The 57,671-nt window shown below is 46.7% G+C and carries 46 protein-coding genes, 2 pseudogenes and 1 riboswitch (1 of these 49 running past the window's edge); of the genes and pseudogenes, 42 read left to right on the forward strand and 6 right to left on the reverse strand.

The window, feature by feature from the left end; translation table 11 throughout:
* The first annotated feature begins 213 nt into the window (after positions 1-213).
* From EYB31_RS40480 to EYB31_RS33695, 3 genes and pseudogenes are all read left to right on the forward strand, one after another.
* Complete coding sequence (locus EYB31_RS40480) at positions 214-564, forward strand: hypothetical protein (protein ID WP_165452753.1); 351 nt, start codon at positions 214-216, stop codon at positions 562-564.
* A gap of 221 nt (positions 565-785) precedes the next feature.
* Positions 786-871: riboswitch (cyclic di-GMP riboswitch) on the reverse strand.
* A 75-nt stretch (positions 872-946) separates the two neighbouring features.
* Positions 947-1,117 (forward strand): annotated as a pseudogene (locus tag EYB31_RS33690) (protein translocase subunit SecF); the annotation flags it as partial.
* Positions 1,118-1,763: 646 nt separating this feature from the next.
* Positions 1,764-4,622 (forward strand): hybrid sensor histidine kinase/response regulator, encoded by a 2,859-nt coding sequence (locus EYB31_RS33695; protein ID WP_338120005.1) that lies wholly within the window; start codon positions 1,764-1,766, stop codon positions 4,620-4,622.
* A gap of 594 nt (positions 4,623-5,216) precedes the next feature.
* Here EYB31_RS33695 and EYB31_RS33700 read toward each other — a convergent pair.
* Both EYB31_RS33700 and EYB31_RS33705 read right to left on the reverse strand, forming a co-directional pair.
* Complete coding sequence (locus EYB31_RS33700) at positions 5,217-5,684, reverse strand: type II toxin-antitoxin system VapC family toxin (protein WP_131017983.1); 468 nt, start codon at positions 5,682-5,684, stop codon at positions 5,217-5,219.
* A gap of 14 nt (positions 5,685-5,698) precedes the next feature.
* Positions 5,699-6,001, reverse strand: a complete 303-nt coding sequence (locus EYB31_RS33705; RefSeq protein ID WP_131017984.1) for a hypothetical protein — start codon at positions 5,999-6,001, stop codon at positions 5,699-5,701.
* Between the two features lie 316 nt (positions 6,002-6,317).
* Between EYB31_RS33705 and EYB31_RS33710 the strand changes: the two genes are divergently transcribed.
* The 19 genes and pseudogenes from EYB31_RS33710 (at position 6,318) to EYB31_RS33795 (ending at position 29,457) form a co-directional block, all read left to right on the forward strand.
* Positions 6,318-6,623, forward strand: coding sequence for a hypothetical protein (locus EYB31_RS33710; protein ID WP_131017985.1), 306 nt, complete (start codon positions 6,318-6,320; stop codon positions 6,621-6,623).
* Between the two features lie 239 nt (positions 6,624-6,862).
* The gene (locus EYB31_RS33715; RefSeq protein ID WP_131017986.1) at positions 6,863-7,561 is read left to right on the forward strand and encodes a response regulator transcription factor; all 699 of its coding nucleotides are present in this window, start codon (positions 6,863-6,865) and stop codon (positions 7,559-7,561) included.
* A complete protein-coding gene (locus EYB31_RS33720) occupies positions 7,558-8,991 on the forward strand; it encodes a sensor histidine kinase (RefSeq protein ID WP_338120006.1) in 1,434 nt (477 codons plus the stop codon). The genes EYB31_RS33715 and EYB31_RS33720 overlap by 4 nt, the downstream gene beginning before the upstream one ends.
* A 676-nt stretch (positions 8,992-9,667) precedes the next feature.
* Positions 9,668-10,741, forward strand: coding sequence for a bifunctional 3-deoxy-7-phosphoheptulonate synthase/chorismate mutase (locus EYB31_RS33730; RefSeq protein WP_131017987.1), 1,074 nt, complete (start codon positions 9,668-9,670; stop codon positions 10,739-10,741).
* 410 nt (positions 10,742-11,151) lie between these two features.
* A pseudogene (locus tag EYB31_RS41085) lies at positions 11,152-11,346 on the forward strand (kinase); the annotation flags it as partial.
* Positions 11,347-11,411: 65 nt separating this feature from the next.
* Entirely contained in the window at positions 11,412-13,664 is a 2,253-nt protein-coding gene (locus tag EYB31_RS33735; protein ID WP_131017988.1) for a helix-turn-helix domain-containing protein, read from the forward strand.
* A 242-nt stretch (positions 13,665-13,906) separates the two neighbouring features.
* On the forward strand, positions 13,907-14,767 hold the full coding sequence (locus EYB31_RS33740; RefSeq protein WP_240763145.1) for an ABC transporter permease: 861 nt from the start codon (positions 13,907-13,909) through the stop codon (positions 14,765-14,767).
* A gap of 45 nt (positions 14,768-14,812) precedes the next feature.
* Positions 14,813-15,688: a carbohydrate ABC transporter permease gene (locus tag EYB31_RS33745; RefSeq protein ID WP_131017990.1), complete on the forward strand. Its 876-nt coding sequence runs from the start codon at positions 14,813-14,815 to the stop codon at positions 15,686-15,688.
* 32 nt (positions 15,689-15,720) lie between these two features.
* Positions 15,721-17,331: an extracellular solute-binding protein gene (locus EYB31_RS33750; protein ID WP_131017991.1), complete on the forward strand. Its 1,611-nt coding sequence runs from the start codon at positions 15,721-15,723 to the stop codon at positions 17,329-17,331.
* Between the two features lie 24 nt (positions 17,332-17,355).
* Positions 17,356-18,447 (forward strand): Gfo/Idh/MocA family protein, encoded by a 1,092-nt coding sequence (locus EYB31_RS33755; RefSeq protein WP_131017992.1) that lies wholly within the window; start codon positions 17,356-17,358, stop codon positions 18,445-18,447.
* Between the two features lie 94 nt (positions 18,448-18,541).
* Positions 18,542-19,306: a sugar phosphate isomerase/epimerase family protein gene (locus tag EYB31_RS33760; protein WP_165452754.1), complete on the forward strand. Its 765-nt coding sequence runs from the start codon at positions 18,542-18,544 to the stop codon at positions 19,304-19,306.
* Positions 19,307-19,446: 140 nt separating this feature from the next.
* Positions 19,447-20,466 (forward strand): DUF6807 domain-containing protein, encoded by a 1,020-nt coding sequence (locus EYB31_RS33765; RefSeq protein WP_165452755.1) that lies wholly within the window; start codon positions 19,447-19,449, stop codon positions 20,464-20,466.
* 56 nt (positions 20,467-20,522) lie between these two features.
* Positions 20,523-22,064, forward strand: a complete 1,542-nt coding sequence (locus EYB31_RS33770) for a glycoside hydrolase family protein (protein ID WP_131017995.1) — start codon at positions 20,523-20,525, stop codon at positions 22,062-22,064.
* A 465-nt stretch (positions 22,065-22,529) separates the two neighbouring features.
* Positions 22,530-24,317, forward strand: a complete 1,788-nt coding sequence (locus tag EYB31_RS33775) for a sensor histidine kinase (protein WP_240763146.1) — start codon at positions 22,530-22,532, stop codon at positions 24,315-24,317.
* Positions 24,318-24,359: 42 nt separating this feature from the next.
* A complete protein-coding gene (locus EYB31_RS41340; RefSeq protein ID WP_276322121.1) occupies positions 24,360-24,494 on the forward strand; it encodes a hypothetical protein in 135 nt (44 codons plus the stop codon).
* Positions 24,495-24,506: 12 nt separating this feature from the next.
* Positions 24,507-25,952, forward strand: coding sequence for a response regulator transcription factor (locus EYB31_RS33780; RefSeq protein WP_338120007.1), 1,446 nt, complete (start codon positions 24,507-24,509; stop codon positions 25,950-25,952).
* 86 nt (positions 25,953-26,038) lie between these two features.
* Positions 26,039-26,941, forward strand: coding sequence for an ABC transporter permease (locus EYB31_RS33785; RefSeq protein WP_131017997.1), 903 nt, complete (start codon positions 26,039-26,041; stop codon positions 26,939-26,941).
* A 2-nt stretch (positions 26,942-26,943) separates the two neighbouring features.
* Entirely contained in the window at positions 26,944-27,813 is an 870-nt protein-coding gene (locus EYB31_RS33790) for a carbohydrate ABC transporter permease (protein WP_131017998.1), read from the forward strand.
* 63 nt (positions 27,814-27,876) lie between these two features.
* Positions 27,877-29,457: a type 2 periplasmic-binding domain-containing protein gene (locus EYB31_RS33795; protein WP_131017999.1), complete on the forward strand. Its 1,581-nt coding sequence runs from the start codon at positions 27,877-27,879 to the stop codon at positions 29,455-29,457.
* A 124-nt stretch (positions 29,458-29,581) separates the two neighbouring features.
* Here EYB31_RS33795 and EYB31_RS33800 read toward each other — a convergent pair whose 3' ends face one another.
* From EYB31_RS33800 to EYB31_RS33810, 3 genes are read right to left on the reverse strand one after another with little or no spacing between them, the layout of a single operon-like run.
* The gene (locus tag EYB31_RS33800; RefSeq protein ID WP_131018000.1) at positions 29,582-30,223 is read right to left on the reverse strand and encodes a ThuA domain-containing protein; all 642 of its coding nucleotides are present in this window, start codon (positions 30,221-30,223) and stop codon (positions 29,582-29,584) included.
* 37 nt (positions 30,224-30,260) lie between these two features.
* Positions 30,261-30,992, reverse strand: coding sequence for an SDR family NAD(P)-dependent oxidoreductase (locus EYB31_RS33805; RefSeq protein WP_131018001.1), 732 nt, complete (start codon positions 30,990-30,992; stop codon positions 30,261-30,263).
* 47 nt (positions 30,993-31,039) lie between these two features.
* Positions 31,040-32,023 carry a hypothetical protein gene (locus EYB31_RS33810; RefSeq protein WP_131018002.1) on the reverse strand — a complete coding sequence of 328 codons (984 nt, stop codon included), beginning with the start codon at positions 32,021-32,023 and terminating at the stop codon, positions 31,040-31,042.
* Between the two features lie 143 nt (positions 32,024-32,166).
* Between EYB31_RS33810 and EYB31_RS33815 the strand changes: the two genes are divergently transcribed.
* Positions 32,167-33,033 (forward strand): helix-turn-helix domain-containing protein, encoded by an 867-nt coding sequence (locus tag EYB31_RS33815; RefSeq protein WP_131018003.1) that lies wholly within the window; start codon positions 32,167-32,169, stop codon positions 33,031-33,033.
* Between the two features lie 88 nt (positions 33,034-33,121).
* Positions 33,122-34,111: an L-glyceraldehyde 3-phosphate reductase gene (mgrA, locus tag EYB31_RS33820; RefSeq protein WP_131018004.1), complete on the forward strand. Its 990-nt coding sequence runs from the start codon at positions 33,122-33,124 to the stop codon at positions 34,109-34,111.
* On the opposite strand, the gene EYB31_RS33825 is transcribed toward mgrA, so the two are convergent.
* Entirely contained in the window at positions 34,112-34,948 is an 837-nt protein-coding gene (locus EYB31_RS33825; RefSeq protein ID WP_131018005.1) for an AraC family transcriptional regulator, read from the reverse strand.
* Between the two features lie 157 nt (positions 34,949-35,105).
* Here EYB31_RS33825 and lacZ point away from each other — a divergent pair, with 157 nt between their 5' ends.
* The 18 genes from lacZ to EYB31_RS33915 all read left to right on the forward strand — a co-directional run.
* A complete protein-coding gene (lacZ, locus tag EYB31_RS33830) occupies positions 35,106-38,249 on the forward strand; it encodes a beta-galactosidase, LacZ type (protein WP_131018057.1) in 3,144 nt (1,047 codons plus the stop codon).
* Positions 38,250-38,561: 312 nt separating this feature from the next.
* A complete protein-coding gene (locus EYB31_RS33835; protein WP_240763148.1) occupies positions 38,562-39,479 on the forward strand; it encodes an ABC transporter permease in 918 nt (305 codons plus the stop codon).
* 40 nt (positions 39,480-39,519) lie between these two features.
* Entirely contained in the window at positions 39,520-40,404 is an 885-nt protein-coding gene (locus tag EYB31_RS33840; protein ID WP_131018006.1) for a carbohydrate ABC transporter permease, read from the forward strand.
* A gap of 109 nt (positions 40,405-40,513) precedes the next feature.
* Complete coding sequence (locus tag EYB31_RS33845; RefSeq protein WP_131018007.1) at positions 40,514-42,223, forward strand: type 2 periplasmic-binding domain-containing protein; 1,710 nt, start codon at positions 40,514-40,516, stop codon at positions 42,221-42,223.
* 106 nt (positions 42,224-42,329) lie between these two features.
* On the forward strand, positions 42,330-43,778 hold the full coding sequence (locus EYB31_RS33850; protein WP_165452756.1) for a response regulator transcription factor: 1,449 nt from the start codon (positions 42,330-42,332) through the stop codon (positions 43,776-43,778).
* A gap of 52 nt (positions 43,779-43,830) precedes the next feature.
* Entirely contained in the window at positions 43,831-45,570 is a 1,740-nt protein-coding gene (locus tag EYB31_RS33855; RefSeq protein ID WP_165452757.1) for a sensor histidine kinase, read from the forward strand.
* A 25-nt stretch (positions 45,571-45,595) separates the two neighbouring features.
* Positions 45,596-47,623, forward strand: coding sequence for a hypothetical protein (locus EYB31_RS33860; RefSeq protein WP_131018010.1), 2,028 nt, complete (start codon positions 45,596-45,598; stop codon positions 47,621-47,623).
* Entirely contained in the window at positions 47,604-47,906 is a 303-nt protein-coding gene (locus EYB31_RS33865) for an FAD-dependent oxidoreductase (RefSeq protein ID WP_131018011.1), read from the forward strand. Before EYB31_RS33860 ends, EYB31_RS33865 begins: the two co-directional genes overlap by 20 nt.
* A 141-nt stretch (positions 47,907-48,047) precedes the next feature.
* On the forward strand, positions 48,048-48,791 hold the full coding sequence (locus EYB31_RS33870) for a FadR/GntR family transcriptional regulator (protein ID WP_131018012.1): 744 nt from the start codon (positions 48,048-48,050) through the stop codon (positions 48,789-48,791).
* A 251-nt stretch (positions 48,792-49,042) separates the two neighbouring features.
* Positions 49,043-50,500: a sugar ABC transporter ATP-binding protein gene (locus EYB31_RS33875; protein WP_206105518.1), complete on the forward strand. Its 1,458-nt coding sequence runs from the start codon at positions 49,043-49,045 to the stop codon at positions 50,498-50,500.
* The gene (locus EYB31_RS33880) at positions 50,497-51,492 is read left to right on the forward strand and encodes an ABC transporter permease (protein WP_131018014.1); all 996 of its coding nucleotides are present in this window, start codon (positions 50,497-50,499) and stop codon (positions 51,490-51,492) included. The genes EYB31_RS33875 and EYB31_RS33880 overlap by 4 nt, the downstream gene beginning before the upstream one ends.
* Before the next feature lie 47 nt (positions 51,493-51,539).
* Positions 51,540-52,619, forward strand: coding sequence for a substrate-binding domain-containing protein (locus EYB31_RS33885; protein ID WP_165452758.1), 1,080 nt, complete (start codon positions 51,540-51,542; stop codon positions 52,617-52,619).
* Positions 52,620-52,700: 81 nt separating this feature from the next.
* Positions 52,701-53,102: a VOC family protein gene (locus EYB31_RS33890; protein WP_131018016.1), complete on the forward strand. Its 402-nt coding sequence runs from the start codon at positions 52,701-52,703 to the stop codon at positions 53,100-53,102.
* 19 nt (positions 53,103-53,121) lie between these two features.
* Positions 53,122-54,435: a four-carbon acid sugar kinase family protein gene (locus tag EYB31_RS33895; protein WP_131018017.1), complete on the forward strand. Its 1,314-nt coding sequence runs from the start codon at positions 53,122-53,124 to the stop codon at positions 54,433-54,435.
* The gene (locus EYB31_RS33900) at positions 54,432-55,355 is read left to right on the forward strand and encodes a ketopantoate reductase family protein (RefSeq protein ID WP_131018018.1); all 924 of its coding nucleotides are present in this window, start codon (positions 54,432-54,434) and stop codon (positions 55,353-55,355) included. Before EYB31_RS33895 ends, EYB31_RS33900 begins: the two co-directional genes overlap by 4 nt.
* Positions 55,352-56,137 (forward strand): MBL fold metallo-hydrolase, encoded by a 786-nt coding sequence (locus EYB31_RS33905; RefSeq protein WP_276322122.1) that lies wholly within the window; start codon positions 55,352-55,354, stop codon positions 56,135-56,137. Before EYB31_RS33900 ends, EYB31_RS33905 begins: the two co-directional genes overlap by 4 nt.
* Positions 56,138-56,147: 10 nt before the next feature.
* Entirely contained in the window at positions 56,148-56,981 is an 834-nt protein-coding gene (locus EYB31_RS33910; protein ID WP_131018020.1) for a fumarylacetoacetate hydrolase family protein, read from the forward strand.
* A gap of 88 nt (positions 56,982-57,069) precedes the next feature.
* Positions 57,070-57,671, forward strand: partial view of a Gfo/Idh/MocA family protein gene (locus tag EYB31_RS33915; protein WP_131018021.1) — the 5' portion only. Its footprint extends 436 nt past the window's final position; 602 of the gene's 1,038 nt are visible here — the first part of the coding sequence; it begins with the start codon at positions 57,070-57,072; the stop codon falls past the right edge of the window.

Genomic DNA, 57,671 nt, shown 5'->3' on the forward strand with positions numbered 1-57,671 from the left:
CGCTTCAAGCAGAGCATGCAAGCCTTGCGCTCATGAAAAAATTAACCACATAGCTGTGGTTTTCATTTTGCCCGGGTGGTCAACTTTTTGATTAGCGCAGTGGTCAACTTTTTCATTGACATTCACACGAGTCGGAGCGTCAATACTATTTGGCGCATGATCAGGATGAGGCACTGTATTTCTCCGAGAATTATAAAAAACCAGCATTACGGAATGGAAAAGTTGCAAGTGCGAATTATACAAAAGAACTTGCCGATTCAATACAACAAGCCTATACGGCAGGATATAAGAGCAATAGTAAATTACCAAAGTTTCGCAAGAATGTTATCAACAATGGAGACATTTAATTTAAAGCGTTTTGCGAAATCAACCATTATGTGGAATTCGAGCAGACCCGGGGGAGTCCGTAACCACACCTTAGATCAACACATTCAGGACAAACGAATAAAGGATATCGATTGCCCTCGGATGGTAATCCTGGATTGCGACTGGTGGAATGCCCGTCCGAGCATGCGAAAAAGAAAAAGCACCGCTATGGGTGCTTTTTCTTTTTCTTTAATGTAATCTTTTCAGCGAACGCAGTCTGTTCAGCCTTCGATCAAGAATTTCACTCAATTGTAATAAAATCGGGTCTCGCAAACTTCCGATTTCTTCGTATCGATCAATCATGCACCTTTTGATAGCAGAGATTTCTGCCCTTAGTAGATGTTCACGCAAGGCTTGACTTAACATAAGATCACATTCCTCTCATTGATGTTTTCACATAAATCGACAGAGGTGTTCGTTTCGGTAGCTGGCTGGCATTGTCTTGTTAACTTTAGCCCCTATAGCTTTGCGTCGTCATTTTTCAAAGACTTTGCCTTTTCGACGATTTAAGTGATTACTTTTATTTTAAACCCTTAAGTAATAAAGTTTAATAGGATTAAGATACTATTTTTACAGAAAATTCCGACAAATCCTTGTCGCCGTCTTGGTCTCATCGGTAGAAGGGATTCGCAATTTCTCATTGGCACTGATTTTCGGATTGGTCAGTGGAACGTATTCCTCTATTTTTATCGCAGCACAAATCTGGGTGTCGCTGAAAAAGCGGGAATTTTTGCGAAAGAACGAACTCTAACTAACTTTTCGGTATTCCGCTACTGCCTGTCGGGTTATTTCCCCTGCACGCCTCAACCAAATGTTTGATCAAGAGCTCATGAAGATTGCTTGAAAACAGTCCGTTCATGTCATTGGTGAACCGTAACCTTATTTGTAGATAGTTTTAACGGCTGTTAGCTACGCAGCAAAAAGACGACTCCTGAATTTCGTCAGGAGTCATCTTTTTAATACCACTAAGCATTAGGCATGATTTCAAAGCGAAGCAAAGGGAGTCGAAATAATACCAGTTTTAGCAAGGATAATCAAAGATTATCACCCCTGATGCTGGCCACGGCCCGTACATCTGGTTCGGACGCGGCCGAATATGAAGGAGTAATGTAGACCGTGTGTGGTAGGTAAAGGAATTGTATCAGCTTTGTCGAATATATCCTTACATGATGAACAAATGGAAGATACTAACTGTCACTGCCCTGTTTGTGTTTGTTCTAATAGGCTTGCGCGTTTTTTGGATTATATCATTCGATAATATAGATCAACCACACGCAGTGAATGGGGAGCTTGATTTACGCGAATGGACATGGCCTTCAGGGCACACGATCACACTCGACGGCGAGTGGGAGTTCTACCCGCATGAATGGCTAATAGAGAGCGATACTCATCAAGGGGTGAAACGAGCTCCATTCCCGCTTCATGTTCCCGGAGGCTGGAATGATTACATGCTGCCGGGAGAAAGCACGCCGTACGGTTATGGTTCATATCACTTGCGTATTCTTCTCAATCCGCAAAACGATTCGGTCTTCAGCATTCGAATCCCGAGCGTCAGAAGCTCGTCAGAGTTGTTCGTGAACGGTCGTTTGCTCGCTCAATCGGGACAACCGGCAGCAAATAAGGAAGCTTATATAGCTCGAAACGTCCCTTATACGGGCACCTTCACGCCTGACGGAAGAGGCGTCGTTGAGATCGTAGTACAGGCCGCGAACTACACGGACCCTCGCAGCGGCGGCATTATCCGATCCATGAAGTTCGGATCGTCGGAAGCGATTACCCGTGAGACACAGATATCTCTGACGATGCAGCAAATCGTCGCGGTTGCCTTCCTGATTCATGCGATCTATGGACTCACGTTATTTTTCATGGGATACAAAGACAAGAAATTGCTTTATTTCTCTCTGCTTGTTCTCTGCGGTATTTTCTCCATTCTGGTAGGCAGCGAAGATAAAATATTGCTGTACTGGTTTCCGGTCTCCTTGGAATGGAGTTTAAAAGCGATGTCGTTTTTCGTGATTGTCGGTGCGTTCTCTTTGCTACAATACGTCATGGACCTGTTGCCAGCCTATTGGCGCACGAGAATTTTGCCGATGTTTACGGCGATTTGTGGGGCTGCGCTTATATCCGTGGTGTTTCTTCCGATCAAAGAGCAGCAAAACGTTCATAACGTATTCGTTTTAATTACTGCGCTGCTGGTTCTCCTGGGCGCTGGGTCTTTGTTTCGAACGGCCATCAGGGGAGTTAAGGAGAAGGAGAATGTATTGCTGCTTCTGTCTCTTATTGCGTTCACGAGCAATTTTGTGTGGATGGGTGTATTTATTATAACGGGAATGAAAATCGTCTATTATCCGTTCGACTTGATCGCATCGACAGTCTGTTCCGCCCTCGTCTGGATTAGACGCTATTTTCAAGTTCATTCGGAGACCGCCAAGCTCGCAGCGAAGCTTCAAAATATGGATAAACGGAAAGATGAATTCCTGGCCAATACTTCGCATGAATTGCGCAACCCGCTTAACAGCATTCTTAACATTTCGCAAGCTGTTCTGGAAAGAGAGAATCATGCGCTAAGCGCCAAAAGCGCCAAAGATCTGGAATTGGTGTTATCGGTAGGTCGCCGCATGTCGCTGATGCTGAACGATCTGCTGGATACGGAGAGGTTGAAGGAAAGCAATCCTCGGTTGCAGCTCCGCAATTTTTCCATGTGGACGGTAGTAACCGGCGTTTTAGATATGTTTTATTTGATGACGGAACGAAAACCGGTACGATTAACGAATCAAATCGCTGAGAACTTCCCTTACGTATATGCCGATGAGAACAGAGTCGTGCAAATCGTGTTCAATCTGCTTCACAATGCGGTGAAATATACGAATGAAGGTGAAGTGACCATCCGTGGCTATGTACAGGACGGCAGGGCGCATATTGTGATTTCAGATACGGGCATCGGTATAGACAAAGACATGATGCAGCGGATCTTCGAACCGTACGAGCAGGCACATCACGATCGGGTTATGACGGAAGGGGGGTTCGGGCTTGGGCTCAGCATTAGCAAACAGTTGGTTGAGTTGCATGGCGGGACGTTGAAGGCCCATTCCGTTCCCGGGAAAGGCTCGGAATTCTCGTTCGCTTTACGGCTTGCCGATCCCAGCTCAGCAAGAGAGGAAGCGGAAACCGAAGTTGCGGCATCCATCGTTTATGTCGACTCGTCGTTGGCTGCCGCTTCAACACCACATGACACAGTCGCGGGACAGCCGATGGCGATCGGTGCGGACGGGCCCCGGATATTAGTGGTAGACGACGATCCCGTAAACTTGAAGGCGCTCGAAAATATTCTTTCATTCGATCGATACGACATTACGACCGTTACGAGTGGATCTGAGGCACTGGCCATACTGGATTCACACGAATGGGATTTGCTCATTTCAGATGTCATGATGCCGAATATGTCCGGATATGAATTGTCGCGTACGATACGCCAACGTTTCTCGCTCACGGAACTCCCCATTCTGCTCCTAACGGCAAGGTATCGATCCCAGGACATCGAGACCGGTTTTTTATCAGGAGCCAACGATTACGTGACGAAACCGGTCAACGCATCCGAACTAAGATCGAGAGTGCAAGCGTTAACGGCAGCGAAGGTTTCCGTGAGAGAACGGTTGCGCATGGAAGCGGCTTGGCTGCAGGCACAAATTCAACCGCATTTCTTATTTAATACCTTGAATGCGGTGGCGGCTTTAAGCGAAATCGATCACGAACGGATGCGTAACCTGCTCGAAACGTTCGGGAATTTTTTGCGGGATAAATTTAAGTTTAAAGGAATGGATGAACATGCCCCAATCGAAGATGAGCTGAGCATTGTTCGCTCCTACTTGCTTATCGAACAGGAACGATTTGGAGACAGGTTGCGCGTGACCTGGGAGATCGACGAATGCAAGCAGCTCATGCTTCCTTCGCTCACGATCCAGCCCTTGGTTGAAAATGCAGTAAAACACGGCATTATGAAGCGCTCGCACGGCGGAAACATCCATATCCGTCTGACCGATTGTGATACGTATGCGGAAATAGCAGTGGTGGATGACGGTGTTGGGATGGACGAAGAAATGTCGCAGCGAGTACTCGCCAGACAGTCGAGCACGTCGGGAATCGGTCTGCTTAATACCGATCTTCGATTGAAGCGGCACTACGGAAAGGGACTTCAAATCAATAGTAAGCCGGGACATGGTACCTCGGTATCCTTTATTGTGTATAAGCATAAATAAGCATTAACGTAATTACAGCCCTAGACCAGGTCTCAGCGTTAATTGCGGATCCTTCCTTAAGAGTCCGCTCAATAATACAAAGTTGCTTCGGATGATGCACCGCGGCGCAATCTATCGGCCGGCACTCTCTCATGAGAGTGCTTTATTATTAGCATCTTCGTCATCCTGGCAGTGACAGGGGAATAGTATTGTCTAAATATAGGAACAAATGTTCTTGATGGGATGGCTGAAGAATTCTACTGTTTGTGCGTTCCTTTTAGCAAACGGGCTCAGAGCTTTTGCATAACGTGATTGCCGATTGTTATAAATAATAATGCGTGATGTGATCATGACCTCAAATCCAGGGTATGGCCAGTGGGCCTCCACCTAGGCAATCCATAGTGGAATGAGCCTGATCGAGTTTTTCGTTCAAAACCCATTCGTACTCTGTCATATCAATCCACAACGGCGAACTTAAGGGATGAGTATGGAGTGGAGAAGCGACAGCGTTCACTTATCAAATTGGGGAACTCCATAGTCATCCCCTCCGAGCGCGCTAAATAAAGCTCACTGCATCAGACGAAATCTATTTTGGGGGTCAGCCCCTCATTGATCTCACCATCCGCTTGGGATGATTTTCATTTCCTTATCCATGTTTTTCAGAGCGGAGTGATTCGGATTAAACGTAAAAATGCGCTTGATCCCGTATGCCGACATGACCACCGCCGTCAGCGCTTCGTTCAGCGAATATTGCAGCTCCGGCCGGTCGATCAGCAGCTGCCGCGCTTCCTGCTCCCATTCGGGGCCTCCCGGAATGATGAGAAGTTTCCCCCGGCTGGCCGCCTTTTCGACCACATTTAGAAAAAAGTCAGCCAAAGCGTAGTCAAACCCGTTTCGCAGCCAGCGGTGAACTTCGAACACGATACTGTTTGTCGTTATAAAATCGCGCTCCAAATCGTCCAAGTCCAAAAACAAGGTGCGCGCTTTCAAATAATGGGGATCATTCGGATTCATAAACGCGGTTAAAGCCGTTTCGTCAATAAATACGGATTGTTTGTAATGCTGGGTATGGTTGACGCTCATCCTTTCACCTCCTCCTAATAATGTCCTCGTCCGCAAATGCCGTTAAGCAGCAGCAGCGGATTTTGTTCCTTGCGTTCATCGGATATGTGTCCCGCCGGCTCGGGCGATACCTGGGCCAGAAACTGCTCAATCATATGATCGACTACCGCTTGCACGGTCGTTTGCCCTTCGTCCGCCGCCGACTTTAGCTTCTGGAATGTATAGGAATCCAATTCCAATGTGTATTTCTCGTCATCCTGTCTGGAGGATGTAAGTTGGTTCGCCGTTGTTTTCACTTTTTCCAGCTGGTCCTGGATGAGCTGCTTGTAACTTTTCATTCGAATTCCTCCTTTGTTTTTAAAATACAATAATTCGACAGAAACCGCTGTTTTTCGGGGATAGAAAGAGTAATTTGCACGGTCATCATTCGGTCATCATTTGTTAATGGTTGTGCAGTACTTCGTACATGAAACGGCCATCTTTCTCCTGTATATTGGATCACATAAGAAAAACTTCTATCGAAGCCAATTCAAGGATGCACGACCGCGGGTGAGCGGAAGTTTTTCTTACGTGGCAGAAAGTTTCACAAGCGCTTTAGCGCCTTCATGACTTTCAGACACAAAGAAAAGCCAATACAGAGAGGAGCCATCTCAAATGAAAAAATGGGCAGGTTTATCGGCTGCCGCTATTTTACTGCTGGGGATGTTAGCCGGCTGTTCCGGTTCCGGTAGCACGGACGGCAACAAAACGGATGTACCGACAACAACAGCGCCGCAAGGGGGAAGTACTCCGGGCAAAGCGGAGGACCCCGCAGCGTCGCAACCGGGAAATTCGACCCCATCTTCCTCTTCAGGCGGCAAAACGGATGGAGGCTCTGCTGCCAAGCCGGATTCGACAAGTGGCGGGGGAGCCGCCACGCCCGCTACTCCTCCTCAAACGCCGGGCTCGACGACAAAATAACGCCAATTGCAAAAGGAGCCGTTTTCCCCACGGGGGAAGCGGCTTTTTGGCCTAATAACAACATCGCAGGTGTCCGTTACAGTCGCGAGCCACCCCCTTAAAACGGCCGGCTGCTATAGAATGTTATAAGGAGTTCACTTTTTTCAATATGATTGTTCAATGCGCTTGTCGCATATAGCTTTTGGAAACGGTGGTAGACACGGGAAAAGGGTCCCTATTTTCGTTAAGGAGCGGTTGCCATGAACGGACTGAAGGTCCTGGTTGTGGATGACGACCCTAATGTAAGGGAAATTATCCGGTTGTATTTTGAAAAGCAGCAAATCCAATTGGCCGAGGCCGAAGACGGTCTGCAGGCTCTTGATATGGTAGAGAAAGTTTCGCCCGATATTATTATTTTGGATGTGATGATGCCGGGAATGGACGGATATGACACGTGCCGCGAGCTGATGAAGCACTACGATATTCCGGTCATCATGCTGACGGCCAAAGGCGACGAATTCGACCGTGTGCTCGGTTTGGAGCTTGGCGCCGACGATTATGTGACCAAGCCGTTCAGTCCGCGCGAGCTGATGGCCAGGATCAAGGCGATTTTCCGCAGAATGCAGGCGAGAAGGCCGGCAGTGCCCGACGACCAGAGCCAGGCCATCGAATTCGACGGGTTAACGATCCGGCCAGAGCGCAGAGAAGTGCTTGTCCATAACGAAAAAATCGGCTTGCGTCCGAAGGAATTCGAATTGCTGGTCCATTTGGCCAAATCACCGGGTGTTGTTTATACGCGCGAGCAGTTGCTTGAGCAGGTGTGGGGGTATGATTTTCTGGGTGATATCCGAACGGTCGACGTTCACGTCAAAAGGACGCGAAGCAAGCTGAGCGACTTTGGCTGCGATTGCATCCATACCGTGTGGGGAGTCGGCTATAAATTCGAGGTCGTTGTATGATACCAGGCTTAAACCGAAGCATTTTTCTCAGGCTGCTGTTCAGCAGCATGCTCACCATGCTGCTTGGCTTGTGTGCGGTGGGGCTGCTGGTTTCCTTTTTCACCAAAGATTATTTCACGGAATTCAAAAAGGAAGAGCTGCTCCGGAAAGCGAAAAAGGTCAATTTGGCCATGCAAAACACGAGTACGCTGAATGAGGATTCGAAGGATCTGCTGCTTTTTTTCGACCAATCTTACGATACCCGAATATGGTTGTTTGACCGGAACGGCAAAATCGTAGCTACTTCATCTCAAGATGAGGTGTCGATAGGCAAGGCGGTGGATCCGTCGGTCGTCAAAAAAGTAACGTCCGGAGAAAGCGCCGTGCTCCGGATGCAACCGGAGACGATCACGCAGCCTACGCTTGCCGTCGTTGTGCCATGGGGGAAAGACGACAAGGTGTACGGGGGCATCGTACTTCACACGCCGATTACCGGTGTTAAGGAAACGATCCGCGGTTTGCGGGAGACGATTTTGTGGGCGTCCCTATTTGGCATCGTTCTTTCGGCGGGAATTGCCGCTTACTTATCGTGGTCGATTTCGCGGCCTATTCAAATGATAGATCGCTCCGCCTCGCGGATCGGGATGGGAGACTACAGTGAACGAATCCGGATTTCCTCGAAAGACGAAATCGGCGACCTGGCGGCGACACTGAATAAAATGGCCGAAAAGCTGGAACAAACCGACCGCGAGAAGAAAAAGTCCGAACAAATCCGCACCCATTTTCTGGCCAACGTCTCACACGAGCTGCGGACGCCGCTTACCGCGATACAAGGGTTCCTGGAGGCGCTGCAGGACGGACTTATCGAGGAAACGGGCAGACAAAAATATTACAGCATTTTGTACAACGAAACGCTGCATATGAGCCGGCTTGTCGACGATTTGCTCGATTTGATCAGATTGGAAAACGAAGAGGTCAGTCTGGCGTTAATACCGCTTGATGTAGGACCGATGCTCGAGAAGGCGGCGTTCAAGTTTGCACCGGAAGCGGCCGATAAAGAAACGTCGCTCATTGTCTGGGTCGAAGACGATGTGCCCAAAATGTTCGCAGATTATGACCGGATCGAGCAAATTTTAAACAATTTGATCAAAAATGCCGTCAAGTTTACGGAGCGCGGGCAGATCCGTATTGCAGCGGACAAGGACGGCGACTATGTGCGGCTGACGGTGGCAGATACGGGGAGGGGGATTCCGGAGAGAGACCGGGAGCTTATCTGGGAAAGGTTTTTCAAAGCGGATTCCGGCCGTTCCGATACCAAAAAAGGAACCGGACTCGGATTGTCCATCGTCAAAGAATTAGTGAAGCTTCATAACGGGACGGTTACGGTGGAAAGTGCGGTAGATCAAGGGACGATGTTCACGATCCGGATTCCTAGCGTAAACATGTCGTGAAATATTACAAACTTCACAACAAAAGCATTGGGGTATCAAAGGGGGCAATACGGACAGCCTTCTATTTGTCAAAGATTTCTGGAGTATCATCCTTTTAACTTCCGGTATTTTCTTTGCTGCGGCTATGCTGCGTCCAGCTTTAAATACACAATTATCGAAGATGGCAGGGAGTGAGCAAGGATATATGACACTAAAATTCAAATAAAATAAGGTGACTGAATGGAATGGTCAGAGTCTGTCGTGGTTCCAGCAGATAAGTGGCGGCGATGCAATAACTCTTTACCGCCATAACGCAAATATGCGTTAATTTGCGTGCTTGCGTGGTTTTCTAATATTGGTATAGAATGCTAATCAACAAGCAACAACTATATGCACCAAGCGATGATGGAGAGAGTAAGCGGATAGCGGTTATTAACAGGGACGGTGTGCCGATAGACTGAGAGCACCCGAATGAGCGCCCGCCGAAGTTCACTCCTGAGCTGGTTCCTGAACGAAGTCAAACGACTTGACTTCATAGGGGTACCCGTATCCTCTGCGTTAAAGAGCTGAAAGTGAGAAGTGACGTTATATGTGCAGTTAGCGGCATTTCTAATAAGGGTGGTACCACGGCTCCTCGTCCCTTGCGGCGAGGAGTCTTTTTTATATTCAAAAATTCAATTTAAGGAGCTGGAGTTAGATGAGTGAACTCAATTTGGAACAATTAAGAAGCAGATTGGATGGAATTAACTGTAATTTGCTGGAGTTATTATCGGAACGGGCGCAAATTGTTCAGGAAATCGGACACCTCAAAGAAACTCAAGGTGTTCCGAAGTTCGATCCGGTACGGGAAAAGCACATGCTGGAACAATTAGTTGCAAGCAATAAAGGTCCTTTTGATGATGAAACTGTCCGCTGCCTGTTCAAGCAAATTTTCCAAGCATCGCTCAACCTTCAACTGACGGATCATAAGAAGCAACTGCTGGTCAGCCGAAAAAAACAGAAGGAAGATACGATTATTTCTCTTGGTGATGTCAACATTGGGGGCGGAAAACCTATAATGGTCGCAGGTCCTTGTGCTGTAGAAAATGTTGACCAGGTGCGTGCCGTTGCCGCCTCGTTGAAACAAGCGGGTATTACTGTCATGCGTGGGGGGGCGTTCAAACCAAGAACATCTCCTTATGATTTCCAAGGCCTGGGGATAGAAGGTTTGAAAATTTTAAAAGACGCTGCAGACGAATTTGGTCTTAAGACAATTAGCGAAATCGTTGATCCGGGCCATATCGAGATGGCTTGCGAATATATTGACGTCATCCAAATCGGTGCTAGAAATATGCAAAACTTCGAGCTCTTGAAAGCGGCTGGCGATGTACGTAAGCCTGTCTTGTTAAAACGCGGCATTGCGGCAACAATTGAAGAGTTTCTTCATGCGGCGGAATACATTTTGTCCCGCGGCAATACGCAGGTCATGCTGATTGAACGAGGGATCCGGACATATGAAAAAGCTACTCGCAATACCCTGGATATCTCTGCTGTGCCTATTTTAAAGCAGGAATGCCACCTGCCGGTTTTAGTTGACGTCACTCATTCCACAGGCCGTAAAGATATTTTTGCGCCTTGCGCGAAAGCAGCTTTAGCCGCAGGGGCGGACGGCATCATGGTGGAGGTGCATCCCGAACCGGCCATCGCCTTGTCCGATGCCGCCCAGCAGCTCAATTTTGAAGAATTCAATCGCTTCTTATCTAATGTGAAGGAATCTGGACTATTAGGCTAGACGGCAGCTATTCGTCGATGGGGCGGTCACTCTGGATAAGGGGACCGCTTCTTTGCGAACATTTTACATAAAAGAAACGAAATTATTACATGTTTCTTGCTGGGCTTATACCATAAAATAATAAAATCAAATCATGTTTAGTGTTCGGAGCAAATAAAGTATTGGATTTGAACGGCATGAAGCTTATGTTACGGTAAGTTGAAAAAGGAACTTAAAGCTGAATCTCGAATATCTATAGATACGATGACAAAAGGATTCGGAGGAGGGGAAATAACGAGTTGTAATTCATTTGTAATGAGCGAACGGGCACGATAGCTCCATAAACTCGAAGAAGCGGCAGCCGGTATAAAGGCTGTCGTTTTCGCCGCGCAGTAATGGATGATGAAGGTTATAGCAAATGAGGGAGTGAACAACGGAAGGAATGGCGGGAATTTTTTGATTTTGTTGTGTATTTGGATTGCCCAAGGCTAACACGCTTTGAGCGTGAAGCGGAAAATACCAGACAGCACATTGAGAAGTTCAACACAAGGTATTGGAAAGCAGAAGACTACTATTTAAGCACAATACACCCGTTGTCCAATGCAGACATGGTTTTAAGTTCATGACGTAGTGACGTTGTTTCAATTTCTGAGGTCAGTCTACCATATGGATACGATTACGGGAGGTTCCAATGAAAAAATGGTTTTACCGTTTGCTTTTATCTTATTTGCCCATTTTTCTTGTCATCGTATTTGTAGTCATTTTTATCTCGTTTTTAGCCATGAAAGATTTTTCGCAAAAAGAAGCGGAAACAGCCAATCGGTTATTTTTGTCTTATGTAAAACAAACGATCGAGCACTCGCTCAAAGATATCGATAACACGGTGATCAAAAGTATTTTGACGGATAAAAGTATAACGCAGTTTTTTTATCCGACATCGGATATGAATCGTTATGTAGTAAACAGTCAAGCCGCCGAGAAAATCCAAAGTTTAATAGGTACAAACCCGATGATTCATTCGATTTATTTCGTGCGATTATCCGACCACGCGGTCATGAGCAGGAATGCGTTGATGCCGGTTGAAGAATTCGGGGACCGGGAATTTATTATTAAGCTGCTTCAAGATAAGGATGTTCCTCAGAACTGGTCGGTCTTACGAAGCTACTACGAGTTTTTCGATCAAAAGTCGAGTTCTGTCGTAACCCTCGTTCGAAAAGTCCCTTTGCAGTCCGGCAGCGACGGATTTGTTGTAGTTAACGTTGGCATCGACTTGATAGAGAAGTCGCTTGATGACATTTATAAATCGAATACCGATTTAATCCATGTTGTTGATAAGGATGGAAAGTTGCTATTTGGAACGGATGTGCGAAATACGGAGGTCCAGCATACTCCAACCGAAGAGAAGGGACTGCCCGGCATAAAGTCGGATTATACGGGCTGGGAGTTTCGAAGCGGAATTGGAAGCAACATTGTGTACAATGTGTTCTCTGTTTTTTCCTATATTTGGATCGTATTCATGTTAATAGCCGTATGTTCCGGTGCCGTATGGATCGTATTGATCACACGCCGAAACTATAAGCCGATCGAAAGGATTATGGGGCATATTCAACGTTATTCTTTGCAAAAAAGCGTTGAATTGATCGGCGAAAAAGCAAACGATGAATTTAATTTTATTAGCTCGGCTTTGGACAAACTGATCGAGCAGTCAAATGAGGTTCGGAAGCAGCACGAAGAAACTCAACATTATCGCAGAAAATATGTTTTCTATGAGCTGCTGCATGACGCCGATTTCAACAGCGAAGAATGGGGGACCCAGATGAGAGCGCTGGGTTTGCCGGAGTATGCGGAGCAATGGAGTTTGGCCGTATTCGAAATGGACCAATATGCGGCGTTTAACGAACGATATCCAAGCAAAGACCAGCATCTGCTCAAGTTCGTGCTCGGCAGCGTGATCAAAGAAATCGCCGATCAGCATCATTTGGTCGTTTGGACGGAATGGATATCGGGCCATCATCTTGTAGCCTTGTACCAGTGGACATCCAAAAATGATATAAGAGCAGCGGAACTATGCGAAAATGTGCGGAAATGGGTCGAACAAAATCTGGATTTCACGGTGACCGTTGGTGTCGGCAATGCGGCATTCCAAATCAACGACATCCAGCAGTCTTATGAGGAAGCGTCGGAAGCACTGAAATACAAGTCTTCGCTTGGGGGCAACAGGGTAATTGAGCTGGAACAGGTTTGGGCAAGGTCGCCCGGCAGCGAAACCTCAAAGCATGTGCAAATCATCCGTTCCCTCACTCAATCGTTCCGGTTAGGGGAAGAGGACTGGCTGATGAAGATGAATAAGCTGTTTGATGATCTTGGCTCTGAGATTTACACAAGAGACGATATCGTCAGCTTGATGAATTATATGATGTTCCATATTTTCAGGGAAATATCCGATTTTCCCCTCGACATTAAGGAAATTTGGACCAAAGACGCTTTACCCCGATTGAATGATCTGTTGAGTCAGTTCGAGACGTCAGACGATTTACGAGCGGGCTGTCTGAACATTTTTTCCGACGCATTACATCGGATCGACGGGCAACGGGACCATCGCGATAATCGTCAATTGATTCAGGATGTGAAAGATTACGTTGAACATCATTTCAACGATCCGGATTTATCCCTTGCACATCTTGGCGATGTTTTTCAGATCAGTTCGAAATATGTTAGCCAATTATTCAAGGAAGCCTTTGGAGAAAAATTCAGCGACTATCTGACCAAGATCCGGGTGGAAAACGCAAAGACATGGTTGGCGGAAACCGACATGCCTGTACAGGACATCGCATTAAAGGCGGGGTATGTCCATACGTTTTCGTTTATTCGGGTATTTAAAAAAATGGTTGGAATGACGCCGGGCGATTATCGTAAAGAGTTTAGACAGCAGTTCAATTCGTAATTGTGTATCGCCGAAATTGGTGTATAAAGGTTCGAGGTGTATGGGCGGAATCATGTTTATTGACTGTCGTTACGCGGATCAACTAATGTGTTAAACGTGAAGGCGTCACCTAATCTACCCGGTTCAGAGAGAGGAGGACAGTGGAAACGATGAATGACCAACCCGTACCCGTGAAAGCTATCGGTTTGGATCCAAGGAGGACTCTTAAGCGGAGAATCCTCTTTAGAAAAAATGTTCCGCTTATGATCATGTTTTTTCCGGTAATCGTCTATTTTATTGTTTTTAAATATGTACCGATGTTGGGGGCGGTCATTGCTTTTAAGCAGTATAATTTTTCGGATGGCATTATGGGCAGTCCTTGGGTGGGATTGGATAATTTTCGGCTGCTTTTCAGTAATCCGCAGATGGTAAACACGATTCGAAATACGCTTCTGCTCAGCGTACTGAAAATTGTAGTCGGTTTTCCTTTTCCGATTTTACTTGCCATCTTGCTGAATGAGGTGAGAAGAAAATGGTTCAAGAATGTCGTGCAAACCTTGGTTTACTTACCGCATTTTTTTAACTGGATTATCGTAGCCGGCATTGTCATTACGGTTTTTTCCCGCGAAAGCGGCATCATTAATCATTTGATACAACGGGGAGGCGGGGAAGCCTATCCGTTCTTGTACAACGGGTTTTCGTGGGTTGCTATTTTTTTGGGTTCGGGGATTTGGAAGGAAGTCGGTTTTTCCGCCATTGTTTACCTCGCAGCCATCACAACGATTGACCCGAGTCTGTACGAATCCGCAGGTATGGACGGAGCCAGCAAGTTAAGACAAATTTGGCATATCACGCTCCCAGGCATGCGGCCAACGATCATTCTTCTGTTAATTCTTGCGATGGGCAATGTCATGGAAGTGGGATTCGATCAAATTTATTTGCTTCAGAACAGCGTAGTGGCCCATATTTCCGAAGTTATCAGCACCTTTATTTATCGGGCGGGCTTGCAAGGGGGACAGTTCAGCATGACAGCGGCAATGGGGTTGTTTGAATCATTGGTCGGATTGGTTCTTGTTATCGCTTCCAACCAAATCGCCCGTAAGTTTAAGCAAGGATTGTGGTAGCGGTTGCCTGTTATCTCTACAACAGATCTAAGGAAGTGATGAGAAATGAAGGCGACCTTCGGGGAGAGAGTATTTTATTTTATCAACTACATCATCTTGGCATTGGCCGGCTTGAGCTGTGTGCTGCCGCTGCTGAATATCGTCGCTGTCTCACTGAGCGATTCGAGTTCGATTGCCGCTGGCCGGGTTTCGCTTTATCCGATCGGCTTGCAATGGGACTCCTATCAAAAGTTATTCGTCGGCACTAACATCCTGCAGGCTTTCCGCAACAATATTGTGATCACAACCGTCGGCGTTATATTATGCATGACATTTACGATTATGGCGGCGTATCCGCTATCCCGCAGCTACTTTTACGGGCGTCGATTTTTTACGCTGGCGATCGTATTTACGATGCTGTTCGGGGGCGGTTTGATTCCGACCTACTTACTTGTCAAATCTTTAGGACTTGTCAATACGTATGGCGCATTATGGCTTCCGGGTCTTGTCAGCGCCTATAATATGCTGCTGATGCGGACTTTTTTTGAGAACATTCCCGAGGAACTGCTTGAGGCGTCGCGAATCGACGGATGCTCGGAGACAAGAACGCTGCTGCAAATTATACTTCCTTTGTCATTCCCGATCCTGGCAACGCTGACGCTTTTTTACTCCGTCGGGTTCTGGAATATGTTCTCCAACGTCTTGATTTACATCAACGACAGCAGCAAGTTCAATATGACGGTACTCGTGCAAAATATGATCAAAAGCCAAACGATCCTTCAGGAAATAGGGCAGCTTGATCCCGACCAGGTGCAGCGAATGACACCCGAATCGATCAAGTCAGCCGCGATCGTCGTGTTGATTGTGCCGATGTTGTGCGTATACCCGTTTTTACAAAAGTATTTCGTGAAAGGCAGCATGATTGGCTCGATTAAAGGATAGGCGGTCAATAGATCCTTTGGAGGCGGTTAAGGATGAAACGGTTGAGAAAACCTCTTATTATGTGTGTAGCGGCAGGAACGGCGGCAGCCCTGCTTTTGAGCGCTTGCTCGAATAACCAATCGCAAGAAGGCGGCAGCAAAGCCGACGAAAACAAGAAACCCGAAATTACCGTTATGGCTTTTGATTACGGTAACGTGCCTCAAGAAGAAGGAACGATGGAGAAAAACCGGTGGGTGGATTGGATCAATCAGAATGCGCCGGTGCATGTGAAGTTTGTCTCGATTCCGCGAACGGAATCCGCTCAAAAATTGAATGTTTTGTTTGCCTCCGGAAATGCGCCGGATCTGATCATTGACTACGATAAAAATTTACTAAACAGCTTTTACACACAAAACCAGCTGTTGCCTCTGGATGATCTTATTAAAAAAGACAGCCCTTATTACCAAGGCATTTTGCAAAAATATCCGACGTTGGCGAAATTGGGGAAACAGAGTGACGGGAAAATATATAAAATCGGCAAGGTGAACGGAACCGATGTCAATGTTGCTATGTATATCCGGGCGGATTGGCTAAAAAAACTTCATTTGGACATGCCCAAAACACCCGAGGATTTGTTTAACGTCGCCAAGGCGTTTGCCGAACAGGACCCGGACGGCAACGGTAAGAAAGATACATATGGTGTTGCGCTCAGCAGTTTTGGCAGCATGATCGATACGATGTTTCAGAATGTCGACTGGGTATTGGAAAATGGCGAGTTGACGCATGATTGGCAGCGGGCGAAAGCGGCAGCTGATTACAAGAAGAAATTGTTTGACGCCGGCGTTACGGATAAGGACTATTTAGTCGACGCTAACGGGAAAAAAGCCGAGCAGGATTGGATGAAAGGCAAATTAGGCATTTGGAGCGCTACGTTCAGATTATCGTCTTACCAGGACTTTAAGAAAAACAATCCGGACGGAGAGGTCGCGATTCTTCCTATGCCAGGCACCCAATTTGGTCATTTCAGCCCGGAAGCGACTTCGCCTTTTGCCGTAAACGGAGTAATTAACCGTAGTGCGAAAAATCCTGATGCCATTATGAAATACCTCGATTGGGTGCTCAATCCGGCCAATTCAACGACATTGAAGTATGGTCTTGAAGGCGTGCACTGGAAAAAGGGGCCTAGCGGCTGCCCAACGCCTATTGACAAGGATAAGTCCGCCAAAGAAGTTGGCTATACCCAAGGATATTGGGTTCTCCATTCCAAATTTGCAGAAGGAACATGCGGGACGGTGGCAGGACCATTGGATACGGGCGACCCGATGCAAAAGATTTTCCTGGATCTTTACAATACGGCTAAGAAGGAGTATGTAACACCGGAACGTCCAATGGCTTACCTCATTGACAACAACAACTCCCCCGCGCTGCCGCCGGATCTGCTCACGATCCAAACCAATGCGATGAAGGCGGTTCAAGATCTCTGGAACAAGGCCATCGTAAGCGGAGGCACGTACACGACAGAACAATCCCTTAAAGAAGCCCAGGATTTGTGGAAAAAATCGGGTGGGGATAAAGTGGATGAATGGATGAAAAAGTATTTTGCGGACAACAAGATGAATATCGTGACTACGAAGGAATGGTACGACACTGTTGTCGAGAAATAAACCAATCGAAAGAGGGAAAACAAAATGACGAATCAAGAAGTAGGATATGCGGTAGTTGGCTTGGGTGTCGGCAAATCACATGTTCGGAGTGCCGTGAAAGCGAAGGGATGCGGATTTGTTGCTATTTGTGACCTTGACGAAGAGCTTCTCAACCGTGTAGGTGATGAATGCAACATTTCGCCGGAGAACCGTTACACCAGTTATGAACTGCTGTTAACCCGGCCGGACATCGATGTCGTGAGTGTATGTACACCAAGCGGCATGCACCGCGACCATGCCATTATGGCGCTTGCGGCAGGCAAACATGTGTTAGTGGAAAAACCTCTTGAAATCCAACTGGATAAGATCAACGACATTTTAGCCGCTGCTGAAAAAGCAGGCAAATATGTAGGTTGTGTTTTCCAGAACCGTTTGAGCCCCGGCAACAAAAAAATAAAAGAAACGATTGATAGCGGCAGACTTGGCAAGCTAATCACGGCCAATTTTCATGTGAAATGGTTTCGAAACGACGAATATTATGCCAAAAACGGGGGATGGAGAGGAACGTGGGCGATGGATGGCGGCGGGGCCATCATGAATCAATCCGTACATACCATCGACTTGATGCAGTGGATGCTGGGACCTGTCAAGAGTGTTTTTGCCAAAGCCGGAGCTTACAATCACAACATCGAGACAGAAGACACCGCAGTAGCGGTCATCCAATTCGAAAACGGCGCGATCGGCACCTTTATTGGCACAACCTGCGCATATCCGGGACTTGAGGTTCTTGTACAGGTGCATGGCACCACAGGAACCGTTTATGCCAGCAATGCAAATATCGAAACATACAAGCTTGCGGATGACACGGAAAGAACAGAAGAAGCTCGGGTGCTAAGTGAATTTGGGAAACAAGAGAAGAAGAGCGGCGGAGCGGACCCTGCGGCAATTTCCACAACCGGCCATGCCGGGCAAATACAGGACATGATTTTGGCAGTAGGGGAAAATCGTCCGCCTATGATTCAAGGAAAAGAAGGTTACGCGGCGGTTGAAATTATTCTTGCGATTTACGAATCCGCACGGACAGGCAAAGAAGTGTTTCTTCCGCTGGTCCAATCCAACACAGCGGCAAGGAGTTAACCCAATGGTAAAATTCGGATGTTGTTTGCAGGGCGCTTCTTTTGTACTTCAGGCTGGAGACGATAACTCCATCAGCAACGACCCGTTTCATCGGTTGAAAGACAACTTGGCGCTGCTGTTAGAACATAACTATGATTTCGCAGAGTTGACCGTTGGAACGTTGATGGGTGTGCCGGAAGACGACTTTCCAAATTGGGTGCACATGATACAAGCATCCGGTATCGACGTCCCGGTGTTAAACAGCTTTATTCCTCGTACGATCAAGCTGACCGGTCCAGACGTAAATAAAGATGCCATCGAAAATTATTTAAAGATTGCCTTCGCTAGAGTGAAGGCAATCGGAGCAACAACCATTGTTTTCGGGAGCGGCGGTGCCCGTTCGTTCCCTGAAGGTTTCTCAAAGTCTGAAGCTGTGCGGCAGGTTTCCGCTTTTCTGCAAATGTGCAGTCATTATGCGGCTCAATACAGTATTCATGTTGTCATAGAGCCGTTAAACCGCAAGGAAAGCAATGTGATTAACACAGTAGCCGAGGCTTTGGAGCTTGCGAAGGAACTGCGTTTGCCTTATATTTCCGTGTTGGCCGATTCGTATCATATGCTCGAAGAACAAGAAAACTTAAGTGTGCTTTCAGATGCTGTTGCCTCCGGACTTCTCACACATGTCCACATTGCAGATCGCGGTAGAGTATTTCCGGGGCTTCCTGCGCCGGACGGGATGGATTTCCGCGCCTTTTTTCAAGAGCTCCATAAATCGGGGTACGAGGGACGAATCTCTGCGGAGTGCCGATCTGATGATTTTTCCGTTAACAGCAAACGATCATTGGATTATGTAAGAACCTTGTGGGCTTCTCTATCCTAAGAAGAAGGTGAAAAAAGATGTCGGTATCTTTTCAGATAAAATTACACGCGGGTCATCATGACCGCGATTATTGTCCTGTTGCGTTCCAACTGGATAAACACAATGTGTTGCTGCAAGGTGCTGCTTTGAATTCATTCGTTATGAAGGATGAGCAAGGCGGCGTTACCCCGGTACAAGTAAGAGCGGCCGGCGATGATGTTCATTTTCATTTTGTAGTCGAGCATCTGGCCAAAGGCGAAAGCCGTACGTATAAGATCGAATCCGAAGCGGCCCGGCCAAAGGCCGCGGTTTCCGGCGTGGAATTTATCCATGAACATTCGCAGAAAGTGGATGTGTTGATCGGGGGCAGTTATTTTACCTCTTATGTCTATGATTCTTCCTTTGCCAAGCCATACCTTGGCCCCATGATCGGCCCTTATGGCGATAGTTATACCCGGCTCGATTTCGAAACTACGGAACATAAGCATCATCGCTCGCTTTGGCTGGCTATCGGCGATGTGAACGGAATTGACATGTGGAATGAACCGGCGGAGCGGTACGGCAGACAGCTTCATCAAAAATTTGCTGAAGTGATTGACGGGCCCGTATGCGGTGTCATTACAGCGCACAATGTATGGACGAGCTTTAATAGAAAACCGCAAATCGATGAGGTCCGTACAATCACTTTATACAACACGCCGGCGGGCGAACGAATCATCGATTTGGATGTGACGTTTACTGCAAGTTACGGCCAGGTTGAATTTGGCGCTACCAAAGAAGCGGGACCGCTTGGCATCCGTGTGGCCGAATCTATGAATGTAAATAACGGCGGCGTTATTGTGAACTCATACGGGTCTGTCAACGAACCTGAATGTTGGGGGAAACGGGCGGAATGGTGTGATTACTTCGGTGAGGTGGGAGGACATACGCTTGGTATTGCCGCATTTGACCATCCGGACAATGAACAATTTCCGACCTATTGGCATATTCGCAACGGCGGCTTGCTTGCAGCCAACAATTTCTACTTTAACGGCGGCAAATTAATCAAGCCAAAGGAAACCGTAAGGTATCGATATCGGGTATATTTCCATGAAGGGGATACCCAAGCAAGCAGAGTCGCTAACAAATATCAGGACTACCTTCATCCGCCGCAGGTGGAAATCGTCACACCACCGCTATAACGCTTTCAAAAACGAAGATATGACATAAAAGAAACGGAACCAGTACATATTTCTAAATGAATTTATGCGGTATAGTAAATTTACATTTAGAAAGGAGATGTGTTGCAATCGTAATTACTTATACGAAACCGGCTTATACGACAACAAGCTTGGTTTTCAATTTACATGCAGACGACACCAACGTCTTTGTCGAGCATTTTTTGGACTATCATTATGCTCATTTCTCTTACTCGGGCACATCTGTACTAACGGTCACGGCAAGCCAGCCAATTACAAGCTTTGATATAAGCCCTCACAGTATGGAAATCACCGGGACTGTAAACGGGAATGAACTGACTTTCTCAATCGACAATAACGCCGAGAAACCAGCTTATTTGGTTATTCAGATTAATAGCTTGGAGAAGCTGGTAGTTCTGGCTGACCCTTTGGAAAGCAATGCTCCGCGGTCCTCCGGCGCAGGTATTTATAATATAACCAGCGATCCTTATTATGCGGACAACACGTGGACAAGCGATGTGACCAGCATTATCCAACAGGCGATTGATGATGCATCCGCCGCAGGAGGAGGGACAGTTTATGTGCCCGAAGGTGTATATAAAGTAAAGGATATTCTTTACATCAAGAGCAATGTCACCTTGTACCTGCAGGGTGGGGCGGTCATAAAGTCAAATCCCGACAGAACCCTATATGAGCATACGACCAGCAGCGAGGGGAAAATATTTATTGAACCGATGATAAGGATCGACCACGCGCCCAATTCCAACATATTGGGGCGTGGCGTGCTGGACGCGAGCGGTATCGCGATCATGGATACAGACCGTGCGTCAGCAACTTATCTCGGATATAGAAGAAACGTCATTGTAGGCAACTTCTCCAATCAGGTAACGATCGAGGGCATCATCATAAAGGACTCAACAACGTGGACAATTAACGGGATTCAAGGCGGCGATGGATTTACGGTAAGACACGTCAAGATAATCAATCATAAAAATGCGGATCAGTACAAAATCATGAATGACGGTATCGATCTATGTGGAACAAGAAATGCCGTCGCGGAAAAAAACTTTGTCATGACCGTAGACGATGCCTTATGTGCGAAATCCACAATCAATGACTTTGCCATGTATAATGTGCGTTTCAAAAACAATATTGTATTTTCGTCTTGTGCGGGCCTGAAAGCGGGCTTACAGTCATGGAGCCCTATGTATGATGTATGGTTTGAAAATAACGACGTCGTTCAGGCGCGGCGTGGAATAGTGGTAGAAGCGACTGCGGGGACGCAGCTGATGAGTGATATCCATTTTGTAAATACAAGAGTGGAAGGCTACGTATTTACTTCCATGGGTAAAAGTATTCCTGTAGAAATAGAAGCGAAAACCGCACCCATAACAAATGTATATATAGACGGCGCTTTATTCGAGAAAGCAGCGGTTCATCCGATCACGATCTCCGGCTCAAGCAGCACAAATACGGTAACGAATGTTGCATTAGCAGAATTGAGCATCTGCGGGGATGCCATCACGAATGTCCCGGACAAACGAATCATTGAGGGCAGCCATGCGGCGGGTTTCTCGGTTTCCGCACGGAATAAAGCTTGAACTGCTACCGGTAATCATGAGAGGCGATCTGGCTGTCGCGGTCGGAATATGCAGCACCTTTCCGGCGGACCGCTGGGGCCGTGAGCCTGCCTTATCGCTTGCGTTTGCAGCACTAGCTTGGCTGGTGCTGCAACGATTTCCGGCTCTCCTCTCCTCCAAACTTTCTCATTCATCCGTAAAATGTATCGTCCTTGATCTTCAGTCCGCGGGTTACTTCCGTTATTGCCTCGAGTACCTCCTTCTTAATCAATGACTTATTAAAAATCCCCAACATTGCCCTTGAAAAAACTTAAAAATGACCTTTTGTTTTATTAACTTCCTTTAAGTATAGTAGCATGTGAACGCATACGTTCACCACTTAAGATACTTCGGTAACATCGATGCATCAAGGCATGTATAATGATAAGTAAAGATGTTAGAAGAGGAAGGTTTTACATGGGGTGCAGCAAATTTCTCCGAAACGCAATGACAAAGTTAAAAAACATGAAGCTCCAAAGCAAATTTATGGCAGGTTACCTCATTGCATGTGCGTTTCCGTTGCTGGTGGTGAGCAGTATCATTTACAGTCAATCGGCAGCAGGTTTGGAGGATTCTTCGCAGGAGTTCGCGGCGTTGTACACATCCCAGATTGAGAATTCGTTAAATGAATTCATGAAGGAATATGACAAAGTAACCAAGTCCATACTCGTGGATAATGAGCTGATTTCCAAGCTTGGGGAAGAGCATGATGTGTCGATGGATGAGTACATACTTCAGAAGTTATCTGTTCAACGGGTGCTGATGCGGGTTGCTTTGCTTAAACCGGAGATCAATAATGTCATACTGATTAGCCGCGATAATAGCGTCTATCAATATACGAATACAAGCAGCACGGTAAGTGAGAGCGCCTTGTTGTCACAAGCATGGTACAAGCAGGTACGCAGCTCGGAGGATACTTTTTTTATTACAGGGTTACATGATCGTTCATATTATGAGGATAAAGGGAAGGGTGCGCTAGTAACAGTAGGCCGGGTATTGCTGAGCTCTGAAGGGGCGTTCACAGGGGTGCTGCTCATCGACCTGGATCCGTTCACATTGATGGAGCTAAACCACGAGTTTGTCTTGACTAGGGACAAGTACGGCATGAGTGTGATTATTAGTAAGCTTTCCGGTGAAACCGTCTATCATTCAGATGCCGCCAGTGGTCGGGTGCCCTGGATGCAGGTGTTAGCAGAAGGAAATGATTTCACTAAAGACGTGAGCAACAATGACCAAATTGTGATTTCAGGGAGTACACAATTGGGGAATTTGGTTATTAAGACAGAGATTCCCCGCGAAGCATTACTGCATAAGATCGAAAGGATTAGGCTGGTCACTGTTATATTGATTATTATCGGTTTTATCATTACCCTATTGATTTCTTTCGGATTAAGCTTAAGAATCACCAAGCCCATCAAGGCGCTGCGCCGCAGTATGAAGCAGGCAGAAACGGGTCAATATTTGCCGATCGAAAGTATTCAGGCCAATGACGAGATAGGAAGCTTGGTTCGCAGCTATAACAAGATGATTGTCGTTATTCGAACTTTGATTGAAGACGTTTACATTGCAGAAATCAAACATCGGAAAGCCAAGTTCCTTGCGCTTCAGAACCAGATTAATCCGCACATGTTATACAACACGTTAGAATCGATCCGAATGAAGGCGCTGGTGAAGGAAGAAGAGGAGATCGCTGGGATGATCAAGATTTTGGCGAGAATGTTCCGGCTGACTTTGGGAAAGGATGGAAGGCAGAATTCGATAAAGCAGGAAATTGATTATACCATTAATTATTTGCAGCTTCAGAATATACGCTTTGACGATCGGTTTCTGCTCGACATCCGTATGCCCGAAGAGATGCTGCAGTGCAGCATTATTCCTCTTGTTTTTCAACCTATTGTGGAGAACAGCATCCTTCATGGCTTTAAGGGGTATGAAGGGAACATGCATATCGTGATTGAAGGGATGTGGACGGCGGATGGCGGAATTTTGATTCGGATTATGGACGATGGAATCGGTATTTCCCAGGAGAAGCAGGAGGAACTGCGTGCAGTGCTAGAGGATGCGGCATTGGATAAATATAAGCTGGAGGAGACGGACAACTTGGAAGGTGAAGGATTAGGCCTGAAAAATATTGCGGAGCGCGTCAAGCTGCATTACGGGGACCTCTATTATTTGATGATTCGTTCCGGCGAAGACAAGGGAACGACGGTCGAGTTGCTCATCCCTAAATACTGAGATCTTGTTGTTAGACAGCATGGAACGGGAGGTGTGCCTAAGATGAAAGTAGTTTTGGTTGATGACGAGAAAGGAATTGTAGCAGGCCTCCAAAAAATGATAGGCCGCTATATTCCGGAATGCGAGATTGTAGGTGTAGCGTACAATGGCCTGGATGGCGCTAAGCTGATCCAATAATGTCAGCCGCATATTGTCATTACGGATATCCGAATGCCTCAGGCAGATGGGCTGGACATGATCCAGATTGTGCAAGAGAATGGTTGCCAGGCCAAATTTATTCTTTTGAGCGGGTATGCGGACTTCGTGTATGCACGTAGAGGAATGCAACTGGGGGTTAAATTTTACCTCAATAAGCCGGTGGAAGAAGAGGAGCTTCGCGAATGCGTCTGTAAGGTCATGGAAGTGATTCAGCAGGAACAAGTAAAACTTCAAGAGGTGAATGAGTTAAAGCAAGAAGTGAACAGCCGCATCATTGAAAGCGCCTTGCGAGATGTCGTTGATGGTGACAGCGACAATACGGGATATATGGATGAATTGCTTCAGATCGCTCGTATTCCGATAGGACGCACACAGGTTGTTTGCGCTTTGCTAGAATTTGAAAGCAGCCTTGGCTTTTTGATGGAAAGCGGACTTGATCCTGTGTTCCGTCTTATAGACCGCACACTGGGACAATATCAAGGCGTCTATCGCTTCCGGTATCTAGGCGCTCAGGTGGCAGTCATTGTTACACATCATAGCGCCATCGAATATGGGGAGTTAGTTAGAATTATTCAGCGTCTGAAAGAAGCCGTATTCCAGGAGATCAAATTATCCGTGACAGTCGGGTTAGGCACGGTGAAAGAAAAGTCGAATGAAATCAGCATTTCCTTTGAGGAAGCTCGTCACTCGCTAAGTTACAAGATTCTTAAAGGCCCGGGAGCCGTAATTTCATATCCGGATATCATGTCGCTGTCAGGCAAACGGCAAGCGGTTCCGGAAGGCATGATTAATAAGCTGGAGGCCTGCCTCGACAATATGGATGAAGCAGCTTGCGCCCGCGCGATCCGCGAGATTTTTCATTGGTTGGAGGAGCGCGAGATGAGCCCCGTTGACCTCCAACTGCAGTGCTTGAGCATTCTTTTGTCAAGTGCGCGAAAACTTTCAATGGAGCAGCTGCAGCAAAGTGACTTTTGGGGACGCCATCTTCTTGTCCTGGGTGGATTCTCGCGGTATTGGACATTGGAGCATATAGAGACATGGATGCTTCAGATGATTAAGGGGATTATCGTTTTTAAGCTGGAACATCATATTACGAAGAAAAAGGATGTTATCACCGAGATCAAGGACTACGTAACGGAGCACTACGCCGATGCAATCAGCCTGACGGAGCTGTCCACCCGTTTTTTTATCAACCCCTATTATTTAAGCCAGCTCTTTAAGCAAAAGACAGGGGTTACCTATCTGACCTTTCTCACACAGACAAGAATCAACAAGTCCAAGGAATTGCTGGAAAAAACCGATTTAAAGGTGTATGAGATATGCCAGATGGTCGGTTATTCCGACCCGCAGCACTTTGCTAGATTGTTCGAGAAACTGACAGGTTGCAAACCTAGCGAATATCGCAGGAATCCTAAAAATGACCCTGCCGAAACTTAAATACGTCCTCTTGAGAGACCCTCTCTCCAAGCATACACTATAAGTAAGCGAATACATTAACTAGACATCTAGGGGGGATTGGATTGATGAAGGGCAGTATTCACCAAATGAAGGTTTACTGGCCGCTCTATGCGATGGCCATTCCGGGCTTGATTTTTCTCGTCATTTTCAAGTATATTCCGTTGCTGGGCGCGGTGATCGCCTTCAAGGATTATTCGGTGTTCAAAGGGTTTATCGATAGTCCCTGGGTAGGATTCAAGCATTTTGAGAAACTTATCCATTATCCGGATTTCGTCCGCGTGTTCGGAAACACATTGATGCTGGGTTTTTTAAAAATCGTGCTGGTCTTTCCGATCCCGATCCTGTTAGCGCTGATGATGAACGAAATTCGGAAATCTGCACTGAAGAAAGGCATTCAGACTGCGCTTTACATCCCTCATTTTTTATCGTGGGTTATCGTATCCGGCATTGTGTTTGATATCTTCTCATTAAGCGGGCTGTTCAACGTGATTCTGGGCTGGTTCGGGTCTGATCCGATTTTGGCTATGCAAGACAGCGCTTACTTCCGGCCGGTCTATGTGCTCACTTCCATCTGGCGGGATGCGGGTTGGGGAACTGTCGTGTATATGGCCGCAATCAGCACCATCGACCCGCAGTTATATGAATCGGCGATGATGGACGGTGCATCCAGATTCAGACAAATTCGTCATATTACGTTTCCGCTGCTTCTGCCTACGGTACTGGTTCTGTTTTTGCTGGAAATTGGCAACTTCCTGGACCTCGGTTTCGATCAAGTGTTTAATCTCTTGACACCAATGACGTACAGCGTGGGAGATATCCTCGATACGTACGTATTCCGCACAGGCATTCAGCAGGCGCAATATAGTTTTGCTACGGCGGTTGGTTTGTTCCAGTCGGTTATCGGTTTTATTCTGGTGTTTGTCTTCAATCGGTTGTCGAAAAAAGTTTCGGACGGGGGGGTATGGTAGATATGTTTGAATCCAGAGGAGAAAAAGCTTTCGGAGCATGCATCACAATCTTTCTTCTGCTGCTCTCGTTTATCGCGATCGTGCCGCTGCTGTCCGTCATCTCGATTTCTTTTAGTTCCAAAAGTGCCGTTGTGCAAAATCTGGTGTCCATATGGCCCAGGAAGTTTACGTTGGATTCCTGGACATATATCATAGACCGCCCGGACTTGTGGAAGTCATTTTTCCTTACGTTAGGTTCGACTGTGATAGGTACGGGCTTGGCACTGCTCATTACGGCTTTGCTGGCTTATCCGCTTTCGAAGCCGGAGTTCCGCTGGGGTTCTGTGATTATGGTCGGCGTTGTCATCGCCATGATTTTCAAGGCTCCGATCATTCCTTTTTTCCTTACTGTACGGGGTATCGGGCTTTATAACAACCCGCTGGTCTTGATCGTTCCTCATATCCTGAATCCCTTTAATCTGATCATCATGCGAAGCTTCTTCAAGGAGTTCTCTAAGGAACTTGAGGAAGCGGCTCTCCTGGAAGGCTGCGGTTATTTTCGAATGTTGTTTCAATTCGTCCTCCCGCTGTCCAAGGCAGTGCTTGCTACGTTAGCTTTGTTCTATGCGGTCGTTATTTGGAACCAGTTTCAGACGCCGCTATTATTTCTCCAAAATACGGACTGGTTCCCGTTACAGATGAAGATACGCCAGTACATCTCGGATGATAATTTAATTATGCCGGGTGCCGTTTCAACGGCTGACTTTAATTTTAACGAACGAACGTTAAAATCGGCGACGGTTATTTTCGCCATCATTCCGATTATTGCGGTATACCCTTTCTTGCAGAAGTATTTTGTCAAAGGAGCCATGATCGGCTCTGTCAAAGGATAATTTCGGTTTTAAGGCTTCATGAGCCTGGAACTTATAATGTCAATTTCAAGGGGGAAACATGGCATGGCTATCAAAAAATTCGGGGTACTGGCACTAACAGGTGTCTTGGCCGTTACAGGTTTTAGCGGCTGCAGCAGCAATACGGACAAATCCGCTTCTTCTTCTGCTCCAGAGCAGAGCGGGGTTCCGAAGACGGAGGAAATCGTTGATCTCGAAGTGTGGAATACCAATACAGGCTTTAAACCGATTACCAAAGGCAGCAAACTGTATGAATTTTATAAGGAAAAGCTGGGTGTCGGCGTCATCCAACCTTATGTGGAATGGAACGGAGGCACCACTTACTTAAACCAGCTGAATCTGAAGATTGCTGCGAACGAAATGCCGGACTTGTTCAAACCACAGCAGGGTATCGAAGACAGCTTGGCGAAAAACGGCGCAATCGCCGATTTGACAGATCTTTTGCCGAAGTACGCGCCAAATGTATGGCAGACCATTCCGAAGGAAGTGTGGGACGTGGTCAAAGCCAACGATCCTACCGGACAAGGGAAAATTTATTATATCCCGGGCGTGCTGGACTATGGCAGGGAAGCGGGTTTGATTCGTAAGGATTGGCTCGACAAGCTGGGACTGCAAATGCCAAAGACGCAAGATGACTACGTGAAAGTACTTGAAGCTTTCCGCGATAAGGATCCGAACGGAAATGGACAAAAAGATGAGATCCCGACCGGCGGCCGGGAGCAGGCTGCTTGGATGGATCATTTATTCGCGATGTATGGTGTAGCCATGTTCGAAGGCAAGCCGGATTGGGATGTGTACGATGGCAAGCTGACCTACGCTGCGGTTTCTCCGAATATGAGAGCTGCATTGGAATTCATCGCCAAACTGTATAAGGATGGATTAATCGATAAGGAGTCGCTTTTGAACACGAAGGCGAAGTGGGAAGGGAAAATCGATTCCAACAATGTCGGCAGCTACTTCCATTGGGAAGAGTCGGTCTTCGACCGTTTAGAAAATATTAATAAAAATACAGGCGTGAAAGGCGATTACTCCGTGCTCCCGATTACAGAGGTTCAAGGGTATAAGGGATTCTATACTTTGAAGAAGATTCAGCCCCCTGTCTGGGTTGTGAAAAATAACAAGGACCAGAAGAAGCTTATGGCAACGCTGAAGCTGCTGAACAACATGTACGACAAAAAGAATTGGTATCCGCTTTATCTTGGCGTGGAAGGCATGCATCATATCATAAAGGACGGCAAACCTTCCAGGCTTCCGGATGACAAAAGTGCGCAAGAGAACCTCGCCATTAACCCGTTTCTTGACGTAGCTACTGCCGATTTCACTATGGAGCTGTTCAAAAATGCGTCGTCGGAGGATCGAAAATGGGCGGTAGATCAAGGGATACGAAATGTTCAGGATGCTCAGAAATATTTCAAAACCATTGCCGGTGACGGTATGCCTGCAGGCGTCTACGAAGGATTCGCAGATATTAATAATCGTACGCTTTATGTGGAATATGCAACTAAGATTATTCTTGGACAGTATCCGATCAGCAAATTCGATGAATTCGTAGATAAGTGGAACAAATCGGGTGGCGACGAGGTCACGAAGCGTGCCAGAGATTGGTATGCAAAGGTGAAGAAATAGTACGCCCAGCCGGTTTCGTACCCGGCAGTGGGGTATGGGGTTAGCTGCATCAAAACCAAAGGAAAGGCTGCTGGTATGATCGGCAGCCTTCATCGCGTTAAGGGGCTATATGTAATGACAAGTTTCAGGAGGAGCGGGCGCCTGCCGCCCAACCGGCTGCGGAACGGATCCACTTCTCGTAGGCCTCCGATTGGAAGGAGGGCGGATGATGGCCAGGCATCAGGTAAACGACCCGGCCCAAGCCATACGGGCGTACCCAGGCTGCAGGCCATTCCTTGCCTTCGTGAGCGTACGTCAAGAGCAGTTCGAGCGGCGCGAACGGGTCCAACTCGAAACGGTAAGGTTCTTCGTCCATCACAAACGGCTCCATTCCCCTCGTCAAGGGGTGATGGCTCTCCGTTATCGTGAAAGGGAGTGTGGTGTAAGCCGGGTGCCCTGTGAATCGGGCTCCGATCAGCTGGCTTAACTCCGGGCTGCCTTGCATGGAGATGCCGTTATGGATGGCGAGCAGGCCGCCGCCTCTAGCAACGAATTGAAGCAGTCCGGCCGTTTCTTCGGCCGCAGGTGTCTTTCTCCAGATATCCAGGTAGGAAACGATCAAGCGATAGGGCTGGAGGATCTCCAGCTTCAGGTGAGAGGTGCCTTCTAGCGCTGTCACTTGAAAGGACGCCCCGAGAATATCGATAATACGCTCTTGCACCACCCGCAGGGGATGGTGCGGAGCATCGTCGTTATTGCCAAGAAGTAAGGTATGAATCATTGCCATAAGAATCCGTTTCCTTTCGAAAAGTTGTCGTCCAGCCTTACCACGGCCAATGTTCCCCTTGGTAATCGATTAACGCCAGCGCCTGGTCCGGCCAATCGGGGCTGAGCCTCTGCTCGAGGAGGCCGAGAATGTGCTGTGCGGATTGCTCCGGCGACAGCTTGGCGGATGTATCCAGCTTGCCCTTCATGAAGGTCTGCACATGCCCGGGATACACAACCAGCACTTTGCCGCCTTGCGGGGAAATCTGGTTATGGATCAGCTGGGATTGCATGTTGAGCGCAGCCTTGGACATGCAGTAGGCATACCAGGCTGTCCGCTTGCAGGCTCCGATGCTGCCGGCCTCGGATGAAATGTTCACGATGATCTTGTCGGTGCTCTTTAAAATAAGGTCAATCAGTCCGTTCGTCATACGCAATGCGCCCAGCGTGTTCACGCGGAACACCTGCTCTATGTCTGCAAAATCCAGCTTATCTTGAATGGTTGAGGTAATGTTTCCGAGAATGGCTCCATTATTTATGAGCAAATCAAGCTGCTCCGTTTCGGCGGTCACAATATGCAGCGCTTCCGCCACACTCTTCGCGTCGCTGATGTCCAAACGAATAGGGCGCAGCCGCTTGCCATAGGCCGCCTTCAGCTCCTGCAGGGCTTGACATTCTTCCGCATACTGTCCTGCCCATACATGATAACCTTGCGCCAGCAGTCCTTTGGCCAAAGCGAGGCCAAGCCCCCGGTCCGCCCCGGTGACGAGGGCCCAACGATTGTTTTCCATAGCTGCAGCTCCTTTATTTTATTTGTTTCATTGCACATTATAAAAACTTAAATAAACGGACGCCGGTCTAAAATCTTCCGCAGCACACGGTCCGCAGTGACCCGTTCAGGCATTACTGACTGCACGAGGGCTAGCGCACAAACCGTGCCGCACAACGAATGTGTATCTTCAAACAACGCATCTTCGGGGCCATCAGATAGGGCCGTAATGCTGCTTAGGAGATGACTGCCAATCGCTTGTATCATGGAATTCAGTTCGTTTTCCCGATGCCGTGTTTGTTCAGCGGCACTTATCAAGGTGTACAATACATCCAGCTCCACGAAGGCCAACGCGCCGGCTTTCAGTGGGATCTGCCCGTCATTGTGCATAGCCAGGCACGTATCGATCCACTGATTCGGGTATCGCATAGGACGCTTGCGGTAGTTCTGATTGAACAAATAATGAAAAGAGCTGGCTAAATGATGAAATAGCGGAGCTCCATTGTGAATGGCTCCTTTCCTCCAAAGGCCGGTTTCCGGATCAGCCTCTTGATCAAGCCATTCGAAATACCACTGCTCCCATTCGCGGTCAACCTCGCCGGCCAGCACCATCGCAGCATAAATGCCTGCGCCTTTGTGCGATTCTCTCCAAGGCAGATGTGCCCAGTCGAGACTTTCCATCCAGGCATGAAGGCCTGCGCGGCTTTTGACAGTATGAAGGCCCGTTAAAGGATGGCAGGGTTTACTGTCCAGCAGTTCCAAAGCGGCAATGGCGTACGCCGTCCGGTGGACGGGATGATGGCTGGCGGCGCTAAAAAAGCCGTCCTTGGGCTCTTGAAAGCTTTGCAGAATCTTCACCAAATGTTGATGCTCGCTGCTGCCCGCTTCCGGCAGTTCGCCCAGCGTGTATAGCAAAATGACGGCATCTGCGGTTCCGTACAAATCTGCTGCGAGAGGATCAGAGAGCTTTTGGCGGTAGCCTCCCAACTGACCGGTTCGGTGAGCTTCGATGGTGCGGCGTACTTTTTTTAGAAAAGGTTCGATATGAGTCATGAAGGTATGCCTCGCTCTACAATGAATTTGAGTTGAGTTGATTTCATTCTAGTTCAAATCGGTGGTGACAGATATGATAAAATGGAAGCACTATATAGCATAAAGACATATTTCTCAACAGCATTGAAGGGGGAAGACGGACGTTGACCAAACATAAAATTGCGCAGTACTCGATTCAGTCCCAGCAGGATATCCAATTTTACTACACGGGTACGGAGCAATGTATCGCAGGTCAATCTTGGGGGCCTGCCATTAAGCAGTGCTATAAAATATTTTATATTCATAGCGGCAAAGGCATTTATCGCACCGTTGACAGAACGTATCACTTATCCAAGGGACATGTGTTTCTGCTTTCGCCGTATGTCGTTTCTTTTTTTCAGGCGGACGGGGAGGAGCCGTGGAATTTTTCATGGGTCGCTTTCGGCGGCGGCATCGTTAAAGATTACTTGCGGCAGGCCGGCTTTACGCCCGAGAATCCGGTTATTTCGAGCGATCGGGAGCAGGAAATTCGGCAGTGCTTCAACCGGCTGTTTGACGCGAATCAACGGTATTACAGCAAGCCGCTGCAGTTGACTTCGGCGTTGTATGCCTTTTTAGCTCTTGTGCTGGAGTCATCTGAAAATGAGCCTGCAATCTTGCAGAACAGCAACATAAAGGACGTGTACGTGGCGCAAGCCATTTCTTTTATGAAAAACAACTACACCCGAAACATCACGATCGAGGAAATGGCGCAAACGCTGGGGCTGAACCGGAAATATCTCGCGAGCCTGTTTAAAGCTGCCATGGGCATGCCGCCGCAGCATTATTTAGGCGAGCTCCGGTTGAGCAAAGCGTGTGGGCTGCTGACGGATACTTCACTTTCGATAAAGGAGATTGCATATTCGGTGGGGTATACGGGGCAACTCCATTTTACGCGGATGTTCAAGAAAATGTATGGCATCTCACCTAGTCAATACCGGGATAGCGGGCATGGGATTGGAGCCGGCCCGTGCGAAGAACGGACTATGTAACAAAAAGAAAAGAAATGATAACATTTTTGTCGATGAACTGGTGCTATACAATATAATGGCGTACACAGAGAAAGATGGAGGTTATTTTATGAGCTATACGCCAAAAAATGAACGATATTCCTGTATGAAGTATACAAGGTGCGGAAATTCAGGCCTCAAGCTGCCTGCTATTTCTCTCGGTCTTTGGCAAAATTATGGAGGCGTGAATGCAATTGAAACTCAACGTGAGATGCTGCGCTTAGCTTTCGATCTTGGCATTACCCACTTTGATCTAGCCAACAACTACGGCCCTCCCGCAGGATCCGCAGAAGAGAATTTAGGCAGAATACTGAAAATGGACTTCGCCGCTTACCGTGATGAATTGATTGTATCCACCAAAGCAGGCAACCCAATGTGGGACGGCCCCTACGGAGACGGGGGCTCAAAGAAACATATGCTGGCCAGCCTTGACCAAAGCCTGAAGCGAATGGGCCTTGAGTACGTTGACATTTTCTATTCACACAGATCAGATCCGGAGACACCCTTGGAAGAAACGATGCGTGCACTTGATATGGCAGTAAGGCAAGGAAAAGCGCTATACGTAGGATTATCCAATTACAGCGTCGAGCAAACCCGCATGGCTTCCGCTATTTTGAAAGATCTGGGCACCCCCTGTCTGATCCACCAACCCAAGTACAATATGTTCGACAGATGGATAGAAAACGGGCTGCAGGATGTACTGAAGACGGAAGGCATAGGCTCTATAGCCTTCTCGCCTTTGGCCAAGGGACTGCTGACCAACCGTTACCTCAACGGAATTCCGGCTGATTCCAGGGCAGCAAGTTCCAGCCGGTCGTTGAACGTCAACGCGATCACGGAAGAGATCATGCTTAAGGTCTTACGTTTGAACAACATTGCACTAGAGCGCAATCAAAGTCTTTCTCAAATGGTTCTGGCATGGGTGCTTAGAGAGGGACGCGTCACCTCGGCTCTAATCGGCGCAAGCAAGGCAAGCCAAATTGAAGACAACGTTGCAGCCCTGAGTAACCTGGATTTCAGCCAGGAAGAGCTGCTGAAAATTGAGGAAATATTGAAATGATTACAACGAATTTCTAAAGTTCCTTGGCGAACAACCCTTGATCTTCTTAAACACTTTGGAAAAAAGAAACGGGTCATCGTAACCGATACTTCGTGCAATGTCTCCAATGGACAATGCAGGGTTGGTCATTAATTCGCAAGCTTTATTTATTCTGTAGTTGACTAAATACTCCTGAGGGGAAACTCCTGAAATATTTTTGAAAACCGTGGAAAGATACTTCCTATCCAGTCCGACAAAATTGGCTATTTCGTGAATACTCGTTTTGTTGGAATAATTTCTGTGGATGTAGTCAATTGCTTTTTTAACATACAACTCCTTGGTATGTTCAGATTTGATTTCGCCGGACGAATTTTCAATCAGTATGGAGAGAAGCTGGAACAGCAAGCCGGTAAACATAATATCACGACTTTGGATGATCGTTGAAAGATGGATCATTTTATCGATTAATTGTGCCAATTGGTCATCATACGTATGGGTAAATATCGGATTGGCACTATTTAACTGGGCGCGATTTAAATATTGGGCTGCATCAATGCCGTTGAAACCCCAAAACGTATAGACCCAAGGATCATCTTCGTCGGCTCTATAGTAGCAAATATCATTTGGACTTATCAGAAAACCCTGACCTGCCATTAATGAATACGTATCTTTATTTAATTGGAAAATCCCTTTTCCTTTCATGATGTAATGGATAAAGTAATGATCTCTTGCAGCGGGACCATATTTATGTCCAGCCGGACATGTGTGATAGCCCCAATAATATGGCGTAAGCCCTACATTTGAATCAATGTAACTTGAACTGTTGACAATGATCTTCTCTGGTAGTCTATCCATCATCTTTTCCTTTCTTGTATCTAATTAAAGACATTATACCATCTATTATGGCCGCAGCTCCATTTTAATAAAGGACCGCAGATTTATAAAATAAGCTTTTAATCGAAGCCTTTTCGAGGAAAAACAAAAGTACAAGTTAGATGGGAGTGCTGGATTGAACATGATAAATGACTGGGAAAATCACAAGCTGCTGCATCGCAACCGGTTGCCTGCAAGGACTGCATTCATACCGTTCAGTGACGACGAAAGTGCTTTATGCAATGAAAGGGAACTGTCTCCTTGTTTTAGGTCGTTAAATGGAAATTGGAAATTTAATTACGCCCCGACGCCTGCGCACGCACCGTCCGCTTTCCATCTGGAAGCCTTCGACGCGAGCGGCTGGGATGATCTTGCTGTGCCATCCTGCTGGCAGATGCACGGCTATGGACGACCGCATTACTCGAACGTCGTTTACCCGTTCCCGGTTGTGCCGCCGCTTGTGCCGACCGAAAATCCGACGGGCTCCTACCGCCGTGAATTTGTAGTCCCGGCTGGCTGGAACGGACAGCGGATTACGCTGCATTTTGAAGGGGTAGACAGCGCATTTTTCGTCTGGGTAAACGGACAGGAAGCCGGCTTCAGCAAGGGCAGCCGCCTGCCTTCGCAGTTCGATATTACCGACCTTGTCCACGAGGGAACAAACGTCCTTGCCGTTCGCGTCATGCAGTGGTCGGACGGCTCTTATATCGAAGATCAGGACATGTGGTGGCTGAGCGGTATTTTCCGCGACGTGTATTTGACGGCTGCGCCACAAACGCACTTATACGATTATTCCGTTCGTACACAGCTGGATAACGCATATCGCGATGCATCTCTTGAGGTCAGTTTAAGCTTGCGTAGTGTGATCGCAGCAAGCCAAGCCGTGCGAGTCGAATTGCAGCTGCTTGATGCGTCCGGGGGACAGGTTGCAGACGGTTATGCAGAGGAAACTATAGCTGGCGATGCACTGACACAGGATCACTCGGCGGTATTTACGCTTCCTGTCGATAATCCTAGGAAATGGTCTGCGGAAGAGCCGTATTTGTACAAGTTATTGATCCGTGTAATTGGCGAAACTACGCAGGTCATATCAGCGCGTGTTGGGTTCCGCAGTGTGGAGTTGAAGGGCGGCGTACTGTTGGTAAATGGGATGCCAATTAAGTTCAAGGGGGTTAACCGGCACGATCATCATCCAGACCTTGGACGTACCGTACCGCTTGATTGGATGCGCAAGGATATCCTGCTGATGAAGCAGCACCATATTAACGCTGTCCGTACTTCGCATTATCCGAACGATCCGCGCTTCTACGACCTGTGTGACGAATACGGCCTTTACGTCATTGACGAAGCCGATCTGGAGTGCCACGGCTTCCATCGGACTGACAATTCCAATCAGTTAAGCGATGATCCGGATTGGGAAGCTGCTTATTTGGACCGGATTGAACGAATGATCGAACGTGACAAAAATCATCCCTCGATCATTCTTTGGTCGCTTGGCAATGAATCGTATTATGGCTGCAATCACACAGCGATGTACCGATGGGCCAAGGAACACGATCCCACACGATTGATCCACTATGCGGAAGATAGAGAGGCTGCGACCGCCGACGTATTCAGCACGATGTACAACAGGATTTGGCAGCTGCACGAACTTGGCCAGCGTGAAGATCTCGACAAGCCCCACATCGTTTGCGAATATGCACATGCCATGGGTAACGGTCCAGGCGGCTTGAAGGAATATTGGGACGTCTTCTACACCTATAAGCGGCTGCAAGGCGGTTTCGTATGGGAATGGGTCGATCAAGGCATTCGGCAATGGACTGCTGAAGGCGAACCATTTTTCGCTTATGGCGGTGATTTTGACGACCACCCGAACGATTCGAATTTCATCATTGATGGTCTCGTTAACCCGGATCGCGTACCGTCTGCGGGGCTGCTGGAGTTAAAAAAGGCGATGGAGCCGGTTGTGATCGAAGCGGCGGATTTGCAGGCGGGCCAGGTAAAGCTTACAAATCGATACGATTTCTTGTCCCTGGATCATCTGCGTCTTGTATGGCATGTCATGGCGGACGGAAAAGTGCTAAGCTCGGGCACAAGCGAGCTGCCCGATATTGCTCCGGGCTGTACGGACACTGTGCATATCAACTATGCGCTGCCGGATCGGCTGCAGCCGGCAACCGATTACTGGTTGAACGTCAGCCTGCTGCTTGCCGCGAATACAACTTGGGCCGAATCGGGATTCGAGGTTGCGTGGGCCCAGTTTGAACTGCCGAATCATTCAACGCTGCAACATACGGTTGATCTATCCGCGTTTGCTCCGTTGTCCGTGATAAAAAACGGCGTGATGCTGGAGGTGCGGGGAAGTGATTTTGAGCTTCAGTTTGACTGTGTTTACGGCGTTATCGCAGACTGGAGACATGCCGGCATCCGTCTGCTGGAGGAAGGGCCCAGGCTCGATCTGTGGCGCGCTCCGACGGACAACGATATGCGGCCGATCGGCGACTGGAGGACCTATATCGACAATGACCAAAGAGCGACGGTCGTATGGAAGAAATGCGGGCTGCATTGGCTGCAGCACCGCGTCATGAGCGTGGACTGGAGTCGTAACGGCAGCGGAACGGTCGTGACGGTCACCTGCAGGGTACGTGTGGCGCCGCCGATTCTGAAATGGTCGGTCGACACGTTGTATACTTACACGATTTATGCCAATGGGGACGTGATGGTCGAGGTGGACGGATCGATCGACGGCAGCGGCGCTCCGGAGACGTTTCCCCGCATCGGGCTGCGGATGGCGCTGCCCAACGATTGCGAACGGGCCGAATGGTATGGCCGCGGCCCTGGCGAAGCGTACGCCGACTCGAAGATGGCGGCAAAGTTCGGCGTCTACCGGAAAACCGTGAGTGAGCTGTTCACCGAATACATCGTGCCGCAGGAAAACGGCAACCGCGCCGATACGCGCTGGCTCGCTTTGACGAATGAGCAAGGAGCGGGGCTGCTGGCGGCAGGGTCACCGCAGTTCGATTTTACGGCAAGGCGTTATACGAGCGATGACCTGGAGAAAGCGCGGCATCCACATGAACTGAAGGAGCGCGACCGGGTGTATCTGCATCTCGATCTTGCGCAGAACGGCCTCGGCAGTGCCAGCTGCGGCCCCGGCGTGCTCCCGCAGTATTTGCTGAAGGCGGAGGCCTTCCGCTTCCAAGTCCGTCTTACGCCGAGGACAGCTGGGGCGGGTTCATCTGCGCAGCTTGCTAAACGTCAGCCTGAGGCACACGGACAGTTGTAATTGACTAACGTCCCTCAGCGTGGTTGTGTACCGGTTGCGAGTCCCGTACCCATCCCCACCCACGCGCCAAAAGTAACTCAACGCACATAAAGGACCGTCAGGGTGATTTTCCCCTGACGGTTTTTCTTACATGCATGAAAACTGGTATCCAGACCTGCCATTAACGAACATATTCCATAAAAGAGACGATATTATTACATTTTTCTTCATGAATTTATACCTTACAATAAAAATATCAAGTGACACTAGATTCGAGATAACACATTCAATCGAGGACCCGAGTCTGAGCTAACGTTGTAGGAGGAATACCAATTGACAAATAGTGAGAGAATACACAGAAGAATCAGAGTGAAAGAAAACATCCCGTTGTATGCCATGCTGCTATTACCGCTCTTGTTCTTTATTATTTTTTGTTATGTGCCGATGCTGGGTACGGTGATTGCTTTTAAAGATTACAGATTTATTGATGGCATTATGGGAAGCGAGTGGGTAGGGCTTCGGAATTTTAAAATGATATTTGCACAGCCGCAGACTCTAGAAGTCATTAGAAATACATTTGTGATCAGTTTGCTTACCGTTGTTGTATCATTTCCATTCCCGATTATTTTAGCCATTCTTCTGAATGAATTGAGAATCAAATGGTTCAAAAAAGCATCGCAAACAGTGCTTTATTTGCCTCACTTTTTCTCTTGGATCATCGTAGGGGGCATCATTATTAATATTTTCTCCGTTAATCGGGGTCCGATCAATTTTATGATTGAAGCTTTTGGCGGGGAACCCTTCCAGTTTATGTTTAATCATACGGCATGGATGTCCATATTTCTAGGAAGCGGGATATGGAAGGATACCGGATTTAACGCCATTATTTACTTAGCTGCACTATCGAGCATAGATCCTACCTATTACGAGGCGGCGGTTGTAGATGGCGCTAATAAGTGGAAGCAGATTACGAAGGTGACGCTTCCATGTCTGTACCCAACGATCATTTTAACGTTAATATTAGCTACCGGTAAAATTATGGAAGTCGGATTTGATCGCATTTATGTGCTCAAAAATCCAATGGTCAGGGACATTTCGGAGGTCGTGGCCACATTTATTTATGATGTGGGCATTCGTTCAGGGGATTTCAGTTTAACTACGGCAATGGGATTATTCGATTCTGTCATCAGTTTGGTGCTTGTGCTGCTGGCTAATCGATTAGCCAAGATGTCAGGAAATGCATTATTCTAATCAACCGGCAAACTAGACACATGAGGGAGAGGTCAGGCAATTGAAAATTTCGACCGGAGAAAAAGTGTTTTATAACGTGAACAACATCTTGATTTTTATTATATCGCTGACGTGCCTGCTGCCGCTCTTCTATATCATTGCTACTTCATTCAGCAGCGGCTCGGCGATTGATGCGGGTAAAGTCTATCTATGGCCGGTTGATTTCACACCGGCTGCTTATAAAGTGCTGATTGTATCTACGGATTTATTTAAATATTTTTGGAATAGTGTTGTTGTAACCGTGCTGGGGACTGCACTTAGCATGATTTTTACGATACTCTGTGCGTATCCTTTATCTAAGAAGAAATTGTTTGCTAGAAAGAAAGTGACCTTCTTTATCGTTTTTACCATGCTGTTCAGCGGCGGTTTGATTCCAACTTATCTGCTGGTGAAATCGCTTGGATTGATGAACTCTTATTGGTCCATTTGGTTAACAACCTTGATTAGCCCTTATAATATGTTGATCATGAAGTCATTTTTTGAAAATATATCCGAAGAGCTGGAAGAAGCGGCTCGAATCGACGGTTGTTCCGAATGGCGGATTTTACTTCAGATGTATCTTCCGCTTTCCAAAGCTGTGCTTGCGACTTTGTGCCTCTTCTACGGGGTAACGTACTGGAACATGTTCCTGAAAGTGCTGATGTATATTAATGATTCCAAGGGTTATACATTACCCGTTCTCATTCAACAGATGGTTTTCCAACTGGAGCAAATCAAACTTGGTACTAATGCGGATCTGAATGCGATATCGGGTTCAGGCGAGGTCATTTCGGAATCCGTTAAATCCGCAGGTGTTGTTGTATTGATATTGCCCATGTTAGCTGTATACCCGTTTCTGCAAAAATATTTTGTAAAAGGTGTTATGTTAGGGTCAGTTAAGGGTTAGATAAGACGTAATGTAAAGAGTACGAAAACCATTTCGTATTCTTCACATATATCGAAAGCGGTTTCAATGTATACTATTTTTTCAAAAAAAAGGGAGGCACTAAAGTATTATGAAGAAGAAAAAATCTCGAGCTCTAGTTGCATTATCGCTCACGATGGCCGTTTCTGTTGGGCTTGCAGCATGCGGCTCACCTAGCCCGGCTAAAGATGAGCCCAAAAAGGATGGCGCGGCAAGCGCAGCCTCTAATGGTCAAGTGAAAAAAGGTAAAATTTCCGTTATGGTTTATGATCGTGGACTCATTCCAGCATCAGAAGGCACTTATGATAATAATCGCTGGACCAAATGGATTCAAGAAAATGCGCCGTTTGAAGAAGTGAAATTTATCGTAGTACCTAGGACAGAAGCCGTACAGAAGATGAACATGCTGTTTGCAGCCGGAGAGGGCCCGGATGTCGTAGCCAATTATGAAGATCCCATTCCATTTATAGCGAAAGGACAAGCTTTAGAAATCACAGATGATTTGTTAGCCAAAATGCCCAATTACAAAAAGGTTTTGGATAAATACCCGGCACTTCAAAAGCTCACGACCGTAAACGGTAAACGTTACACCATCGGCACAGTATCGCCTGTGTCACCCAATCATGCGGCGGTCATCCGAGCCGATTGGTTGGAAAAGCTGAATCTGCCTATGCCCAAGACACCGGAAGATTTGCTTGCTGTTGCCAAGGCGTTCACAGAGAAGGATCCTGATGGAAATGGAAAAAACGATACCTATGGAATTACTTTAAACCAGGATTCGCAGAGAGTGCTTTCTCATATGTTTGGTTTCGGCAATCCGGAGAAATATGCGATCCAGGATGGCAAGCTGACATTTGTCTGGGATCGAATCCAAGATTGGTTAAAGTTTACGAAACAAATTGCGGATGCGAAGGTTGTGGACCCGGACTTCTTACTTGATAAAGGGGATAAAGCACTATCTGATTTCACGAATGGCAAGATTGGCATTTTCCTTACAGGGAAGTTTAGTCAGCTGAATTCACCTACTTTTGCGAATTTCAAAAAGAGTAATCCAAATGCCAAACTGGATACATTTGATTTACCGGCGACAAAATATGGCACTTTTGAAGGATATATCAATGGCGGACCATCTGCCGTAGGTTTCATTAATGCAAGCACCAAAGATCCGGATGCCGCAGCTAGATACATTAACTGGTTAAACGACCCTAAAGTTTCCGACTATTTGGTGAACGGTCCGGATGGCGTTTATAAAAAGCGGGATGCGGAAGGTACTGTAGTTGTAGTGGATCCGGAGAAAAATAAAATTGAATACGATTATGCAACAGACTATAGTATCATCAGAAATTATCAATTAGACGGAGGCACGGCAACTTATAGTCCGCTAGCCAATGAATATTATAACTCGTATTTAAAATCAAGTGATCCTACTTTACAAGAGTTTGGAGATTTGTACTTTAAGATGGCGCAAGTTGCCAATAAACCTGGCGCCATTGATCCAAGAAAATGGCAGCAAACCTTGCCGGCACTTGCCTCTGATTTGCTTTTGAAGAAAACAAACGGAGGAAAAGCCGTAGACGATATTCTCTTAAAAGCTCTTGCACAACCCAACGTGACGGCAGAGAAAGCTGTTGCAGATGCAAAAGAGGCTTGGAAAAAAGCTGGCGGCGAAGATGTAGATACCTTCTACAATGATTATTATCAAAAAAATAAAGATAAGATGTTATCGCCGGAAGATTTCGAAAAATTAAAACTTACGCCTGAATTGTTGCCTGCCGCAAAGAAAAATTCTAAAATTAAATAAAAGCGGTTATGTTATATTGTAAGTAGTTATGAAAAAGGGAACTCTTTGTCCGAGGATAAAGAGTTCCCTTTCCAGATACTATCGGCAGAAATGTGGTGGATCCTCTATGTATCGTGTAGTCATCGTTGATGATGAACCTTGGGCTTTAATCGGCATCCGAAAATTAATAGAGCGCAACGGGAACCGATTTAAAATTATTTGCGAAACAACAGAGCCGGCCACAGCTCTAGAGGTCATATGTGAACAATCCCCTGATGTTGTCTTTACGGACATTCGAATGCCTGACATGACGGGGATCGAGTTGATGAAAAGGACGAGGGGCCAAGGGGTGGACGTTGATTTTGTTGTGATTAGCGGATTTGCAGAATTCTCCTATGTGCAGCATGCGCTGCAAGAAGGTGCGATGGACTATCAACTAAAGCCTTTGGATATGGAAAAAGCGGAGGAGATGCTGGATAAGCTTTATCGAAAGCTGGAGAACAAACGCAGCACCAATGATTTGAGTTTTTACATTTCCCTGCTGGAAGAATACGAAGATAGCCAGCTGCTTTTGAACACTCGGTTTCGCGATAAACCTTACAAAAGATATCAGGTTGTAACGGTATATTTTAAAAACGCTGAATATGATGATGTGGCTATATTAGAATTAACAAGTAAAGCGCAGCTCACAACCTTGAAATTAGGCCCCAAAAAATGTGTGTATATTATTAATAGTGATGAAGATCAAAGCGAGTTGATCTATCGTAGTCTTATTTCCAAAGAAGATGTCGTGGACAGGGCGGGGATTAGTTTATCCAGTGACGGGTCTGACCATGTTTCCATGCTTTTAAAAACTTCGGATATCGCGAGCAATGATTGTTTTGTAGATCGTTCAAAACGAATTTCACAATACAGCAAGGGTAAAAAAAATCTTGTCAAACAATTTGCTGAACAAATTATAATAGCACTTGAACGAGTTCAATACAAGACCATGAAAGATATGACAACGGTGATAACCGCTTTTTTTAGTACAAACCATTTGGGCATTGAAGATGCGGTGTTTTTGTGGAATGAAATGGTTATGCAAATGTCCAAAGACGGTGATAACAACAGTCGATTATTGGATTTTGAGTTTCTAGAATATAGCGAAATGAAAGAAAAATTTATAAATTTGGAAGCGATGGGCGAATATATATTTGAACAGCTTTCCTATCTTGACCGGGATCAGCTTGGAGATGCTAATAATAAATTTAAAGAACTGCTGCAATATACTAACAAACATTTTGATGAGGAACTGTTTTTAAAGGATTTATCCTCGAAATTTTTTATTAATGTAAGTTATTGTTGTGAATTGTTTAAAAAGGTTACGGGTATGACGTTTTCACAATATATGACGGATTTGCGGATGAAAAAGGCTGCTGAACTGCTTCAGAATAGTAACTTGTCTATTGCAGATGTATGCAAGAGTGTAGGTTATAGTGATTATTTCTATTTTAATAAAGTATTTAAACGGAATTTAGGGTGTACACCTTCCAAATATCGTAAAACAAGTGGAGATATGAATGCGCTTAATTAGCAATCTGAAGCTGAAGCACCAAATATCACTTCTTATACTCATCGCCCTGATTATGATGATTTTAATACAAAGCATGTTTAATGTGTTCTTTAATTCGCTTACTCGGGACAGAGCGGCGAAGTTTGCAGAGAATTTCATGGAGCAGGTAGCGCTAAATGTGGATACGATCGCAAGGAGTGTAGAGCGGGATTCCATTACGATTAGTTATAATAAATACGTGCAAGAACTGATGGTCTCGGATAATATCATTCGGAATACGGAATTAAATGACTATGTTTTTGATATTTTTACGCTGACCAGGTCATCCAATCAAAATATTTATAGCATCGTTCTCTTAAATAATAAAGATAGGCAAATTTCCGACTCGGTTCATTATAACAATGATATTTTGAAAACGTTGGGGAAAATATATAATTTCCGAAGCGATGAATTTAAAAAGTCTGTATTTTCCTCGATTGTCAGAGACAGCAGCGATACGTTCTATTATTATTCTTATATTTCACCTATCCTGTCTTCGATCGACAATTCCAAAATCGGAAGCTGCATTTTTCTTCTAGATACGAGGGAATTAGAAAAATTGGTAAACAGAACGGAATTAACGAAAAATTCGCTTTTTCTGATCCTTGATTCCAACAATCGGGTGATTGTCAGCAATAAAGGGCTTAAAGCAGGCGACATCTATGAGAATGTATTTTGGCAAGAAGGCGTAAGCAGATCGGCCAAAGATGAAATTGTGTATGAAGGTAAGAAGTCACTCGTTCAATATAAGAAAATCGAAAGCACGGGTTGGAAAGTCATCAGTGTGCTTCCTATTTCGGAGCTTACAAGCGATATGAAACCTATTGTCTCCTTGGGCATCTGGTTGGGCGTCATCATGATTATTTTGTTGACGGCTATAGGCAGTCTATTTATGTACAATACAACCCGGCCGATCATGCTCATCGTAAGGTTCTTGTCCAGGGTGGGGGAACGCAATTTAAATTATCGGTTGAAAATTCCATCCACCAATGAAGTGGGTATTATTGCTACTCATATCAATCAAATGCTGGACAACGTAGAAGAAATGACTCGCAATATCGTTGAAAATCAATCTTCCCTCTATGAAGCGGAATTATCGAAGAAGCAAGCGAAATTATCGGCGCTGCAAAGCCAAATTAATCCGCATTTTCTTTATAATACGTTGAACTGCTTGAGCAGCATTGGACTAGCCTATGATATAAGCGAGGTCGTCAGTATATCGTCCGCTATGTCGAGAATATTCAGATATAGCATCAAAGGCAAAGACATGGTGAGTATTAAGGATGAAATGAGCTGTATTAAAGATTACTTGTTAATTATGGACATCCGCTACAAGGGGAAATTTGAGATCGAGATTCAGATGGAAGAGTCTTTTCTGGAGATGAAAACGTTGAAAATGATTCTCCAACCGATTGTGGAAAATGCGATATACCATGGTCTGGAGATGAAAAATGGGAAAGGACACCTGTCCATTCACGGTTTTGAATCTGAGCATGGCTACTTGCAGATCGATATCGAAGATAATGGAGTGGGCATGACCGACAAGCAATTATCCGAATTACACAAAGGGATTCGGGATGACGAGAATATGGAGCTGTTTGGCACGGATAAACAAAGCATCGGGCTTGCAAATATTAATAAGCGATTAAAGCTGCAATTCGGATCGCCGTATGGTCTGGATGTGGTCAGCGAAGCGGGTATAGGAACAAAAGTTACCGTCAGGCTGCCCGTTATTGAACCAACAGGTAAAATAAACCTGCTGCCTAGCCATTAATTGGGAAAGTTGGGAGAACCGAAATATGGATTTATACGTAACCCGAGAGGGTAAATGTCAGGTGAGTATTGAAATTTGCTATACCAGCGGCATCATTACGAATAATGCTGCCCAATTGTTAGTAGAAGAATGGAGGGAAACGTATCAGATTGAAAATATCCAGTTCAACGCGGAGCCAGGCCAAGGTAACCGAATACGAATTTTTGAGCCTGAAGCGATAGAAGGTCGGAATGAGCAGACGTTTGTTATCCAAACGGTTATGAAAGATGGATATTTTCAAATCGATCTATCTGGCGCTAGTGAACAGGCCATCTTATATGGCATATGCGAGATTCTTGATCAGTCGTATGTCCTGGATCATGAAGTGCGATTACCCCAATTAAATATGACATCTACACCGGATATCAAAAGAAGAGGCGTAGAGAGACATTGGGGCCCTTCTATGACAACAATGGAGAATCTGCAAGAGAACCTCAAACTGATTAAACTTCTAGCAAGAAAAAGAGTGAATCATCTGATGTGGATCGATAGTTGGATTAGTATGAGCTGGTATCCATTCCTTGATTTTAGATATTTCCCCAAATTGAAAAAAGCGGATTTGGAAGGCAAGATCAAACTTGCCAAGGAGTGTCTTCGTACAATCATCAATGAGGCGAAAAATTGGGGGATGGACTTTTACTTGTCCTGCACCGAGTTTAATATCCCCAAAGACCTTCTCAAGGTACATCCCGATATGTTTTATCGAAACCCGAATACGGGTTTATATGTGCTGCGTTTAGACAGTGAAGATACGTGGCTTTTTTATAAATCCAAAATCAGAGAGGTCATGGAAGACTTCCCTTCCCTTTCCGGTATTGAGTTATGGACGGGAGAAGCGATGGAAATATGGCAATGTTATCGTCCGGACACGGACACAAGGTCGATTGGCGAACTTTTCCTGGAGATGTACGATCAGGCGCTTGAGGCGATGGATGAAGCGGGAAGAAGCGATGCGAGAATCATCTGTTCCAGCTTCACCCATCATCCGGAATGTGAAAAGATATATGAAGATATTCTCGGCAGACTACCTGAACGTTGTGATTCACGAAGTAAAATGCAGGTAGAGGATTTCTACCGGTTTCATTCTCCAGCGACGCTTCCAGGCCGGCTTTCTCCAGGCAGGGAGTGGGTCGAGTTTGATCTCGGGGGTGAATATCGGGGCGATTGGGCCGGGTGGATCACTTGTGCGCTTCAATTCATACCGGATCGAATGAGATATTACTACGACAAAGGAATCAGTGGTTTCATGTGCAGGATACGGGGGTATACCCTGGGTCCTAACAGCAAGTTTGTCGGAGATTATGCCGTTCTGAGGGGCGTGCAGTCGATTAAATACGATGTTTATTTCAAAACCTGCTGGGATATGAATATCCCGTTGGCCGATGTATGGCGTTTGTGCAAGCGAAGGGGATTTCCCGATGCCATGCTGGAATTTTTCCAATTGTCGGAAAAGGTAGCCGAACAAGCGCAGTATACGAATGAATCCATCGTGAATAATTTCCATTCTTCATTTATCGGGTCGATCGAACGATACGAATGGCAGTTGGAATATGCAGATCATCCCTACAATACAGCGGGTATGGAAAGAAAATGGATTTTAGAGCCTAGCGAGGAACACCTATCGCTCATCTTGGATGAAAAGGAACAGGCCATTCATCATGTTCTGAAAATGAGCGACATTCTGGAGCAATGCAAGCAGGAGCTCTTCGAAGAGGACTATGCTGCTTTAAGGACATGTCTGGACTATCAAATACAGGTCGTGAAAGTGTTTAAAGTGCATACCGAGATGTTCTTTAGGTATCGGCTGCTCATGCTGACAAAGCTGGAAAACCGGCATGAAATGCTGCTGGATTGTATGAGAAGGTGTGAACAGGAAGTTGCGCTGCTTCGACAACATGATGAAGATCAAGCCAAGCATGCATATGCCTTGATTTCGGACATCAAGTGGCGGCTAAGCTGTGATATGCAAAAATATTATCATGAATTAGCCTACCATGGGGTCTGTAGGGTGTAAGCTCCTTGGCGACGCGGCCCATCTGATGTCTCCTTTCATGGGGGAAGGCGTAAATCTCGCGATGCTGGACGCTTTGGAACTTGCGTTGTCGCTTGTTCGACATGGCGATTTCGAGGAGTTCCTTCGCGCCTATGAGCAAAAGATGTACGAGTATTCGTCTCCCATGGCGACCATGTCGGACGACAGTCTAAAGCGTTTCTTTGGCGATGATGCCGCCGCGCGGGTTCGCGATTGGTTCGAGCAGATGGAGAAAGAACACGAAGAAGCTCAAGACGAGACTTGAGGGAACTTGTAGAGCATTGTTGCACCCGTTAGGAGTTACACATCGTAACTCCTATTTGTGTTTTTTGTTTGCATTGACTGTGTGCATTGTCTAGCTTACAATTAATTGGTGAACCAATTTACCAAATAGAGAGGAATCTTTATGGCTACAGACGAGACCATTCCCTTTAAATTTAATCCAATTGAAAGAAAAACGATTGTAACGGAGATTACAAAAAATTTGCTTGATTATTTATTATCTGGTCAGGTGAAGCCCGGGGACAAAATTCCAACAGAACGTTCGCTATCCGAAGCGCTTGGCGTAGGCCGATCGTCTTTGCGTGAGGCGTTAAAGGCGCTCACCGTGCTAGGCTTGCTGGAAGTACGTCAAGGAGATGGCACCTATCTCAAAAGGGCTGACTCGGATTTGCTACCTCAGGTGATCGAATGGGGGCTGCTGCTGGGTGAGAAGCAGACGTTGCATCTGATTGAGGCCAGGGAGAAGATCGAATTGATGCTTGCCGGAATGGCTGCGGAACGCCGTCAGGAAAATGAGGTGTTGGAGCTAAAGCAAATCCTTGAACGGATGAGAAACAGCACCGGGAATAGCAAGGAGTTCGTTGAAGCTGACGTAGCTTTTCATCTGAAGCTCGCGGAAATGGCTAACAATACTGTGCTGCGCGATATTTTATCAAGCATTCAGGCGTTATTGCGAGCTTGGATCCGAAGCGTTATCGAAGCCGCAGGCAACGCGCAATTCTCCTACGATGAACATCTTCCCATTTACTTAGCCGTGGAAAAAGGGGATGCCCAGGCAGCTGTTGAAGCTATGGCATCTCATATGAATTCCGCTTCCAGCCGGTTGAAGCTGAATTTAGCTGCCGCGGGCAATGAATCGTTAAATTAATAGCAGGCCTCCGGAATGATCGTTAAAGAACGATACTCCGGGGGTTATTTTTTTGCTAAATTAGGCATTGACGAAATCTAATTTAAGGAATAATATATCAATTGGTAGACCAATTAACCAATATAAACTAGAAATCAGATCAGAAAGAAGGGATGCTTATGCTTCTGGCACAAGGGGATACAACAAACTCCTCTAAGCGGCCAAGATTGAGAGCGCTATCATTATGCAAATCATTCCCTGGGGTGATTGCTTTGAACCAGGTATCATTCGAGCTGCAGCCGGGAGAGGTTCATGCATTATGTGGAGAGAACGGTGCGGGCAAATCAACGTTGATGCGTATTATTGCAGGTGTGGAGCATCCTGATGACGGCGAGCTTAGTCTGGATGGTGTACCGATTACGCATTTCGATGAGCACAAGGCAAATGTATTAGGCATCGGTATGGTGCATCAAGAGAGAAGTTTGGTTCCCGGTTTATCTATCGCCGAGAACATCTTCGCTGCACGTCAGCCTTTAAATCGGTTCGGCTTGATTGATAAGAAGAAGATGAATCAGAGGGGGGCAGAGCTGCTCAGTGCATTAAAGCTGGAAGTAGATCCGACACGCCTTGTATCGACCTTGTCTCCTGCGCAGCAGCAAATGGTAGAGATAGCGAAGGCGCTTTCGCATGATCTGAAGCTGCTGATTCTAGACGAGCCTTCTGCCGCGCTGACCATCGCCGAAACTGAAGATTTATTTGAGGTCATTCGGCAGCTGACTCGTCAAGGCGTATCTATCGTATACATCTCACATAGGCTGGCTGAAGTATTCACGATTTCCGATCGCGTTACAGTGATGAAGGATGGAGAAGTGACAGGCACCTTTAACACCAACAGTGTCACCGAAGATCAATTAATTAAGATGATGGTCGGAAGAGAGCTGACGATGGAGCAGGATCTGAGACGGGTGCAGGAAAACGCGGAGGTGGTCCTTGAAGTAAGTGAGCTCAGGTCGGCCCCCGCTGTTCAGAATGCATCGCTTCAAGTAAGAGCCGGGGAGATCGTTTGCTTAGCAGGTTTGGTCGGTGCAGGACGAACGGAATTGTGTGAAGCATTGTTTGGCGTAAGGGAGTATACACGTGGGGAAATCGTTATGAATGGAACGGCGCTTCGAATGAAGAGTCCTTCCGATGCGATGAAATACGGTATGGGCATGGTTCCCGAGGACCGCAAGGAAGGTGGTCTCTTTCTGGAAATGAGCATTATGGAAAATATCGTTTCCTCCAACTTATCTTTGGTTAGCAGCGGAGCCATCGTATCTTCATCTAAAAGCAAAGCGCTTTCCAAGCTGTTTGTCGATAAACTTCGAATTGCCACGCCGTCGGTCTCACAAAAAACAGTTAACTTAAGCGGTGGCAATCAGCAAAAAGTGCTGTTGTCGAAATGGCTTGCCCGTAAACCGAAACTTCTTATTATCGATGAACCTACCAAGGGAGTGGATGTGGGGGCCAGGTCCGATATATACGCCGTACTCAGAGAACTGGCTGCCAGCGGAATCGCCTTATTGGTGGTATCTTCAGATTTACCCGAGGTGTTAAGTTTGGCGCATCGCATTGTAGTGATGTCCGAGGGTAGAACCGTAGGGGAGCTTGACGCATCCGAAGCTACCGAATTGTCCATTTTAAAGCTAGCCTCGCCTGGCTCCATACGAAAGGAGAAACGAACTTCATGAGTTTAGTTAAAAATATGCAGGACCAGGTCAGCGCACAAGTAGGGCCGAAGGAAATGCTCTTGTATGTGCTTCGTTCCAGACCATTGGTTTTATTAGTACTTATCGTCATTCTTTCCATATCCATGGCTATGCAAACGCCGAATTTCCTGTCATCGGCTAACTTGTCCGCCGTATTGCTGAACGCCTCCCAATCTGGAATTATGGTTGTTGGCATGACTATTTTGATGGTCGGAGGTGTGTTCGACTTATCGATTGGCTCCACATTAGCCTTATGCGGCGTTGTGACCGGCTATTTAATCGCCAAGCAATCCGTACCCCCGACGGTTGCCATTATTATCGGACTGCTTGTCGGTTTAGCCGCAGGTTTTATTAACGGCTGGATCGTGACAAGGCAGAAGATTAACGCCCTGATTACAACGCTTGCTACCATGAGTGTGTATCGCGGAATTACCCAGCTGATCTCTGGGACAGGGGTTTCACCGATCGACAAGACTTTTGCCAAGGTCGGCCAGACTATGTTTCTTGGTTTTCAAACTCCGTTCTGGTTTATGATCATCATCGTAATCGTATTTTCCTTTGCGGTAAGCAAAACGCGGTTTTTTCGCCAGTTTTATTATGTAGGCGGCAATGAAAGAGCGGCGAAGCTTTCCGGCATTCGATCGGAAAATGTCATGCTGATCGGCTTCATGATCATGGGTGTTCTCGCTGCGATGTCGGGAATATTGGGCGCTGCTCGACTGAACTCTGCTGTTGTGAGCGCCGGAATCGGAGTCGAACTGCAGATTATTACGGCTGCTGTATTGGGCGGAGCCAATTTGAAAGGAGGGGAGGGTACTGTACTCGGAGCATTCCTTGGGGTGTTGTTCATAGCTTTAATCCAGAATGCCATGATTATTCTGAAGCTTAACGTCTTTTGGCAAAATATTGTTATCGGTATTGTATTGCTGCTTGCGGTTTCATTAGACCGATGGAAACAAAAAACAAGGGCGTAACCACTAATAATACTTTCGTTTATAAAATTTATGGGAGGCAATTGAAAATGAAAAAAAAGCTGAATATGAAAAAAATGAGCGGTTTGTTGTTTTTGGCCTTATTAGCGGCCCTTACACTTAGTGCCTGCGATTCCGATACTCAAACTGCATCCAACTCAAATGTAGATAAATCCGGTTCTGCAGATGGAGCTTCTGCGAGTACAGCAAAGTCTTCCGGGGCCGCTAAGAATGAAACTTACTATTGGATTTCACAAAATTCAACCCTTCCTTTATTTGTGGCAAACGATTACCCCGGGTTGGATCGAGCTGCCAAGGAGTTGAACATTAAAGTGGAGAAGGCTGGTCCCACGAATATTGATTTAAGTGCCTTCATAGCGACCATAGACCAAGTATGTGCCCAGAAACCGGCAGGAGTTACTGTTGTAGGTTGGGATCCCGCACTGACTGAAGCTGTGAACCGCTGTATGGATCAAGGGGTACCTACAATTACCGACGATGCGGATCTGCCTAATTCCAAACGCTTCTCCTTCGTTGGAACCGATTGGTATGATATCGGGGTGCAGCAAGCCAAGGCGATGGTAAAAGCAACAGGAGGCAAAGGCGAAATTGCAACCTTATCGATGGTGAACGCAGATAATATGAAACGGGCTGTAGCAGGTTTCACAGATACGCTGAAAGGAACGGAACTGAAAATTGTAGCCCAAGAAGACGATGGAGGCGATTCTTCCACGGCTGCTTCTAAGACTGCCTCATTATTAAGCGCTTATCCGAATTTATTAGGAATTGCCGGTTTTGATTCCGAGAGCGGCGCAGGAATTGTCAGAGCGTTAGAGGAAGCGGGTAAAGTGGGCAAGGTAAAGGTAACAGCGATGGAACAAACGCCCGAGTTTCTCAATACGGTCAAAGAAGGCAAAGTAGATGCAATCATTATTCAGAAGCGAGAGTTGTTTACGTATTACGCAATTAAAACGTTATATGATTTCAATCATAACGGGTTGTCGGTAAATGGTTTGACAGGCTGGGAAGCAAACCCTGTGCCGGTTAATATTAACACAGGTTTGCTTGTAGTCACTAAGGATAATATCGGCAAACTTCTTGATGCCATGACGAAGCGCAATACGAAATAATATTGACCTAGGAATCAATTTTTTTTATAATCAAAATTGGTTAACCAATTAACCTATAGATGAAACTTGGAGGCGAAATTGTTGTTTACAACTATGGATCACATTGCGATCGCCGTATGGGATATCGACCAATCATTAGGTTATTATACGGAACAGCTTGGGCTCGCTCTAATTCATGATGAATATTTGGAATCTGCCGGGGTTAGGTTGGCTTATCTAAAACTTGGCAACAACATGATCCAGTTAGTGCAGCCCATTGGAGACACGCCTGTCCGCAAGTTTTTAGAGGAGAAGGGTGAGGGGCTTCATCATATTTGCCTTGCTACGGACAATATTCCGTACACCTTGGACAAATTGGATGGAGAAGACAACACTAAGGTTGTCATGGGGGGGAGAAACCGGCGTGCCTGCTTTATCGGACGGAAGCCCAATGGTCTTGCAATCGAGCTGACGGAGAACGACCCCTATACAGGTGTAGTTTAATCAGGAAAGGTGGGCTTCTATGAGCGCGGGTACGAAAACAATCATTCTTGACGATGATCCGACTGGCACACAAACAGTGAGTGGTGTAGCGGTTATTCTGCATCCGCACCGAAAGGCGTACCGTGAATTTCTTCAGAGTACGGCGAGTGTGATTTTCATATTGACGAATACAAGGGCAATGACTGAGTACGAAGCGGTTAAGTTTCTCCAGACGATTAAACAAGAAGTAGAAGCGGAAGCCGAACTGCTAGACCAACAAGTATGCTTTCACCTTCGCGGGGATTCAACGCTTAGAGGACATGTATTCGCAGAGATGGATGTATTTGCCGAGGAAAATAGCGTTGGTTTGTTTGTACCGGCTTTCCCCGAGTGCGGGCGTGTGACCATGCATGGTGTTCATTACCTGGAAGAAGGGCAAGTGCGGCGTCCGGTCGCTGCAACGGAGTTTGCTCAGGATCCTGTGTTCGGGTATCGTAGTGAACGCCTGCAGGATTGGGTAAAAGAAGTATCTGCGCATTGGGAAGGAATTCCTTTATCTATTGAAGAAATAAGAAGTAAAGGACCCGCAAGTGTGGAAGCGGCGCTTTTATTGGCTCCTCCGCGAAGTGTCATTATCCCGGATGCTGAGAATGATGAGGATTTGCAGATTATTGCAGAAGGCTTGCGCCGTGCAGAACAGCGCAATCATTCGATCGTTGTTCGTTCCGCCTCTACTTTTGTCAAAGTTCGATGTGGTCTGAAGTCTCTATCATTGGCAACGCCGATGGGGCGCAAACCCCAGAAGCTTCTTGTCGTATGCGGTTCGCATACGGCAGCGGCGACGAAGCAGTTGAATGTATTCATCATTGAGTACAAAATCAAACCTGTAGTTATTGAAACGAAGCCATTGTTCGAACTGGGAGTACAGAGCATGGTGCCAGCCATTATTGAAAACGTGATATCACAATTAAATCAGCATCACATCGTTCTTCTTATGTCCGAGAGAATACGTGATGACGCTCACAAAGAGCTCGAAGATGGAGCCAAGGTAATGAATGCAATTATTGCAGTAGTAAACGGAGTTGCAGCTCAATGTGATGCCGTTATTGCCAAAGGCGGTATTACATCGGCTCAGGTAGCTTCGGACGGGCTGCATGCCTCATATGCTCAAGTCTTGGGCCAGTTGGAGCCAGGAGTGTCTGTTTGGGAACTGCATGTCGCTAGTCCAGGTGAAGATGAACAAAGGACTGTGCCTTATGTTGTGGTTCCAGGTAATGTAGGACAGGAGTCGACACTAATCCATGCGGCTCAATATTTCGGATTTACAGAGACCATAAAGGAGGAAATAACATGATTGCGATTATTGGAGCTGGGGCCATGGGAGGCATGCTTGCGGCAAAGCTGTCCGCCGCAGGTAAAAAGGTTGTATTAGTCGATGTATCGGCCAGTTTGGTTGAACAAATTCAAGGTCAAGGACTTGTTGTTGATACGAAAAATATCGGAACGGAAACGTATCGCATTGAGGCGGCGACAGAACCCGGAGGTCTGGGTCAAGCCGAGGCGGTATTTTTCTTTGTCAAGGCGCAGCATACAGCTTCCGCAGCTGAACTTGCGAAACCTTTGGTCGGACCCGATACGACTGTTGTCAGCTTGCAAAATGGTTGGGGTAATGCGGATGTATTAGCCGAAGTGTTTCCTTCGGAGCAAATTGTAGTTGGCGTTACCTACCATAGCGCAACGGTAGTCGGGTTGGGGCACGTTGCTCATACCGGTTTTGGAGCTACTTATGTTGGGCCTTATATTGACGGAGCGAGTCTGCAAAAAGCGGAAGAAATCGGAGGCTGGCTGGGCGCATCCGATATGGATGTCACCGTAACCCCGCAGGTCAAGACGGAAATTTGGAAGAAGCTGATCCTCAATGCGGTAACGCTGCCGACCTCGGCACTGACAGGTCTATGTGCAGGCGCTCAGGGAGAAGAAGGAGATCTTCTCGAGCTGCTCGATGCGATTACGGCGGAGTCTGTTGCCGTTGCCCGGGCTCAAGGTTACGATATTACCTTGGAAGAAAGAGTGGACCGGATTCATACGATACTGAACAATGCAGGCAAAGGCAAATCTTCGATGCTGCAGGATGCGGAAGCACGTAGAAAAACAGAGATCGAAGTCATTAACGGCGCTGTCGTCAAAGCAGCGAAAAAGGCCGGTGTTCCCGTCCCATTAAATACGGCTATGGTTGCTCTGATTCACGGCATGGAGAGAGGATGGAGACAATGACCACACACATTCGCTTTTTAGGTATGGCAGGTTATGAAATTGTAAGTCCTACGCACCGTATTTTAATTGACCCTTTCTTAACCGGGAATCCCTCAGCGCCTATGTCCCATGAGGATGTGGAGAAACCCGATGTCATTCTCGTTACGCACGCTGCGTACGATCATTTGGGAGATGCTCCCGCTATTGCCAAGCGGACTGGCGCTCCCGTGGTCTGCGGGGGAGATGTGAAGGCGGTATTGTTGGAGCACGGAATACCGCATACGCAGATTCAACCGACCGTTTGGGGGATTGTCGTCGAGGTGGGGGGCGTTATTGTCCGTCCCGTAGAAAGCCATCACTGGTCCCAGACGCAACTGCAGAATGGACAATATGTATCGGGCGTTCCAATGGGATTTATTATCGAACCTGAGCCGGGAATGAGGATTTATCATTGCGGGGATACGGCGATTTTTGGCGACATGAAATTAATTCGCCAGCTGTATCAACCGACCATCGGACTCATGGGTTGTGCCAACGGTCAGGAGCTGCTAAGAAGAGCCCAGTTCCCCGGCAAGCTTTTGACGGGCGAAATGTCTCCGCGTGAAGCGGGTTTGGCTTCGGAGTTTCTTGGCTTAAAGCTGGCTATCGCATCACATTATTTGAACCTGCAGGACGAGACGGAACTACGGGAAGTAACTGAATTCATTGCGGCCGTTCACGAATTCGATACCAGCGGCACGAGAAAAGCAATATCTATGGAACCAGGTGAGGTTTTGGAGCTCCATAGCGACCAATTTGTGTGAGGAGAAGGCTATGAGATTAGTTAGCTTTGCAGCGGAAGGACAAACCCGAGTAGGCTTAAAAACGGATGCAGGCGTCTTTGACACAGGGTATCTAAATATGATCGACTTGATTCAAGCAGGTGAAGCAGGTTTGCAGGCTGTGCGAAAGGCGGAGCCGCTTAACAAGGTCGTCACCAATTATGAGCTGTTGGCGCCATTAACGGCACCGGGAAAAATATTGTGCAGCGGCATTAATTATTCCAGCCATAAGCAGGAAAATCCGAATGCGGTGTTTCCCAAAAAGCCCTCCTTTTTCTCGAAGCTGCCCAGCTCCATTATTGGTCCGAATCAGGCCATTGTTCTTCCTGAGCCGGAAAGCCAAGTAGACTACGAAGTTGAGCTGGCGCTTGTGATTGGCAGAACAGCAAAACATGTCGCTAGAGAACACGCTCTCGATTATGTGTTTGGTTATACCATTTGCAACGATGTCAGCGGCCGTGACTTGCAGTTCCAATTGCAGCATGAAACGATTGGCAAAGGGATTGATTCATTTTGCCCGCTTGGACCGGAGATTGTATTGACCGATGAGATTCCGAACCCCGCAGAACTACACGTCAGCAGCTATGTGAATGGGGAGTTGCGTCAATCGTCATCAACGTCGGATATGCTATTTGATATCCCTGAGCTGATTCGTTTTGTCACACAATATTTGACCTTATATCCCGGTGATGTCATTACAACAGGCACCCCTGCCGGATGTGGGACTTTCCGGGTTCCTCCTGTCTTCTTGAAGGCTGGGGATGTAGTGGAAGTATGCGTTGACCGCATCGGAAGGCTGGTGAACCCTGTCGTATCGGGGTGGTGACAACGTGCAAATAGACTCGCCGTTCCATAGGAACGGTGAGTCCTGCCTTTTCTTCAGCACTTAAATAACGAAAGTGAGGCATAATATCATGTGGAAGGTAGGCGTAATTGGTACGGGGTATTGGTCCGAGAAGCATTTGAAAGCTTGGCAGCGTATACCGAATGCAAGTATTCAAGCGCTGTGTAACCGCAGCAAAGATAAGCTAGTGCAAAAAGCGGAGCAATTTGACGTCAGCACGCAAAATCTGTTTACATCGCTTGATGAGATGCTGGCAAAAGCAGATATCGATATTGTGGATATCATCACCGGACCGGAGACACATTTGGAATTTGTCACAAAGGCGGCTCAAGCGGGCAAGCACATTTTATGTCAAAAGCCGTTTGCTGTTTCTCTTGAAGAAGCGGAACAAATGGTTGCTGTGGCTGAGGCCAATGGCGTTAAGCTGATGGTTACGGAAAACTGGCGTTGGCTCCAGCCATTTCAAGCAATTAAAAAAGTGCTTGATTCAGATTGCCTTGGGGCCGTCCAGACGGCCAGATATCATCACTCGGATTTCTTCACGACACGTATGTCACCTGATCGGACGCTTCCGCAGCCATTTTTGACCCGAATGCCGCAATTAATTTTCTACGAGATGGGTGTGCATTGGTTCGATACGTGGAGATTTCTGTTTGGAGAGCCGAAGCGTCT

The organism is Paenibacillus thalictri (assembly GCF_004307995.1).
Taxonomy (GTDB): Bacteria; Bacillota; Bacilli; order Paenibacillales; family NBRC-103111; genus Paenibacillus_AF; species Paenibacillus_AF thalictri.

Bases quoted from the DNA above. Each gene is read 5' to 3' on its own strand.
- EYB31_RS33845 (WP_131018007.1), top strand. From the start codon at position 40,514: ATGAAGAAGAAAAAATCTCGAGCTCTAGTTGCATTATCGCTCACGATG.
- EYB31_RS33905 (WP_276322122.1), top strand. From the start codon at position 55,352: ATGACCACACACATTCGCTTTTTAGGTATGGCAGGTTATGAAATTGTA.
- lacZ (WP_131018057.1), top strand. From the start codon at position 35,106: ATGATAAATGACTGGGAAAATCACAAGCTGCTGCATCGCAACCGGTTG.
- EYB31_RS33765 (WP_165452755.1), top strand. From the start codon at position 19,447: ATGAAGGATGAGCAAGGCGGCGTTACCCCGGTACAAGTAAGAGCGGCC.
- EYB31_RS33740 (WP_240763145.1), top strand. From the start codon at position 13,907: ATGATCATGTTTTTTCCGGTAATCGTCTATTTTATTGTTTTTAAATAT.
- EYB31_RS33865 (WP_131018011.1), top strand. From the start codon at position 47,604: ATGGGGTCTGTAGGGTGTAAGCTCCTTGGCGACGCGGCCCATCTGATG.
- EYB31_RS33750 (WP_131017991.1), top strand. From the start codon at position 15,721: ATGAAACGGTTGAGAAAACCTCTTATTATGTGTGTAGCGGCAGGAACG.
- EYB31_RS33855 (WP_165452757.1), top strand. From the start codon at position 43,831: ATGATGATTTTAATACAAAGCATGTTTAATGTGTTCTTTAATTCGCTT.
- EYB31_RS41340 (WP_276322121.1), top strand. From the start codon at position 24,360: ATGAAAGTAGTTTTGGTTGATGACGAGAAAGGAATTGTAGCAGGCCTC.
- EYB31_RS33735 (WP_131017988.1), top strand. From the start codon at position 11,412: ATGAAAAAATGGTTTTACCGTTTGCTTTTATCTTATTTGCCCATTTTT.
- EYB31_RS33895 (WP_131018017.1), top strand. From the start codon at position 53,122: ATGAGCGCGGGTACGAAAACAATCATTCTTGACGATGATCCGACTGGC.
- EYB31_RS33730 (WP_131017987.1), top strand. From the start codon at position 9,668: ATGAGTGAACTCAATTTGGAACAATTAAGAAGCAGATTGGATGGAATT.
- EYB31_RS33910 (WP_131018020.1), top strand. From the start codon at position 56,148: ATGAGATTAGTTAGCTTTGCAGCGGAAGGACAAACCCGAGTAGGCTTA.
- EYB31_RS33775 (WP_240763146.1), top strand. From the start codon at position 22,530: ATGACAAAGTTAAAAAACATGAAGCTCCAAAGCAAATTTATGGCAGGT.
- EYB31_RS33805 (WP_131018001.1), bottom strand. From the start codon at position 30,992: ATGGAAAACAATCGTTGGGCCCTCGTCACCGGGGCGGACCGGGGGCTT.
- EYB31_RS33795 (WP_131017999.1), top strand. From the start codon at position 27,877: ATGGCTATCAAAAAATTCGGGGTACTGGCACTAACAGGTGTCTTGGCC.
- EYB31_RS33785 (WP_131017997.1), top strand. From the start codon at position 26,039: ATGAAGGGCAGTATTCACCAAATGAAGGTTTACTGGCCGCTCTATGCG.
- EYB31_RS33755 (WP_131017992.1), top strand. From the start codon at position 17,356: ATGACGAATCAAGAAGTAGGATATGCGGTAGTTGGCTTGGGTGTCGGC.
- EYB31_RS33825 (WP_131018005.1), bottom strand. From the start codon at position 34,948: ATGATGGATAGACTACCAGAGAAGATCATTGTCAACAGTTCAAGTTAC.
- EYB31_RS33800 (WP_131018000.1), bottom strand. From the start codon at position 30,223: ATGGCAATGATTCATACCTTACTTCTTGGCAATAACGACGATGCTCCG.
- EYB31_RS40480 (WP_165452753.1), top strand. From the start codon at position 214: ATGGAAAAGTTGCAAGTGCGAATTATACAAAAGAACTTGCCGATTCAA.
- EYB31_RS33860 (WP_131018010.1), top strand. From the start codon at position 45,596: ATGGATTTATACGTAACCCGAGAGGGTAAATGTCAGGTGAGTATTGAA.
- EYB31_RS33705 (WP_131017984.1), bottom strand. From the start codon at position 6,001: ATGAAAAGTTACAAGCAGCTCATCCAGGACCAGCTGGAAAAAGTGAAA.
- EYB31_RS33850 (WP_165452756.1), top strand. From the start codon at position 42,330: ATGTATCGTGTAGTCATCGTTGATGATGAACCTTGGGCTTTAATCGGC.
- EYB31_RS33880 (WP_131018014.1), top strand. From the start codon at position 50,497: ATGAGTTTAGTTAAAAATATGCAGGACCAGGTCAGCGCACAAGTAGGG.
- EYB31_RS33715 (WP_131017986.1), top strand. From the start codon at position 6,863: ATGAACGGACTGAAGGTCCTGGTTGTGGATGACGACCCTAATGTAAGG.
- EYB31_RS33870 (WP_131018012.1), top strand. From the start codon at position 48,048: ATGGCTACAGACGAGACCATTCCCTTTAAATTTAATCCAATTGAAAGA.
- EYB31_RS33885 (WP_165452758.1), top strand. From the start codon at position 51,540: ATGAAAAAAAAGCTGAATATGAAAAAAATGAGCGGTTTGTTGTTTTTG.
- EYB31_RS33900 (WP_131018018.1), top strand. From the start codon at position 54,432: ATGATTGCGATTATTGGAGCTGGGGCCATGGGAGGCATGCTTGCGGCA.
- EYB31_RS33810 (WP_131018002.1), bottom strand. From the start codon at position 32,023: ATGACTCATATCGAACCTTTTCTAAAAAAAGTACGCCGCACCATCGAA.
- EYB31_RS33770 (WP_131017995.1), top strand. From the start codon at position 20,523: ATGAATTTATGCGGTATAGTAAATTTACATTTAGAAAGGAGATGTGTT.
- mgrA (WP_131018004.1), top strand. From the start codon at position 33,122: ATGAGCTATACGCCAAAAAATGAACGATATTCCTGTATGAAGTATACA.
- EYB31_RS33720 (WP_338120006.1), top strand. From the start codon at position 7,558: ATGATACCAGGCTTAAACCGAAGCATTTTTCTCAGGCTGCTGTTCAGC.
- EYB31_RS33745 (WP_131017990.1), top strand. From the start codon at position 14,813: ATGAAGGCGACCTTCGGGGAGAGAGTATTTTATTTTATCAACTACATC.
- EYB31_RS33710 (WP_131017985.1), top strand. From the start codon at position 6,318: ATGAAAAAATGGGCAGGTTTATCGGCTGCCGCTATTTTACTGCTGGGG.
- EYB31_RS33700 (WP_131017983.1), bottom strand. From the start codon at position 5,684: ATGAGCGTCAACCATACCCAGCATTACAAACAATCCGTATTTATTGAC.
- EYB31_RS33790 (WP_131017998.1), top strand. From the start codon at position 26,944: ATGTTTGAATCCAGAGGAGAAAAAGCTTTCGGAGCATGCATCACAATC.